Genomic DNA, 56878 nt, shown 5'->3' with positions numbered 1-56878 from the left:
GGCGGTGTCGTCGGCGTCGGGGCGGGCCAGCCGGACGTTGTCGGCGACCGTCCCCGCGAACAGCTGCGGCCGCTGCGGCACCCAGGCGATCCGCGACCGCCACTGCTCCAGGTCGAGGTCCGTGAGGTCGGCTCCCCCGATCCGCACCCGCCCGCCGGCCGGCCGGACGAAGCCCAGCAGGACGTGCAGCAGGGTCGACTTGCCCGCCCCGCTGGGACCGACCAGGGCGACCGTCTCCCCCGGTGCGACGGCGAAGGACACGTCCGTCACCGCCTCAGCGGAGCGGCCGGGGTAGCGCACGGAGACGCCGTCGAAGGTGATGGCTCCGGCGGGCACGGCGTGCGTGCCCGGCTCCGGCAGCGGAGTCTCCAGTACGGCGAAAATCTCCTCCGCTGCCGCCAGCCCCTCCGCGGCCGCGTGGTACTGGGCGCCCACCTGGCGCAGGGGCAGATACGCCTCGGGGGCGAGGACGAGGACGACCAGGCCGTCGTAGAGCGTCATCTCGCCGTGGACGAGCCGCATGCCGATCGTGACGGCGACCAGGGCGACGGACAGCGTGGACAGCAGCTCCAGGGCGAAGGAGGACAGGAAGGCGATGCGCAGGGTGCGCATGGTCGCCTGGCGGTACTCGCCGGTGATCCGCCGGATCGACTCGGCCTGCGCCTTGGCCCGGCCGAACACCTTCAGTGTGGGCAGCCCGGCGACGACGTCGAGGAAGTGCCCGGACAGCCGGGACAGCAGCCGCCACTGCCGGTCCATCCGGGACTGGGTCGCCCAGCCGATCAGCATCATGAAGACGGGGATGAGCGGCAGGGTGGCGACGATGATGGCCGCCGACACCCAGTCCTCGGTGACGATCCGCGCCAGCACAGCCACGGGTACCGCCACCGCGAGCCCCAGCTGCGGCAGATAGCGCGAGAAGTAGTCGTCCAGCGCGTCGATGCCGCGCGTGGCGAGTGTGACCAGCGATCCGGTCCGCTGGCCGCTCAGCCAGCCCGGCCCGAGCCGGGAGGCCCGCTCCAGCAGCCGGCCCCGCAGCTCCGACTTCACCGCCGCACTCGCCCGGTGAGCGGCGAGTTCGGTGAGCCAGGAGACCAGGGCGCGGCCGCCGGCGACGGCCGCCAACAGCAGCAGGGGAGTGCGCAGCGCGGACACGGACTGGCCGTGCTGGAACGCGCCGACGACCGTCTCGGCGATGAGCATCGCCTGAGCGATGACGAGCACCGCCCCCAGGGCGCCCAGGGCGACCAGCGCCAGCAGGAAGCGGCGGGTGGCCCGGGCGTACCGGAGCAGACGCGGATCGATTGGTTTCACGTGAAACACACCTCAGTGCGCGGCTTCGACGTCAGTGTGCGGGCTCGGCGATGTGCTGTGTGCCGATCCGCTTGCGGAAGACCCAGTAGGTCCAGGCCTGGTAGAGCAGCACGACCGGCGTGGCGATCGCCGCGCACCAGGTCATGATCTTCAGGGTGTAGGGGCTCGACGAGGCGTTGGTCACCGTCAGGCTCCAGTCCGGGTTCAGCGTGGACGGCATGACGTTCGGGAACAGCGTCAGGAACAGCATGGCCACGGCGGCCACGATGGTCACGCCGGACAGGGCGAACGACCAGCCCTCCCGCCCGGCCTGGTTGGCCACCAGCGCCGCGACCAGCGCCGCCACGGCGACCACCAGGGCGATCAGGCTCTTGCCGTCACCGCCGTCGGCCTGCGTCCAGCCCAGGAAGGCCAGGGCGAGGACCGCGGTGGCGAGGCCGACCTTGAGGGCCAGCTTCCGCGCGCGTTCGCGGATCTCGCCGACGGTCTTCAGGGCGGTGAACACCGCCCCGTGGAAGGTGAACAGCGTGAGCGTGACCAGGCCGCCGAGCAGGGCGTACGGGTGGAGCAGGTCGGTGAGGCTCCCGACGTACTCCAGGTTCTTGTCGATCTTCACGCCGTGCACGATGTTGCCGAAGGCCACACCCCACAGGAACGCGGGGATCAGCGAGCACCAGAAGATCGCCGTCTCCCAGTTGCGCTGCCAGTGCTCCTCGGGTCGCTTCGCGCGGTACTCGAAGGCGACACCGCGCACGATCAGGCAGACCAGGATGACCAGCAGCGGCAGGTAGAAGCCGGAGAACAGGGTGGCGTACCACTCGGGGAAGGCGGCGAAGGTCGCGCCGGCCGCCGAGAGCAGCCACACCTCGTTGCCGTCCCAGACCGGGCCGATGGTGTTGATCAGCACCCGCCGCTCGGGCCGGTTGCGGGCCAGCAGCCGGGTCAGTACCCCGACCCCGAAGTCGAACCCCTCCAGGAAGAAGTAGCCGGTCCACAGGACGGCGATCAGGACGAACCAGACGTCGTGCAGTTCCATGTCTGTGCAGCTCCCTCGGCCTAGTAGGAGAAGGCCATTGGCTTGTCGGCGTCCCGGGAGTCGCCGCCGATCTTCGTGGGCGGATTCAGGTCGTCCTCGGTCAGCTCGGGCGGGCCGGCCTTGACGTACTTGACGAGCAGCTTCACCTCGATGACGGCGAGGATCGCGTACAGGGCGCCGAAGACGGACATCGAGGTGATGACCTCGCCCTGGGACACGCCGGGGGAGACCGCGTGGCGGGTCTGCAGGACGCCGTAGACGACCCACGGCTGGCGGCCCATCTCGGTGAAGATCCAGCCCCAGGAGTTGGCGATCAGCGGGAAGGCCAGGGTCCAGATCGCGATGCGCCAGAACCAGGTGGTGAGCTTCGGGCTGAGCGCTTTGTTCTTGAACAGGACCAGGTGGGGCACCTCGTCGTCGGCGACCCGGAGGGCCCGCGGCAGCATGAACTTCTTGCGGGTCAGCCACAGTCCGGCGATACCGAGGCCGAAGGACGCCATGCCGAAGCCGATCATCCAGCGGAAGCCCCAGAAGGTGACCGGGATGTTGGGCCGGTAGTCGCCGGGCCCGAACTTCTGCTGCTCGGCCTTGTTGACGTCGTTGATGCCGGGCACGTACGAGGTGAAGTTGTCGTCGGCCAGGAAGGACAGCAGGCCGGGGATCTCGATGGCCACGCTGTTGTGGCCCTTCTCCACGTCGCCGTAGGCGAACACGGAGAACGGCGCCGGCTTCTGTCCGTCCCACAGGGCCTCGGCGGCAGCCATCTTCATCGGCTGCTGCTTGAACATGACCTTGCCGAGGGTGTCACCGCTGACCGCGGTGAGCAGACCGGCGATGACCACGGTGATCAGGCCGAGCCGCAGCGAGGTCTTCATCTCGCGGATGTGCTTCTTGCGGGTCAGGTGGTACGCGGCGATGCCGACCATGAAGGCTCCGCCGGTCAGGAAGGCCGCGGAGAGGGTGTGGAAGGCCTGGCTGAGCGCGGTGTTCTGGGTCAGCACGGCCCAGAAGTCGGTCAGCTCCGCCCGGCCCTTCGCCTTGTTGATGCGGTAGCCGACCGGGTGCTGCATCCACGAGTTCGCGGCGAGGATGAAGTACGCCGACAGGATCGTGCCGATCGAGACCATCCAGATGCAGGCCAGGTGGATCTTCTTCGGCAGCTTGTCCCAGCCGAAGATCCACAGGCCGATGAAGGTCGATTCGAAGAAGAAGGCGATCAGCGCCTCGAAGGCGAGGGGCGCGCCGAAGATGTCACCGACGAAGCGGGAGTAGTCCGACCAGTTCATGCCGAACTGGAACTCCTGCACGATGCCGGTGACGACGCCCATCGCGATGTTGATCAGGAAGAGCTTGCCCCAGAACTTGGTGGCCCTGAGGTACTTCTCCTTCTCCGTGCGCACCCAGGCGGTCTGCAACCCGGCCGTGAGTGCGGCGAGCGAGATCGTCAGCGGGACGAACAGGAAGTGGTAGACGGTGGTGATGCCGAACTGCCAGCGCGCCAGTGTCTCCGGCGCCAAAGCCAGGTCCACGTCGTCAGTCTCCTTACCTCGCCGTGCAACGGCTGCCGTTTGCCCCTGTTTGTGACCCACAACACGGGAGCAACCGGGCACGCTTGTGAATGCATTCACATTCACAAGCCATTATGACGCACCGATTTTCGACTTTCGAAGGGGGGTCCCCCCTTGACCGCCGCGGCAGACTCTTGGCAGCGAGTTCAACATTGTGTTGAATTGCGCGCCATGCAGATGCACAGCAGTACGCACACGACGACGACTCGGATCCGGATCTCGTGGCCCGCAGGTCACCTCACCGCGACCCTCGACGACACCGCCACCACGCAGGCCCTCGCCAAGGCCCTGCCGCTCGCCTCCGTCGCCCGCACCTGGGGCGAGGAGGTCTACTTCGACACCGGAGTCTCGGTTTCACGTGAAACAACGGCCCAGCAGGTCGTCGAACCGGGCACCGTGGCCTTCTGGACGGACGGCGACGCGCTCGCCCTTCCCTACGGGCCGACGCCGATCTCGCGGGGCGACGAGTGCCGTCTGGCCAGCCCGTGCAATGTGATGGGACGCCTGGACGGGGACGCCCGCACACTCGCCACGGTGCGCGACGGCGACCCCATCCGCGTGGAACTGATCGAGGGCTGACCCAGCCCATCGGCTGACCCAGCCCTCGTCAACGGACAGCTCACTCAGGCCGCGGCCGCACCCGCGGCGCCATCCGTGATCTGCCTACGGAGCCATCCGGCTCCCTGCCTGCGAAGTCCTACAGCTCCTTGCGGAAGTTCTCCGCCACCTTCACGAAGATGTCGTTGGCCTCGGTCTCCCCGACCGTGACCCGTACCCCTTCGCCCGCGAACGGGCGCACGACCACGCCGGCCTGCTCGCACGCCTGCGCAAAAGCAACCGTGCGCTCGCCCAGCCGCAGCCACACGAAGTTGGCCTGGGTCTCGGGCACCGTCCAGCCCTGGGCCCGCAGCGCGTCGACCACCCGCGTGCGCTCGCACACCAGCGAGCCGACCCGGCCCAGCAGCTCGTCCTCCGCCTGCAGCGAGGCGATCGCCGCCTCCTGCGCCAGCTGGCTCACACCGAACGGCACCGCCGTCTTGCGCAGCGCCGCAGCGACCGGCTCATGTGCGATCGCGAAACCGACCCGCAGCCCGGCGAGGCCGTACGCCTTGGAGAAGGTCCGCAGCACGCACACGTTCGGCCGCTCGCGGTAGATCTCCACGCCGTCGGGCACCTCGGGGTCACGGATGAATTCCCGGTACGCCTCGTCCAGCACCACCAGCACGTCGCTGGGCACCCGGTCCAGGAACCGCTCCAGCTCGGCCCGCCGCACCACCGTGCCGGTGGGGTTGTTCGGGTTGCACACGAAGATCAGCCGGGTCCGGTCGGTGATCGCGTCCGCCATGGCGTCCAGATCGTGCACATCGCCCTCGGTCAGCGGCACCCGCACCGAACGCGCCCCGCTGATCTGCGTGATGATCGGGTACGCCTCGAAGGAGCGCCAGGCGTAGATCACCTCGTCGCCGGGGCCGGAGGTCGCCTGGATGAGCTGCTGCGCCACGCCGACCGAGCCGGTGCCGGTCGCCAGGTGGGAGAGCGGGACGCCGAAACGCTCGGACAGCTCGTTCATCAGGCCCGTGCAGGCCATGTCGGGGTAGCGGTTGAAGTCGCAGGCAGCGGCGTTGACGCGCTCCATCACGCCGGGCAGCGGCGGATAGGGGTTCTCGTTGGAGGACAGCTTGTAGGCCACCGGCCCGTCGGCCGCGGCGGGCTTGCCCGGCTTGTAGGTGGGAATACCCTCCAGCTCGGCGCGCAGCTTGGGGCTCGTCTCGCTCACCGCAGTCCTCCTCGCAACCACCGGCGGCCCGTCACTGCCGCCGGCTTCCAATACTGCTCACCTTATGAGGATTGGGCCTCGCTGCGTACCGGTCTGCAGGACCTCGTGGGGCAGGGCACAGGCAGCGAGACCTCTCGCCCCCGGAGCGCATCCCGGGCATCGCCGTACGAAGACAGACGAAGGGTCCGCGTGGGCGTACGGCGTGGGGGGCGCGCCGTACATATATCTATGCGCCGGTAGCTCACGCCGTGGCGCGCATCCCTCGTCAAGGTGAGTTGAGACCTCTTCGAAACATCGGGTGCTCGGCAGGCCCAACCGCGCCGACGCATCATGTCTTGCCGAGAAAACGGTTAACTTCCTTTCTTTCCAAGGCACTTCATGCCTACTGGCCATGCAGAAACGTGCCTGTCAACGCGTGCATATGCGTCCGCACTACCCCGCGTCATGAGCCCTACTATCACCTCGCCATGACAGCAGCAGGGAAGCACCAGGTGAGCCGCGCGGAAACCTCACGCCGAGGCAGCCGGCCGGGCCGGGCGGGCATCAGAGACGTGGCCGCCGCCGCCGGAGTCTCCATCACGACCGTCTCCGACGCCCTGAACGGCAAGGGCCGGCTCCCGGACGCGACCCGGCGCCACGTCCGCGAGGTCGCCGACCGGCTGGGCTACCGTCCCTCCGCCGCCGCCCGCACCCTCCGTACCGGCAAGTCGGGCCTCATCGGTCTGACCGTGACGACGTACGGGGATGAACCTTTCACCTTCACCGAGTTCGCGTACTTCGCCGAGATGGCCCGAGCCGCCACCTCGGCCGCGCTCGCCCGCGGCTACGCGCTGGTCATCCTGCCCGCGACCTCCCGCCACGACGTGTGGTCCAACGTCGCCCTGGACGGCACGGTCGTCATCGACCCCTCCGACCAGGACCCCGTCGTCACGGAACTGGTCCGGCAGGGATTACCGGTGGTCTCCGACGGCCGCCCGGCCGGCTCCCTGCCCGTCACCGCCTGGGTCGACAACGACCACGAGGCCGCCGTCATGAACATCCTCGACCACCTCGCCGACGCCGGCGCCCGCCGCATCGGCCTGCTGACGGGGACCACGACCGACACGTACACGCACCTGTCGACCACCGCCTACCTGCGCTGGTGCGAGCGCGTCGGGCAGGACCCGGTCTACGAGGCCTACCCGGCGCACGACCCGTGCGCGGGCGCCGTCGCCGCCGACCGGCTGCTCGCCCGGCCCGACCGCCCCGACGCCGTCTACGGCCTGTTCGACCCCAACGGCACCGATCTGCTCGCCGCCGCCCGCCGCTACGGGCTGCGGGTGCCCGAGGAGCTGCTCCTGGTGTGCTGCAGCGAATCCACCGTCTACGCGAGCACCGAGCCGCCGATCACGACCCTGTCGCTCAAGCCCCGTCGTATCGGCACGGCCGTGGTGCAGCTGCTCATCGACGCCATCGAGGGCGTGGAGTCCGACCAACCGGTCGAGCAGGTGATACCGACGGAGCTGATCATCCGCACGTCTTCCCAGCGCCGCCCGCAGCGCACGACGGTCAGCCCGCCGCGCGCCCCGGAGGGGGACGGGTAGGCACGGGTGGCCCGCGGTGCGTCCCGCGACAGGGGGCCGCGCCCCGGGGGCGGGGCGGTTCGCGGCGCGCCCGCCGGGGCGGGCGGGGTGCGGAGGGGGCTCCCCGCCGCGTTCCCGGCCCCGGGTGGGGGCGGGGGTGGCCCACTCAGCGCCTCGGAGCGCACACTCGGGGCGGGCGCAGGGGGCGGCGAGCCGGATGTGTCGGACCCCCTGACGTCGTGACCGGGCGGGGCCAGGCGGGGAAAGCCCTTCCCAAAAGGGGCGAAAGCCGCGGTGAACAGGAGTCTTGTTCCGATTCACCACCCCTGGGTCATCACACGGCACGATCCGCATTCCTATGATGGGCCCACGACACCGCGGGCCGCTGCGACCAGGCAGTCCGAAGCGGTGCAGCTGCGGCGCGATGGTGGAGGGGTCGATGACTCAGGGGGCCGGTCAGGGACCCGAGGTGGAGCGGACGGCGACGTTGCGCGACTTCCGCGTGCCTGCGTACGTCCATGAGACCGGTCCGTTCGGCCACGAGGCCCAGCCGGGCGAGGGCGTCCGGCCCGTCGAGGAGCCGCTCGTGCCCGAGGGATACACGCCCACCGAGCGCGATCTGCCCGTCATCAACCGAGGTGACACCGTGCAGGTGACCGTCGACCCGGCCGCCGTACCGGCCCCGGCCCCGGCCCAGCCCGCCGCCGGCCCCGGCCCCCTCTACGTCGTCGGCGACGTGCACGGCTATCTCGACGAGCTGGTCTCCGCCCTTCAGGAGAAGGGGCTGATCGATACGGCGGGCCAGTGGTGCGCGGGCACCGCCCGGCTGTGGTTCCTCGGTGACTTCACCGACCGCGGACCCGACGGCATCGGGGTCATCGACCTGGTCATGCGGCTGTCCGCCGAGGCCGCGGCGGCCGGCGGCTACTGCAAGGCACTCATGGGCAACCACGAGCTGCTGCTGCTCGGCGCCAAACGGTTCGGTGACACGCCCGTCAACTCCGGGGCGGGCACCGCCACCTTCCAGGCGGCCTGGCTGCTCAACGGCGGCCAGAAGACCGACATGGACCGCCTCCAGGACCACCACCTGCAGTGGATGGCCCGCCTGGACGCCGTCGAAGAGGTCGACGGCTATCTGCTCGTGCACTCCGACACCACGGCCTACCTCGACTACGGCGACTCGATCGAGGCCGTCAACGACACCGTCCGCGAGACGCTGACCCGCAACGACGCGGACGAGTGCTGGGATCTGTTCCGCAAGTTCACCAAGCGCTTCTCCTTCCGCGACGAGGGCGGCGCCGACGCCGTGCGCTCACTGCTCGATACGTACGGCGGCACCCGCGTCGTTCACGGCCACAGCCCGATTCCGTATCTGCTGGGCGAGGTCGGCTCCGAGGAAGGCGAGGACAGCGCCGGCCCGGTCGTCGAGGGCCCGCACGTCTACGCCGACGGGCTCGCCATCGCGATGGACGGCGGTGTGACGATGGCCGGGAAACTGCTGGTCCAGGAACTCCCGCTGGGCGGCTGAACGTTCCCACACGCCGCCCCGCGGCCCGTCCTCCCCCATCGGCGACCGCACACAGCGGATCCGCTGAACACACCCCACCCGTCGGCAATTTGTGGAAACCCCCTGTCACGGCGAGCCGTCACCGCTCTACCATCGGCTTATCCGTAGCAGGCTCCCCTCCGTTTCTGCCCGACGGCTCGTCGCCATGCGAGCCCCAAGCCCTACGGAGCATCGGGGGATGCACATGAACAGCGTTCCGCAGCACCTGCTGAGCGAGGACCGTCAGGACTACGAACGGATCCTCGATGAGGCGCTGCGCTCCGCAGCCCACCGTCCCGAACTGTCCGCCGCCGGACAACGGCTCAGCCTCGAACAGCTGCGCGCCATGGCGCTCAGCGCCACCGCCCTCATCACCGCCTCCGCCGCCACCGAGTACCAGCATTACGTCAAGGTCCGCGAGGAGCTGCGCCAGCCGGCCCCGACCGCCGCGCCGACCGCCGAACACCCCTCCGCACCGGCCGAGTCCGGCAGCGCTCCGATGGGGCTCGCCGCCACCGTGGGCGAGATGGCCGACACCACCGGCGCGGGCGCCGTCGCCGTGGTCGCCGTCCTCGCCCCCGTCCTCGCCGGCACCGCCGCCGCCATATTCCTGCTGGTGGGCTACGTCCTGAAGATGCTCGACCCCGAGCCGGCCTTCGCCCGGACCATGCTGACCGCCGGTTGGGTCTTCGGCGCTCTGACGGCGGCCGCGATCCTCGTCGCCACCGTCGGCCTGCTGCTCACCGCTCTGCGCAACCGCCCCTCGCTCGAGTCCGGCGCCCACGGTGAACCGCCGCAGGAGCTGACCCAGGCCCGGGACGCCTGGCACGAGGCCCTGCTGGAACGCGGCATCGTGCCGTTTCTGCGCGAGGCCCTGGCCGATCCGGGTACGACGCCGGCGTATCCGGCGTCCCCGTCGGTGCCGTCCAGCCGCATCCCGCGCCTGGGCTACGACCGGCCGGGCTTCACCAGCCCCGACGACGGCCCCGCCGCCGGACCGCGCCCGAGCTTCACGAGCCCCGACTTCAGCAGCCCGGACTTCGGCGGCCCGGAACACCAGCCGGAGTAACTCCCCGGTGACACTGAGCCGGCGAGCGGTACTCCGTGCACGCCAGGCACGGAGTACCGCCCGGGGGCCGCGTCAGTCCGCGATCGGCAGATACACGCGGTTGCCCGCCTCCGCGAACTCCCGCGACTTCTCCGCCATCCCCGCCTCGATCTCGGCCTTGCTGCCGCCGTGCTCGCGCCGGATGTCCTGCGAGATCTTCATCGAGCAGAACTTCGGCCCGCACATCGAGCAGAAGTGGGCCGTCTTGGCCGGTTCCGCCGGCAGGGTCTCGTCGTGGAACTCCCGCGCCGTGTCCGGGTCCAGGGCGAGGTTGAACTGGTCCTCCCACCGGAACTCGAACCGGGCGTCGGACAGCGCGTCGTCCCACTCCTGCGCGCCCGGGTGGCCCTTGGCGAGATCGGCCGCGTGAGCCGCGATCTTGTAGGTGATGACGCCGGTCTTGACGTCGTCCCGGTTGGGCAGGCCCAGGTGCTCCTTGGGCGTGACGTAGCAGAGCATCGCCGTGCCCCACCAGGCGATCATCGCGGCGCCGATGCCGGAGGTGATGTGGTCGTACGCCGGCGCGATGTCCGTGGTCAGCGGGCCGAGCGTATAGAACGGAGCTTCATCGCAGATCTCCTGCTGAAGGTCGATGTTCTCCTTGATCTTGTGCATCGGGACGTGCCCCGGGCCCTCGATCATGGTCTGTACGTTGAAACGCTTGGCGATCGTGTTGAGTTCCCCGAGCGTCCGGAGCTCCGCGAACTGGGCCTCGTCGTTGGCGTCCGCGATGGAGCCGGGCCTGAGGCCGTCACCGAGGGAGTACGTCACGTCGTACGCGGCGAGGATCTCGCAGAGCTCCTCGAAGTGCTCGTACAGGAACGACTCCTTGTGGTGGGCGAGGCACCACGCGGCCATGATGGAGCCGCCGCGCGAGACGATGCCCGTCTTGCGGTTGGCGGTGAGCGGCACATACGCCAGGCGCACGCCCGCGTGGACCGTCATGTAGTCCACGCCCTGCTCGGCCTGCTCGATGACCGTGTCCTTGTAGATCTCCCAGGTCAGTTCCTCGGCCCTGCCGTCGACCTTCTCCAGCGCCTGATAGAGCGGCACCGTGCCGATGGGGACGGGGGAGTTGCGCAGCACCCACTCGCGGGTGGTGTGGATGTTGCGGCCCGTGGACAGGTCCATGACCGTGTCGGCGCCCCAGCGGGTCGCCCAGGTCATCTTCTCGACCTCCTCCTCGATGGAGGAGGTCACCGCGGAGTTGCCGATGTTGGCGTTGACCTTCACCAGGAACCGCTTGCCGATGATCATCGGCTCGATCTCCGGGTGGTTGACGTTGGCCGGCAGCACGGCGCGGCCGGCCGCGATCTCCTCGCGGACCACCTCCGGCGAGACGTTCTCGCGCAGCGCCACGTACTCCATCTCGGGCGTGATCTCGCCCCGTCGGGCGTACGCGAGCTGCGTGACCGCCTGGCCGTCACGGCCGCGACGGGGCTGGCGCGGCCGTCCGGGGAAGACCGCGTCGAGGTTGCGCAGACCGCCGCGCGGCGAGGTGTGCTTGATTCCGTCGTCCTCGGGACGGACGGGACGGCCCGCGTACTCCTCGGTGTCGCCGCGGGCGATGATCCAGTTCTCCCGCAGCGGCGACAGGCCCCTGCGGACGTCGGTGTCGACGAGTGGATCGGTATACGGGCCGGACGTGTCGTACAGAGTGACCGACGTCCCGTTGGTGAGGTGCACCTGACGGACCGGCACCCGCAGGTCGGGGCGCGAACCCTCGACGTACGCCTTGTGCCAGCCGATGGACTTCCCGGCCTCCTGAGCAGACTCGCTCTGAACGGAGGCAGGCGTGCGTGCGTCCTTGTTGGTCATGAGACCTACTCCCTACGCCGGCATTACCCGGTAACAGGTTCGGCGGTCGACGCAGCGGTCACCGTCTACCGACATTTCGCGTGGGACACCACATGTTCCACGTGAAACATCGCGAAGACGGAGGTCAGCGCCCTCTCAGCCCGGTGCTCCGAGCTCCCGCGTGTGCAAAGGTGCCTCCACGCTAGCGTCAATTCGGGCGCGGTGAACAGGGGGCCCCTCTCGTTCTTGCGATGATCGGTCGGTGACCACCACACGCCAGCCCCCGTATCCGCCGTCCGAGCCGCCCCGCGGCCAGAGCCCGGCCGGCCACGGTCAGGTCGCCGAGGACGGCCACGGACATGGGCACGCGACGGGGTCCGAGCACGGACACCGGCGCGTGTCCGGCGGCGGACATGGGCACGGTGCCGCACATTCCGCGGGAGGCGGACACGGGCACTCGCACAGTCACAGTCACGGGCCCGCCGCTCCCGTCTCCCGGCATCTGCGCAAGGTCATCGCGGCGATCCTCATCCCGTTCGCCGTGGCGGTGGTCGTCGGTCTCGGCGTGCTGTGGCCCGGGGGCGCCCCCTCCCATCAGCGCACCGGTGTCGGCTTCGACCGGCAGTCCCAGCAGGCCACGGTCACCCAGGTGGTCGAGGTGAGCTGCCGGTCCGTCAACGCCTCCGGTGGCTCGCCGACCGGTGACGCGTCCACCGCGGAGGGCTCCTCGGCCCAGCAGCAGCCGAGTGGCAGCTGCAAGAAGGCCACCGTCCGGGTCGACTCGGGCAAGGACCAGGGCCGGACGTTCACCGAGATCGTGCAGCCCGACCAGACGCGGCAACTGCATCAGGGCGAGAAGGTCGTGGTCGCCTACGAGCCCTCGGCGCCGAGGGACCTCCAGTACTCGGTCACGGACGTCGACCGGGGCTTCCCGATGGCCCTGCTGGCCGGCGTCTTCGCGCTCGCCGTCATCGTCGTGGGGCGGATGCGCGGAGTGATGGCGCTCGTCGCGCTGGCCATCAGCTTCCTGGTGCTGAACTTCTTCATCCTGCCGGCGGTCCTGCAGGGCGACAACCCTCTGGTCGTCGCCGTCGTGGGCTCCAGCGCGATCATGCTCATCGCCCTGTATCTGTGCCACGGGCTGTCGGCGCGGACGTCCGTGGCGGTGCTCGGCACCCTGATCTCCCTGCTGCTGATCGGCGTCCTCGGCTCGCTGTTCATCGGCTGGGCCGCCCTGACGGGCAACACGGACGACAACACCGGCCTGATCCACGGCCTGTACCCGTCCATCGACCTGAGCGGTCTGCTGCTCGCGGGCGTCATCATCGGATCGCTCGGCGTGCTCGACGATGTGACGGTCACCCAGACCTCCGCCGTCTGGGAGCTGCACGAGGCCAACCCGTCGATGGGCTGGCGCGGGCTGTACCGGGCCGGCATCCGGATCGGCCGCGACCACATCGCTTCCGTCGTCAACACCCTGGTCCTCGCGTACGCCGGTGCCGCGCTGCCGCTGCTGTTGCTCTTCTCCATCGCGCAGAGCAGCGTGGGCACGGTCGCCAACAGCGAGCTGGTCGCGGAGGAGATCGTGCGCACGCTGGTGGGTTCGATCGGCCTGGTCGCCTCGGTGCCGGTCACCACCGCGCTCGCCGCCCTGGTGGTCGCCGCCGACCGCACGGGTACGGCGCCGGCCGGCCAGGTCACCGACGGTGACACCGGCACAGGTTCGATCCCGGTGCCCGCCGGCCGCGGCGGCCGGGGACGGCGCCGCAAGCGCTGAGACACCGGGCCGCCACCACCGCCGTAGCGCACGCCCTCGCGGACGGGCTACGGAAGGCTGGGAAGTGGCTGCTCAAGGACTGCAGAAGCGTTCCTGCACAGCCTCACCCCTCGGCGCTGAACCGTTACGCCACCCTGGTGACGTGACGCGTCACCCCGCGCTCTGCTCCTCGGCGAGGATGCGGTCGAGCGCCTCCTCCAGATGGGCGTCGAAGTCGGCGAGCGCGCCCTCCTGGCCGAGCGGCACCAGCTTGTCGGTGCGGTCCAGGAACGCCACGATCGGCGCCGCCGACGAACGGAACAGCGCCTGATCGCCGCCGACCTGGAGCCGGATCAGCACCTCACCCAGGGTGTCGGCCTCGACCGGTGCGATCCGGACATCGCCCTCCCCGCACGGCCGCCCCACCCCGTCGAGCAGCAGCTCACGGCCGAACGCCCAGGTCACCGGCGCATCGCCGGGAAGATGGAACGTCAGCCGTACGGCATAGGGATCACAGGCCTCGTAACGCAGTTCCACCGGGATGCGGAACGAGAGCTCCTCGGAGACGAGGAAGCTCATCATGACCTCTGCCTGTACTGCCTGCACGGACTCGCGCATTCGCCTACCCCGTCACTTGCCGTCGACTGGCTGGGAATGAACCCCTTGACACTGGAGGCATCTTGCTGAACGTGCATGGGAGATCACAAGGAGTGAGTTTTCAGATACTGATAGAGAGGGCCAGCGAGCCCAGCAGACGCCCGATCTCGTCCTGCAGTTTCCGCGCCGCGGGCAGCAGCCGGTCGGCCTGGTGCGCCGGCAGCGAGATGGCCATCGTCGCGGCCGTGGTGCCCACCGTGATCGGCACGGCCGCGCACACCGCCCCCAGGGCGTACTCCTGCCGCTCGATCACCGGCTCCATCCGCCGCATCCGCTCCAGCCGCCGCAACATCGCGTGGTTGTCGCACACGGTGTACGGGGTGATGGCCTGCGCCGGGTAGCGGGCGAGGTGGTCACGGCGGGCGCCGTCGTCCAGCTGGGAGAGCAGGCACTGCCCGATGGCGTGGGCGTGGCCGGTCTCACGGAAGTCGGCCCACTCCTCGACCGCCGGGTTGCCGGGGGTGTCGGAGACGCACATGACCTCGATCTCGCCCTCGCGGTACATGGCGTAGTACACCGGCACACCGATGGAATCGCGCCACTGCGCGAGTGTGTCCACGATCGTGCTGCGACGTTTCTGCTCCGCTCCGCTGCTGCCCAGCCGTTCGGCCGACTCGCCAAGGAAGAACAGGCCCTTCTCCCGGCAGAGATAGCCCTCGTGCACCAGGGTGCGCAGCAGGTGGTAGGCGGTGGGCAGGGCCAGGCCGGTCTCACGGGCGAGTTGTTTGGCGGGGGCGCCGTAAGGGTGTTCGGCGACGGCTTCCAGCAGGCGCATGGCGCGCTGGACGGAGCTGATGAGGGTCGTCGCGGCAGGGGGCTGTCCGGTGCCCGCCGTGGGGTTCGGCCGCTGCAGCGGTGGTGTGGTCGAGCAGGGCCGCGTGGGGGGTGCGTGCGGTTCTGCCGGTGCGGTGTCAACCGTGGCCAAGGGTCACTCCCGAAGCGCGAGGGGGAGCCCGTGCGGGGAACACGGGTGCGGGGGTGTCCGCCCTGCGCGGGGGATCGGCCCCGCGTCGGATTCCGGACTCTAACCGCCCACCGCCGTGGACAGAATGGCTGTCCGGAAAACTTCCCTCCCCCGAGGGAACCGGTGATTCCCCTTGGCGATCACCGGTCCCATGGCCCCTACCAGTCGCTGCGCGAGGACGATCCGGCGGTGAACTTGCGGACGATGTAGATCAGACCGCCGACCAGGGCCACGAAGACCAGCAGCTTGAACAGCAGCCCGATCACGAAGCCGACGACCGTGGCGATGACGCCGCCGAACACGACGAGGGCGATGACCGGCACCGCGACCCACTTCACCCACCACGGCAGTCCCGCGAAAATCTCTCTCATCGCCTTGGCCCTTTCCTCACCGGCCCGTTGACGGGTGCCGGACTCTTCTGGATGTCCTGCACCCGATGCTAGGGCCCCGGAGGGCGCCCACGGGGGGCTCGCATCCCCGGTCCTCCCCTGACCCGTCCCCTAGGGAACCCCGAGGCCGGGCTCAGCCCTCCGGCGGGGAGAACACCACGAGAACGCGCAGGTCCTCGCTGATGTGATGGAACTTGTGAGCGACCCCGGCGGGCACGTAGACCACGCTGCCGCGCCCCACCTCCGTCGTCTCCAGACCGACGGTGATCGCGGCGCGGCCGCTGACCACGAGGTACACCTCGTCCTGGTTGTGCGGCTTTTGCGGGTCGTGTTCGCCCGCGTTGAGCGCGTAGAGGCCGACGGACATGTTCCGCTCGCGCAGGAACTGCAGATAGGCGCCTTCGTTGGCGGCGCGTTCCGCCTCCAGTTCGTCCAGCCGGAATGCCTTCATCGCCCTCTTCGCCCTCGCCTCTGCTGTTGATCGTGTCCGTCTGCCACGATCAGACACATGAAGAATTTCGTAGTCAAGACGATCGCCAACGCGGGCGCCCTGCTGGTCGCCGTATGGCTGCTCGACAAGATCACCCTGACCGGATCGAGCACCGGCAAGAAGGCCGGCACCCTGATCGTCGTCGCCCTGGTCTTCGGCCTGGTGAACTTCCTGGTCAAGCCCGTGCTGAAGGTGCTGACCCTCCCCCTGTTCATCCTCACGCTCGGGTTGTTCACCCTGGTCGTCAACGCACTGATGCTGCTGCTGACCTCATGGGTGTGCGGCAAGCTCGAACTGAGCTTCCATGTCGAGGGCTTCTGGACGGCCGTCATCGGCGGTCTGATCATCTCGATCGTGTCCTGGGCCCTGCACATCGTGCTGCCCGACGAGGACTGAGAGGCCATGAGCTACCGCGTCTGCTTCGTCTGCACCGGCAACATCTGCCGCTCCCCGATGGCCGAGTCCGTCTTCCGCGCCCGCGTCGAGGAGACCGGTCTCGGCCATCTCGTCGAGGTCGACAGCGCCGGCACGGGCGGCTGGCACGAGGGCGACGGCGCAGATCCGCGCACGGTCGCCGTCCTTCGGGAGTCCGGGTACGGCAGTGAGCACACGGCGCGGCAGTTCCAGCCGACCTGGTTCGCCCGGCTCGATCTCGTGATCGCCCTGGACACCGGGCACCTGAAGGCCCTGCGCCGCCTCGCGGCCACCGAGCGGGACGCGGCGAAGGTACGGCTGCTGCGCTCCTACGACCCCGCGGCCGGCGACGACGTGGACGTACCGGACCCCTACTACGGGGGCATGGACGGGTTCGAGGAGTGCCTTGAGATGGTGGAGGCGGCGAGCGACGGACTGCTCGCCGCGGTACGCGAGCAGGTGGAAGGACGAGCGGCATGAGCGAAGCAGGCGACGGTCGGGGCGACGGCACGCGCGCGGTACGGGCGGGGCTGCCCGAACCGGTCAAGCACGAACCGACGCTGCCGGGACCGGTGTTCGCGGCCCACTTCCATCTGCCGGGCGACCCCACGGGCCCGTACACCTACGGGCGCGACGAGAACCCCACGTGGACGCTGCTGGAGCGGGCGATCGGCGAGCTGGAGGCGCCGGGCGCGGACGGCGTGGAGACGCTGGTGTTCGCCTCCGGGATGGCGGCGATCTCCGCGGTGCTGTTCTCCCAGCTGCGCGCCGGGGACGCGGTCGTGCTGCCCGACGACGGCTACCAGGCGCTGCCCCTGGTCCGCGCCCAGCTGGAGGCGTTCGGTGTCGAGGTGCGGACCGCGCCGACCGGCGGCGACGCCCAGCTGGAGGTGCTCGACGGCGCGCGGCTGCTGTGGATCGAGTCGCCGTCCAACCCCGGTCTCGACGTGTGCGACATCCGGCGGCTGGTCCAGGCGGCACACGCGCGTGGCGCCCTGGTCGCCGTCGACAACACGCTCGCCACGCCGCTCGGTCAGCGTCCGCTGGAGCTGGGCGCCGACTTCACGGTGGCCAGCGGGACGAAGCAGCTCACCGGGCACGGTGACGTCCTGATCGGGTACGTCGCCGGTCGCGGCGGCGAGGCCATGACCGCCGTGCGGCGCTGGCGCAAGATCGTCGGGGCGATCCCGGGGCCGATGGAGGCCTGGCTGGCGCACCGTTCCCTGGCCACGCTCCAGATGCGCGCCGACCGGCAGAACGCCACCGCGCTGAAGGTGGCCGAGGCGCTGCGGGAGCACCCGGACGTCACCGGGCTGCGGTATCCGGGACTGCCCGACGATCCGTCGCACAAGGTCGCCTCCCAGCAGATGCGGCGCTTCGGCTGCGTCGTCTCCTTCACGCTGCCCACGCGCGCGCGTGCCGACCGTTTCCTGGACGCGCTGCGCCTGGTGGACGACGCCACCAGCTTCGGCGGGGTGCGCTCCACCGCCGAGCGGCGCGGCCGGTGGGGCGGGGACGCGGTGCCGGAGGGCTTCGTACGGCTGTCGGTGGGGGCCGAGGACCCCGAGGACCTGGTGGCCGATCTGCTGCGCGCGCTCGCGGAGTCGGCCGGCTGACCTGCTCGCGGACGCGGGCGGCGTCCGGCTTCGCGCGACGGACGGTCCGAGCCTCCCCCCTCGTGGCTCGGACCGTCCGCGGTTCCGTCGGCCAAGAACCGCGTGAGCCAGGCTAGTTGACTCCCTGTCAGTGTCCAATCACGCTAGCGACAGAGACCTATCGACATATTTATAGTGGGGTGCGCGGCCGGGAACCCTGAACAGGCGGCGAGAGGGGGAGGCACGCCATGGATCTGGCCCTGCTGCGCACCTTCGTGACCGTTCACCGCGCCGGCTCCTTCACCCGGGCGGCCGCCCTGCTCGGCCTGTCCCAGCCGGCCGTGACCTCCCAGATCCGCACCCTGGAACGACAGCTCGGCCGCCCCCTGTTCCTGCGCCAGGCCCGCGGCGTGACTCCGACGGCCATCGGCGACGAACTGGCCCACAAGGCGGCCCCGCATCTGGACGCCCTGGTGGAGATCGCCGGGACGGGGGCCGACGACGAGTCGTCGTTACGGACCCTGCATCTGGCCGGGCCGCCGGAGTTCATCGCGGAGCGGGCCCTCCCGGCGCTGACCGAGCCGGCCGGCGACGACGGACGGGGGCCGGCCCTGCGCGCGTCCTTCGGGACCGCCGAGGAGGCGCTCGAAGGGCTGGCGGCCGGCCATCATGATCTGGCCATCACCACCACCCGGCCCCGCGGCTCACTGCTCACCGCGACCGCGCTGTGCGACGAGGAGCACATCCTGGTCGCCGCCCCGCACCGAGCCGAACAGGTCCACGGCGACGAACTACGCCGTACAGGCGCCAGGGCCCTGGAAAGCCTCCCCGTCGTCGAGGTCCATGAGTCGCTCCCATTCGTCTCCCGGTACTGGGCCTCCGTCTTCGACTCCCGCCCCGCGCCCTCCGGCGCGGTCATCGTCCCCGACCTCCGCGCGGTCCTCACCTGTACGGCGGCGGGGGCGGGGCTCGCCGTCCTGCCCCGCTATCTGTGCGCGGCCGCCCTGGAGCGGGGGGAGGTCATGGCGCTGCACCACCCGCCGGTGCCTCCGTTGCGGACCTACTTCCTGGCGGTGCGCACCGGAACACTGGCCCTGCCGCACATCGCGCGGGCCCATGAGCGGCTCCAGCGGGCAGCCGCCGACTGGACCTGAGTCCTTTGAGGTGCGTCACCCAGCGAAGTGCGTTCATGACGGTTCGCGATGTTTCACGTGAAACCAGCGGGGATGTTTCATGCGGATCGCGCCGGGCCACATTTCTCCCATGACCGTCCGACCCGTGGTCAAGCGCACCGCCCGCGCCGTTCTGCTGGACGGTGACGACTTCATCCTGATCAAGCGCACGAAGCCTGGTCTCGACCCCTACTGGGTGACGCCCGGCGGCGGGGTCGAGCCGGGAGATCAGACCGTCGTCGACGCCCTGCACCGCGAGGTGGACGAGGAGCTCGGCGCCAAGATCACCGACGTGGTGCCCTGCTTTGTGGACACCGTGGAGCACATCGGCGAGGACGGTGGTGCGACCGGGGTGAAAGTGCAGCACTTCTTCGTCTGCCGTCTGGAATCCATGGACCTCTCACAGCGGCACGGCCCCGAGGTGGACGAGCCGGCTGGCGAGTACGAGATCGTCCGTGTGCCCTTCACTCGCGTCGGTATCGCCTCCGTGCATCTCGTTCCGCTGTCCCTGCGGCACTATCTGGACGGGAACATCGAGGGCGTCCGCGCTATGCACGCTCCCGACCTGGGCTGACGGGCCGGCAGCACTTCTTCGTCTGCCGTCTGGAATCCATGGACCTCTCACAGCGGCACGGCCCCGAGATGGACGAGCCGGCTGGCGAGTACGAGATCGTCCGTGTGCCCTTCACCCGCGTCGGTATCGCCTCCGTGCATCTCGTTCCGCTGTCCCTGCGGCACTATCTGGACGGGAACATCGAGGGCGTTCGGGCCATGCACGCTCCCGACCTGGGCTGACGGGCCACCACACCGGTTTCACGTGAAACGTCGCCCGCCTGTCCCCGAGCTGTCCACCAGAACACGACATGGCCAAAAGCACGTACGTGTGCCGTGAAACAGGTGGACGCGGAGGCCTGCCGTCGGACAGCCTGACCTGCGTGCCGACTGTTTCTCTCGCCGCTCTGCCCATCCGCCGTCTGACGCTTCGCGATCTCACCGCCTGCGCGGACCTGTCCGAGAACCGTGGCTGGCCGCGGGAGGAACACAAGTGGGGGTTCCTCCTCACCGCGGGGACGGGCTACGGCATCGACGATCCCGAGGGCGGTCTCGTCGCCGCATGCGTCGTCACGGAGTACGGCCCCCGCGAGCGCCCCGTGCTCGGTGCCGTCGGGATGGTGCTGGTCGCCGAGCGCCACGCCCGCCGGGGCGTCGGCCGCCGGCTGATGCGGCATGTTCTCGCGGACAAGGGCACCACGCCGCTCACCCTGCACGCCACACCGAACGGCCGACCGCTCTACGAGGAGCTGGGCTTCAAGACCACGGGCCGGGCGGAGATGGTGGTCGGACGCCTGACGCCGGACGGCACGGCGGACGCCGTGGCCACCCGGGCAGCAACGGCCGAGGACCTGCCCGCCATCCTCCGTCTCGACGAGGAGGTGTTCGGCGCCGACCGCACACCCATCGTGGCGCGGCTGCCCGCCTTCGCCGACCAGTTGCGCGTCGCGGAGGACGGCGGCGGGATCACCGGCTACGCCGCCGCGTGGCCGAACATGGACACCCACGTCGTGGGCCCGCTCATCGCCCGGGACACCGCGACGGCGAAGGCGCTGATGGCCTCCCTCGCCGCGCACACCGACCGGCCGCTGCGCACCGACATCGACGTCCGGCACGAAGAGCTGCTGTCCTGGGCCAAGGAGCACGGCATGGCGTCCGTCTGCTTCAACTCCGTCATGACCCACGGCATCCCCGACCTGCCGGGTGACTGGAGCCGGCGGTTCGCCCCGGTGACGGTGGCAGCGGGCTGAACCGCGGCGGCGCACGACGACGCCGGTCCCCTGGAGGGACCGGCGTCGTACTGTCGGAGCAGTCGATCAGGCGAGCGCCTCGACGGCCGCGGTGGCGAACGCGTGATCCTGCTCCGGCGCACCGCCGCCGACGCCGATCGCACCGATCAGTCGGCCGTCTCGGTGGACGGGCAGACCGCCCGCGATGAACAGCAGCGGCCGGTCGAGCGCGGTGGGCAGGGTGTGGAAGAGCCCGCCGGGCTGGACGGCGTCCACCAGGTCCGCGGTCGGGGCGTCGAGCTGGAGCGCCGTGTAGGCCTTACGGGTGCTGGTCTCCCCCGAGATCAGTACGGCCCCGTCGTCCCGCCGGAAGGCGAGGAGGTGGCCGCCGGCGTCCAGCACGCTGATGCTCACGGTGACGCCGGCCGCCTCGGCGGCCCGGCGAGCGGCGGCGACGAGGATCTCGGCGTCCTGGACGGTCAGGGGGGTCACGGGGGCAGTGGTGGCGGTGATGCTCACGGAGTCTCTCCTTGGGGCGTGGTGCGGTGTTACGGAGGGGCGGCGCTCTTGAGGCGTTGCCCGGAGGAGCTGCGCCTGAGGGCGTTGCTCAAGGGGGGCGGGTCGTACAGACGCCCGGGACGGCCCTGGCCCGGCGCCCGGGACGGCCCGGCGGGGTCACTGGTGAGCGACGGCGCGCTGCTCGACGGTCTTCGAGCCGGCGACCACGGTGCTGGGTGCACCGGCCCGGCGCTCCAGGGCGGCCGAGAGCACGGCGAGGACGAGGGCGCCCGCGGCGAGGACGGCGCCCACCCAGTTGGGGGCGGTGTAGCCGAACCCGGCCGAGATGACGAGTCCGCCGAGCCAGGCCGACAGGGCGTTGCCGAGGTTGAAGGCGCCGATGTTCACGGCCGAGGCCAGCGTGGGGGCGCCGTGTGCCTGGTCGAGGACGCGCTTTTGCAGGGGCGGGACGGTGGCGAAGCCCAGCGCGCCGATCAGGGCGATGGTGACGGCCGCGAGGAGCTTGTTGTGTGCGGTGAGCGGGAACAGCGCCAGGACGACGGCCAGGGCGCCCAGGGAGACGTACAGCATGGGCATCAGGGCGCGGTCGGCGAACTTGCCGCCGACGAGGTTGCCGCCGACCATACCGAGGCCGAACAGCACCAGCAGCCAGGTGACGGAGCCGTCCGCGAACCCGGCGACGTGGGTCATCATCGGCGCGATGTAGGTGATGGCCGCGAAGACGCCGCCGAAGCCGAGGACGGTCATCGCCATCGCGAGCAGGACCTGCACGTTCTTGAACGCGGCCAGCTCGTGGCGCAGGTGCACGCCCTGCGGCTTGGGCAGGTCGGGGACGAGCTTGGCGATGCCGAGCAGGCCGACGACGCCGAGGGCGGCGACGATGCCGAAGGTGACGCGCCAGCCGGCGCTCTGGCCGACCAGGGTGCCGAGCGGCACGCCGACGACATTGGCGACGGTCAGGCCGGTGAACATCATCGCGATGGCTCCGGCCTTCTTGTCGGGGGCGACCAGCTCGGCGGCGACGACGGAACCGATACCGAAGAAGGCGCCGTGGGCGAGTGAGGCGACCACACGGCCGATGAGCATGACCCCGAAGGCCGGTGCGAGGGCGGACAGCAGGTTCCCGGCGATGAACAGCGCCATCAGCAGCATCAGCATCCGCTTGCGGGAGATCTTGGTACCGAGGACCGTCATCAGCGGGGCGCCGAACATGACGCCGAGCGCGTATCCGGTGACGAGGAAGCCGGCCGTCGGGATGGAGACCCCGAAGTCGCCCGCGACCTCGGGCAGCAAGCCCATGATCACGAACTCGGTCGTTCCGATTCCGAAGGCCCCGATCGCGAGGGCCAGAAGCGCGAGAGGCATGGAGGGGTACACCTTCCCAGACGATTGCAGGAGCGCTTTACGTGCGTCCACAATAGTTGCAGACGCGGGATACTTGCAAACGCGCTCTATTGCGCGGTTGCCCTATCCTGGGAGCAGCCGCTCCGGGACGGAGGAAAAACGCCGATGACAGCGACGGACCCCGCGCTGACCGCCCTCGCTCAGGGCTGGTGCGCCCTCTCTTTGCTGCACGGGAGGATCGAGGCGCACATCGAGCGCGCCCTCCAGGCCCGGCACCGACTCAGCGTGCGCGAGTACTCCCTGCTCGACGTGCTCAGCCGGCAGCACGACGGCGACGGCGGACATCTGCAGATGAAGCAGGTCGCCGACGCGGTCGTCCTCAGCCAGAGCGCCACCACCCGCCTGGTCACCCGGCTCGAGGACCGTGGCCTCCTCGAGCGCTACCTGTGCCCCACCGACCGTCGCGGTATCTACACCAACGTCACCGAGGCCGGGCTGAAGCTGCTTGAAGAGGCCCGGCCCACCAACGACGCCGCACTGCGCGAGGCCCTCGACGAGGCGGCGAAGAACCCGGAGCTGGCCCCTCTGGTACACGCTGTGGAAACCCTCAAGGCACCCCTGCCCGCATAGGGTGCGGGCATGGGAGATCTTGAGATACGGGCCGCCGTCGCAGACGACGTCCCGGCCGTCGTCGCCATGCTCGCGGACGACCCGCTGGGTGCCCAGCGCGAGTCCCCCGACGACCTCGCGCCGTATCTGAGCGCGTTCGAGAACATCGCCGCGGATCCGAACCAGCGCCTGGTCGTCGCGGTACGCGAGGGCCGCATCGTCGGCACGCTTCAACTGACGCTGATTCCAGGCCTGTCCCGGCGAGGGGCCACCCGGTCGATCATCGAAGCGGTGCGGATCCACGTCGACGAGCGCGGCAGCGGGCTGGGCACCCGGCTCATCGAGTGGGCGGTGGAGGAATCCCGGCGCCTGGGCTGCCAGTTGGTGCAGCTGACCTCGGACAGGAGCCGGACCGACGCCCACCGGTTCTACGAGCGGCTCGGGTTCGAGGCGTCGCACGTCGGATTCAAGCTGCCGCTCTGAGGCGTCGAGATGCCGATGTCCCCCATGCGAGGAAGGGCCCGTTCACGCCGGGTGAGTCTGCCCCACGGCTGTTTCACGTGAAACGAGCCCCTCACTCGCACGCGACGACGCGTCAGCCGATACCGCGCCACCCCTGCGGGTCGACGCCACCCGGCACGGCGGCGCTGTCGTCGTACGGCTGCCGGGTGAAGGCGAACGAGCCGAGGTCCAAGTGGTCGACGGCGCCGTCGGGCCGCCGCACGGCCCGCAGGACCTCGCCGGCGTAGTAGCCCTCCAGCCCGGTCCAGGTGCCGTCGCCGTTGGGGCGGAAACGCGATCCCCGGCCCCTGCCCGTGAGCGGATCCAGCGAGGCCAGTCCGTCGGCCGTGAACCGCAGCGCGAACGCGTGTGTTCCCCAGTACCAGGGCCCGGCCAGCTCCAGCACCGCCGGATCGGCCTCCCGCAGCGGGCGCCAGGGGCCGGGAATGCGCGGTTCCGCCTCAGCGACGATCCCCACGAGATCCGCGGCCACGGTGGCAACGAGCGGACCGGAGGTGCAGTTGGCGAGCACGACGGCCGCCACGTCGTCCTCCACGCTGAACTGGAGACCCGCCAGGAAGCCCGGAAGCGATCCGGAATGCCCGGCCAGCAGTCGCCCGCCATGGTGCCGGACTTCGAGGCCCAGCCCGTAGGCGTAGCCGTCGGTCACGTTCGCCGCCTCGGAGGGGGCGGCGGGGGTCCGCATCTCCCGCAGGGGCTGCGCACCGAGCACCCGGTCGTCGCCCTTGGCCAGGAAGGCGGCGTAACGCGCCAGGTCGCCCGTGGTGGACCACAACTGGCCCGCGGGAGCCATCCGGCCGAGGTCCTCCGCCGGTTCGGGCAGCATCACGTCCGCCCAGGGGTGCACCGCCCAGCCCCCGGCGTGCGGCGCGCTCGGCCGTACATCCGTGCGGCGAAGATCCAGGGGTTCGAGCACTTCGCGCCGCAGCACGTCCTCCCAGGCCTCACCCCGCATCTCTTCGACCAGGGCCCCGAGCAGGGTGTAACCGGGATTGGAGTAGTGGAACCGCTGCCCGACCGGATGCCGGAAGGGCTGTTCCCCCAGAACGTCGGCCAGTTCGGGCCGCAGCGACCCCGGGGTGCGCTCCCACCACGGCGCCGGCGACTCGGCCGCAAGCCCACTGGTGTGCGCGAGCAGGTCACGGATCGTCACCTCGCCGGCGCCGGTACCCGGCAGATGCTTCTCCAGCGGATCACCGAGGTCGAGCAGCCCCTCGTCCCTCAGCCGCAGGACCAGAACGGCCGTGAACGTCTTGGTGATCGACCCGATCCGGTACTGCACGTTCTCGTCGGGCCCATGACCGTCGACCGAGGTACGCGCACCGTGCCACACCGCACGCCCGTCGCGGACGACGGCCGCGACCAGCGAGGGGGCCCGGCCGTCCGCCTGAGCCACGGCGATCCGGTGCAGCAGCGCGCGCCGGGTGGCGGGAAGCAGCTCTTCCTGAGATGTCGTCATGGCCCCAGTCCACCCGCCACGACCGCCCACGTCGAGCGCATTTCCCCGGGCGTGGCACGGCCCGGCACACCCCTCAGGTCTGTGCCATGTCCACGAAGCGCGAGTAGTGGCCCTGGAAGGCGACCGTGATCGTCGCCGTCGGGCCGTTACGGTGCTTGGCCACGATCAGGTCGGCCTCGCCCGCGCGCGGCGACTCCTTCTCGTAGGCGTCCTCGCGGTGCAGCAGGATGACCATGTCGGCGTCCTGCTCGATGGAGCCGGACTCACGCAGGTCCGAGACCATCGGCTTCTTGTCGGTGCGCTGCTCCGGGCCACGGTTCAGCTGGGAGAGCGCGATCACCGGGACCTCCAGCTCCTTGGCGAGCAGCTTGAGGTTACGGGACATGTCCGACACCTCCTGCTGACGGCTCTCGGCGCGCTTGGAGCCGCCGGACTGCATCAGCTGGAGGTAGTCGATGACGACGAGCCTGAGGTCGTTGCGCTGTTTCAGGCGGCGGCACTTGGCGCGGATCTCCATCATCGACAGGTTCGGGGAGTCGTCGATGTAGAGCGGCGCCGCGGACACGTCGGGCATCCGGCGGGCCAGGCGCGTCCAGTCCTCGTCGGTCATCGTGCCCGAGCGCATGTGGTGCAGGGCGACGCGGGCCTCCGCGGACAGCAGGCGCATCGCGATCTCGTTGCGCCCCATTTCCAGGGAGAAGATCACGCTCGGCAGGTTGTGCTTGATCGAAGCGGCGCGTGCGAAGTCCAGCGCGAGGGTGGACTTACCCATGGCGGGACGGGCCGCGATGACGATCATCTGGCCGGGGTGCAGACCGTTGGTCAGCGAGTCGAAGTCGGTGAAGCCGGTGGGCACGCCGGTCATCTCACCGCTGCGCGAACCGATCGCCTCGATCTCGTCGAGGGCGCCCTCCATGATGTCGCCGAGCGGCAGGTAGTCCTCGCTGGTGCGCTGCTCGGTGACGGCGTAGATCTCCGCCTGGGCACGGTTGACGATCTCGTCGACGTCGTCGTCGGCCGCGTATCCCATCTGCGTGATGCGCGTGCCGGCCTCGACCAGGCGGCGCAGGACCGCGCGCTCGTGCACGATCTCCGCGTAGTACTCGGCGTTGGCCGCCGTCGGCACCGTCTGGACGAGGGTGTGCAGGTACGACGCGCCGCCGACCTTGTTGATCTCACCCCGCTTGGTGAGTTCGGCGGCGATGGTGATGGGGTCGGCCGGCTCGCCCCGGGCGTAGACGTCGAGGATCGCCTGGAAGATCGTCTCGTGCGCGGGCTTGTAGAAGTCGTGGCCCTTGAGGATCTCGACGACGTCGGCGATGGCGTCCTTCGACAGCAGCATGCCGCCGAGGACCGACTGCTCGGCCTCCAGGTCCTGGGGCGGTACCCGCTCGAACGCCGAACCGCCACCGTCCCAGCCGCCGCTGTCCGGACGGCGGTCGTGCTGATCCTCGCGGACCCGGCCGCCCCCGTCGCCGCGTCGGCGGGAAGCGGGCAGACGATCACCTGGACCGCTGTCGGCCCACGGGTCGTCCAAGGGCTCGGAAATACTCACCGAGCCACCTCCTCCCGTCCGCCGAGCGGACCTCGCCGTGCCCCTCTGTTCTAAGGGACGGCACTGACAAACCGAGAGGCCCGACTCCACTTGCAACGCGTCGGTTTTGTGGCGTTTCTGCCACGGGCGGACGGAGCGGGCGCCGGACAACGGTAGGCCCCACGGGGGCATCAGCCAATCTGGTTATCCACAGGCCATGTGGACGACGGCCCCGATGCTGTGGAGAAGTCCGCGAAACCTGTGCACGACCCGGTGGACAGCGCTGTGAACAAGCTCGCTCCGCCATCGACGCAACGCGCCTGACCTGCGGTTTCGGCGTCCACCGGCTGTGCAGAAGAAAAACTTTCCCAGTCGGCCCAAGATCACTTCGAACACTGCGCGAGAAGACACCCGCCGATACGGTCAGTAAGGGTCATTAGTGCATTGCATCTCTTACCTGTGGACGACTAGATTGGTGCGCATGACACAGGCTCCCGCGACCACCAGGGTCACCCGCCGCCGCCATGACCGCGAGATCGTCGCCCTGGCCGTTCCGGCCTTCGGTGCCCTCGTCGCCGAGCCTCTCTTCGTCATGGCCGACAGCGCCATCGTGGGCCACCTCGGCACCGCCCAGCTCGCCGGGCTCGGCGTCGCCTCCGCGCTGCTCACCACCGCGGTGAGCGTGTTCGTCTTTCTCGCCTACGCGACCACGGCCGCCGTGGCCCGCCGCGTGGGCGCCGGTGATCTCCCGGCCGCCATCCGCCAGGGCATGGACGGCATCTGGCTGGCGATCCTGCTCGGCGCGGCCGTAATCGCCCTCGTCCTTCCGCTGGCCCCGGCGATCGTCGACCTCTTCGGCGCCTCGTCCACCGCGGCACCGTACGCCACCACCTATCTGCGGATCTCCGCACTCGGCATCCCCGCCATGCTCGTCGTGCTCGCCGCGACCGGTGTGCTGCGCGGGCTGCAGGACACGAAGACACCGCTCTACGTCGCTGTCGGCGGCTTCGTCGCCAACGGCGCCCTGAACGCGGGCCTCGTCTACGGCGCCGGTCTCGGCATCGCGGGCTCGGCGTGGGGAACCGTCATCGCCCAGTGCGCCATGGCCGCCGTCTACCTCACGGTGGTGATCCGCGGTGCTCGCAGGCACGGCGCCTCCCTGCGACCCGACGCCGCGGGCATCCGCGCTTCCGCCCAGGCAGGCGTGCCGCTCCTGGTACGCACGCTGTCCCTGCGCGCGATCCTGATGATCGCCACCGCCGTGGCCGCACGCCTCGGCGACGCCGACATCGCCGCCCACCAGATCATCCTGTCGCTGTGGAGCCTGCTCGCCTTCGCCCTCGATGCCATCGCCATCGCCGGGCAGGCCATCATCGGCCGCTACCTCGGCGCGGGAGACACCGACGGCGCCCGAGCCGCCTGCCGGCGCATGGTGGAGTGGGGCATCGCGGTCGGCGTCGTCCTCGGCGTCCTGGTCGTACTCACCCGTCCGCTCTTCCTGCCGCTTTTCACCAGCGACTCCTCGGTGACGGACACCGCGCTCCCCGCGCTGCTGATCGTGGCGCTCTCCCAGCCGGTCTCCGGCGTCGTGTTCGTCCTGGACGGTGTCCTGATGGGCGCCGGCGACGGACCGTATCTCGCCTGGGCGATGCTGCTCACCCTGGCCGTCTTCGCCCCGGTCGCGCTGCTCGTCCCGACGCTGGGCGGCGGGCTGACCGCGCTGTGGGCGGCGATGACGCTGATGATGACGGTGCGGCTGGTCACCCTCTGGCTGCGCACCCGCTCGGGCCACTGGCTCGTGACGGGCGCGACACGCTGACCGTTTCACGTGAAACGGTCAGCGCCCTTCACTCGACACAGTCCGCTGAGTCGACAACCCGCTCACCGTTTCACGTGAAACACCACTCCGCGTCCCCTGCCAGGGCAGCCCCCGGCAAGCAAAAGGGGCCGCACCCTCAAGGGTGCGGCCCCTCTCACGGGCTCGTTTCACTGGCTCGAGCGAGCGCAGCGATCACGAGGTGATCAGCCCGCGACGACCTCGATGTTGACCTTGGCGGCAACCTCGGGGTGCAGACGCACGGACGTCTCGTGGGCGCCCAGCGTCTTGATCGGCGAACCGAGCTCGATGCGGCGCTTGTCGACCTCGGGGCCACCCGACGCCTTGATCGCGGAAGCGATGTCGGCCGGGGTGACGGAACCGAAGAGACGGCCGGCGTCGCCGGAGCGGACGGCCAGACGGACCTTCACGCCCTCGAGCTGGGCCTTGACCTGATTGGCCTGCTCGATGGTCTGGATCTCGTGGATCTTGCGAGCACGACGGATCTGCTCGACGTCCTTCTCGCCACCCTTGGTCCAGCGGATCGCGAAGTTCCGCGGGATCAGGTAGTTGCGAGCGTAACCGTCCTTGACGTCGACGACGTCGCCCGCGGCACCGAGGCCGGAGACCTCGTGGGTGAGGATGATCTTCATTGGTCGGTCACCCTTCCCTTAGCGCGCGGTGGACGTGTAGGGCAGCAGCGCCATCTCACGGCTGTTCTTGACGGCCGTGGCGACGTCACGCTGGTGCTGCGTGCAGTTGCCGGTCACGCGGCGGGCACGGATCTTGCCGCGGTCGGAAATGAACTTCCGCAGCATGTTCGTGTCCTTGTAGTCCACGTACGTGACCTTGTCCTTGCAGAAAGCGCAGACCTTCTTCTTCGGCTTGCGCACAGGCGGCTTCGCCATGGTGATTCTCCTGTGTGATCAAGAAGTTTGGGTACGACCCGCCCTCGACCGGGACCGGCCCCGAAGGACCGGATCCGAAGGCCTAGAAGGGGGGCTCGTCCGAGTAGCCGCCACCGCCGCCGGCGCCGCCGGAGGCTCCGCCCCAGCCGCCGCCGCCCTGGTTGCCACCGGCAGGAGCGCCGGTAGCCCACGGGTCGTCGGCAGGAGCGCCGCCGCCCTGCTGGCCGCCACCGCCGGGGCCGCCGCCCCAGCCGCCGCCGCCCTGCTGGCCGCCGCCGCCACCGCCGCCGTAACCGCCCTGGCCACCGCGGCCGGCGGTCTTGGTGACCTTGGCCGTGGCGCTGCGCAGGCTGGGGCCGACCTCGTCGACGTCCAGCTCGTAGACCGTGCGCTTGACACCTTCACGGTCCTCGTACGACCGCTGCTTCAGCCGGCCCTGCACGATGACGCGCATGCCTCGCTGGAGCGACTCCGCGACGTTCTCCGCCGCCTGGCGCCAGACCGAGCAGGTCAGGAACAGGCTCTCGCCGTCCTTCCACTCGTTGGTCTGACGGTCGAAGGTGCGGGGGGTGGACGCGATACGGAACTTCGCGACCGCCGCACCGGAGGGGGTGAAGCGCAGCTCGGGGTCGTCGACAAGATTGCCGATGACCGTGATGACGGTCTCGCCTGCCATGGGGAACCTCTCGGCGGGATTGCTGCTGGCTGCTGTGGGGTGCTACTCGGATCCCGGGATCAGCTGAGCGAAAACGCTCAGTGCATCTCGGGGCGGAGGACCTTGGTCCGGAGGACCGACTCGTTCAGGTTCATCTGCCGGTCGAGCTCCTTGACGACCGCAGGCTCGGCCTGCAGGTCGATGACCGAGTAGATGCCCTCGGGCTTCTTCTTGATCTCGTACGCGAGACGACGACGGCCCCAGGTGTCGACCTTCTCGACCTTTCCGCCGCCATCACGGACGACAGAGAGGAAGTTCTCGATCAGCGGGGAGACAGCGCGCTCCTCGAGATCGGGGTCGAGGATGACCATCACCTCGTAGTGACGCATGTGGAACCCACCTCCTTTGGACTCAACGGCCACGGTCGTTCCGTGGCAGGAGGGTTGTGATGCGTACGCAACGGTATCGGCAGCCACTGACAACCCAGGTCAGTCGGCGACATCGCCCTGGCCGGTCTTGAAGCGGCCCGGGCAGACACCGGTGCAGACGTTACAGACTACCCGCACACCGGCTTCCGGTTGAAATCCGGCCGGGGAGGCCGTCAATCTGTACACATCGGGTGTGTATGGCGCTACGATGCGCCGTCTTCCGCAGGAGGTGCCCTATGGCACAGGCATTGCGACCCAAGACCGCCTCCGGCCTTTTCGCCACGGACGGAAAGGCCCATCCTCTCCAGGACACGCTGCTCGTCGTGACGGTGGTCCTCGGCCTGCTGGCCTTCATCACGGCTCTGGTCTCCGACGACCTGCACCTGCTCAGCTCGTGGGCCGGTCTGGTGGGCATCCTCACCGGTGCCTACGGGCAGTGGATCTCGGTGACCACCCGTGAGCGCTTCGGACTCATCGTGGGGCTGGGCGCGTCCGGTGTCGGTTTCCTGCTCGGCATGGCGCACGGCGGCCTCTTCGGCGGCCTCCTCTGACGCCACCCGGCCCCTCCCTCTCCCGCACCACACATCTCACCCGGCCGCGCGGCGGCCGGGCGAGATGTCCCGTGCGCCCAGCCGGGGCGCTCCGCGGGCGCAGTAGGCTTCGGCGCTAGAGCCGGAGCCCCTGACCCATGGGGACACACCAGCCCGAGGAGCGCCCCGAATGAGCCTGACCCTGAGGACCATCAGTCGCGAGCAGCATCTGGCCTTCATCCAGACCCTGCCGGCGGCTAGTCACATGCAGGTCCCGGCGTGGGCTGACGTGAAGGCGGAGTGGCGCTCGGAGAGCCTCGGCTGGTTCGACGACCGCACCGGTGAGCTGGTCGGCGCGGGCATGGTGCTCTACCGGCAGCTGCCCAAGATCAAGCGCTACCTCGCCTACCTGCCCGAGGGCCCGGTCATCAACTGGTTCGCGCCCAACCTCCAGGACTGGATCGAGCCGATGCTCGCCCATCTGAAGCAGCAGGGCGCCTTCTCGGTGAAGATGGGTCCGCCGGTGGTCATCCGGCGCTGGAACGCCGAGACCATCAAGAAGGGCATCCAGGACCAGGACGTGAAGCGCCTGCGCGACCTGGAGGCCGACTTCATCGAGCCGCGCGCCTTCGAGGTGGCCGACAAGCTGCGCCGTATGGGCTGGCAGCAGGGCGAGGACGGCGGCGCCGGGTTCGGTGACGTCCAGCCCCGCTACGTCTTCCAGGTGCCGCTGGCGAACCGCTCGCTGGAAGAGGTGCACAAGAACTTCAACCAGCTGTGGCGCCGCAACATCAAGAAGGCGGAGAAGGCCGGCGTCGAGGTCGTCCAGGGCGGCTACCACGACCTGGAGGAGTGGCAGCGGCTGTACGAGATCACGGCCGTGCGCGACCACTTCCGGCCACGCCCGCTGTCGTACTTCCAGCGCATGTGGTCGGCCCTCAACAGCGAGGACCCCAACCGCATGCGGCTGTACTTCGCCCGCCACAACGGTGTGAACCTGGCGGCGGCCACGATGCTGATCGTCGGCGGGCACGTCTGGTACTCCTACGGCGCCTCCGACAACATCGGCCGCGAGGTCCGGCCCTCGAACGCGATGCAGTGGCGGATGCTGCGCGACGCCTACGCGCTCGGCGCGACCGTCTACGACCTGCGCGGCATCTCCGACTCGCTGGACGAGTCCGACCACCTCTTCGGCCTGATCCAGTTCAAGGTCGGCACGGGCGGCCAGGCCGCCGAGTACCTCGGCGAGTGGGACTTCCCGCTGAACAAGCTGCTCCACAAGGCGCTCGACATCTACATGTCGCGCCGCTGACGCCCCGTTCAGTGCTTCCATACCTCTGACACACGCAGACCACGAGAAAGGTTCCAGGTCCGGCCATGGCGCTCACGCTCTACGTCGACACCGCGCGCTGGCGGGCGCACCACAAGCACGTGCAGGAGCAGTTCCCGGGGCTGGTCCCGGTCTGCAAGGGCAACGGCTACGGCTTCGGCCACGAGCGGCTGGCCGAGGAGGCCACGCGCCTGGGTGCGGACCTGCTCGCCGTCGGCACGACGTACGAGGCCGCCCGGATCAAGGACTTCTTCAGCGGCGACCTGCTGGTGCTGACCCCGTACCGGCGCGGCGAGGAACCGGTTCCGCTGCCCGACCGCGTGGTGCGCTCGGTCTCGTCCATCGACGGCGTGTACGGCCTGGTGGGCGCCCGCGTGGTCATCGAGGTGATGTCCTCGATGAAGCGGCACGGCATCAGCGAGCAGGACCTTCCGCAGCTCCACGCCGCCATAGAGAACGTCCGGCTGGAGGGCTTCGCCATCCATCTGCCGCTGGACCGTACCGACGGCTCCGACGCCGTCGAGGAGGTCATCGGCTGGATGGACCGGCTGCGTGCTGCCCGGCTGCCGCTGCACACGATGTTCGTCAGCCACCTCAAGGCCGACGAACTGCAGCGGCTGCAGCAGCAGTTCCCGCAGACCCGGTTCCGGGCCCGTATCGGCACGCGGCTGTGGCTGGGCGATCACGAGGCAACCGAGTACCGCGGCGCGGTCCTGGACGTCACGCGCGTGTCCAAGGGCGACCGCTTCGGCTACCGGCAGCAGAAGGCGGCTTCCGACGGCTTCCTGGTCGTCGTCGCGGGCGGTACCTCGCACGGGGTGGGGCTGGAGGCTCCGAAGGCGATGCACGGCGTCATGCCGCGCGCCAAGGGCGTCGCGCGCGCCGGTCTCGCCACCGTGAACCGGAACCTTTCTCCGTTCGTCTGGGACGGCAAGCAGCGCTGGTTCGCCGAGCCTCCGCATATGCAGGTGTCCATCCTGTTCGTGCCTTCCGACGCGTCCGAGCCGCAGGTCGGCGACGAGCTGGTGGCCCATCTGCGGCACACCACCACGCAGTTCGACCGGATCATGGACCGCTGAGCCGGCACGGCGAACACGCGTAAGGCCGTACACGGGAGCGCCCGTGTACGGCCTTTGTCGTGCGGCCCCGGGGCGCCGCCCACTGCTGTTCGCTCAGAGCGAACCCCCGGCCGGGTCACCGCCGTTGCCCCACCGCACCGTCGGGGTGTCGAAGTGGACGGCGTGCCGCGGGGGATGGGCGGCGGGTCCGAGGACGAACACGTCCTCCGCGCCGTCGAGGACTCCGCCGGAGGGGTCGTCGTCACCGGCGCGGCGCACCACGTCCCGCTCCGGCATGAGGATGTCCCGCACCACGACGGCGCACAGGTACAGCGTCCCCAGCAGGTGCACGCCGATCGCCCAGTGGTAGCCGTCGGTCGGCAGGCCCTTGTGGGCGTCTCCGCTGGTGGTGTACGCGAGGTACATCCAGATGCCGAGGAAGTACGCCACCTCGCACGCCTGCCAGATGAGGAAGTCCCGCCACTTGGGCCGGGCCAGCGCGGCCAGCGGCACCAGCCACAGGACGTACTGCGGGGAGTAGACCTTGTTGGTGAGGATGAACGCGGCCACGATCAGGAACGCGAGCTGGGCGAACCGGGGGCGGCGCGGTGCGGTGAAGGTGAGGACGGCGATGCCGAGGCAGCACAGGAGCATCAGGACCGTGGCGAGCGTGTTGACGGTGTCGGTGCTCAGCGGATGGCTGGAGTTCTGGGCCATGATCAGCCAGAACGAACCGAAGTCGACGCCCCGCTCCTGGCTGAACCGGTAGAACTTCGACCAGCCCTCGAACGCGAAGAGCATCACCGGCAGGTTCACCACGAGCCACGACACGGCCGCGCCGATCACGGCCTGGCCGAAGTCCCGCCACTTGCCCGCACGCCAACACAGCACCAGCAGCGGGCCGAGCAGGAAGAGCGGGTAGAGCTTGGCGGCCGTGGCGAGCCCGAGCAGGACTCCGAAGGCCAGGGAACGGCCCCGGGACCACATCAGCATCGCGGCGGCCGTCAGGGCGACGGCGAGCAGGTCCCAGTTGATGGTGGCTGTCAGGACGTAGGCGGGTGCCAGAGCGACGAGCAGGCCGTCCCAGGGCCGGCGGGCGTGGGTGCGGGAGACGCAGACGGCGATGACGGCCGCGCAGACCATCAGCATCCCGGCGTCGACCATCCAGTACCACTGCTCCTGGTGCTGGATGCTGCCGCTGCCGGGCGTCAGCCAGGCCGCCACCTCCATGAAGACGCCGGTCAGCACCGGGTACTCGAGGTAGTCCATGTCGCCGGGCAGCTTGTCGAAGTACGGCACCAGGCCGTCCGCGAAGCCGCGCCCCTGATACAGGTGCGGGATGTCGGAGTAGCAGGCGTGCGTGTACTGCGAGCTGGCTCCGAAGAACCAGGCGCCGTTGTAGCAGGGCGCCTTCTGCACCAGCCCGAGGGCGAACATGCCGATCGCCACCAGGGCGACGATCCGGACGGGCGTCCACCAGGAGGCCCCGGTCAGGGCGCGCCGTCCGAGGGGACCGCCGATCAGCTCGCTGCCGGCCGCGGCGACCTTGTCGTCCCGGGTCGGCCGCACCGGGTCCGGCTCGTGCACGCTCGTCGGCGTCGATTCTGCGCTGGGCATGGGGCACATCCTGCCGTACGAGACTGGGAAAACGCCGAGGGCCGCCGCACCTGAGTCGGTGCGGCGGCCCGTGTTTCACGTGAAACGTCGGGATGTTCCACGTGAAACACCCGTGTCGGGTGATCGGCGGCTATCCGGCCGGGCCTCCGAAGAGGCCGCCTCCGCCACCGTTCTGGTTGCCCCGCGGGGTGCCGCCGCTGCTGTCGGACGGCGACGGCGAGGTCGATACACCACCGTCCGTGCCGCCGGTATCGGTGCCACCGCCGGTCGCCCCGCCGGTGGACGGGTCGCAGGCCCAGTCCCAGGGCTTGCAGGACTCGCTCGGCGACGGCGACGGACTGGTGTCGCTATGGCTGGGCGACGGCGTCGGCGACGGGCTCTCCGTCTCTGTCTCCGTCGCCGACGGAGTGGGCGTCGGAGAGGGCTGCTGGTTGATGATCTCGCCGATGGGCTCGGGCGCCGGGAACGGCACGGACGGCTCGCCCTTCAGCGCCTCCGCCATGTAGTCGTGCCAGATCTGCGCCGGGAAGGAGGCGCCGTGGATCTTCTTCTGGCCACCGGTGCCGAACATCTCGAGAAACGTCCGGTTCTTGTTCGACGCGTCGTCGTCGTACCGGAACATGGTGATCGCCGTGGACAGCTGCGGGGTGTAGCCCACGAACCAGGCGGACTTGTTGCCGTCGGTGGTACCCGTCTTGCCGGCGACGTCGCGGCCAGGGAGCTTGGCGGCGGTACCCGTTCCCTTGTCGACCACGGTCTTCAGGACGTCGGTGACGTTGTCGGCGACCTTCGAGCTGAAGGCCTGCTTCGTCTTGGTCTTGTGCTCGTAGGTCACACCGTCCTTGCTGACGACCTTGTCGACCGAGTACGGGTCGCGCTGGTGGCCGCTGGCGGCGAAGGTGCCGTACGCGCCCGCCATACGGATCGCACTGGGGTCGGAGGTACCGATCGAGAAGGACGGGTAGCTGGTACCGGCCAGGCTGGTCTCCAGCAGGCCCGCGTCGATGGCGGCCTGCTTCACCTTGTCGAGGCCGACGTCCATGCCGAGCTGGACGAAGGGGGAGTTCACCGACTCCCGCATGGCCTCGCGCAGGTCGATCAGGTACTTGGGCGGGTCACCGTAGGACTTCTGGCCGTCGTTGGTCTGCAGCCACTCCTGGCCCTTCTCGTTCGTCCAGACGTTGCCCTGGTAGTCCTTGATCTTCAGCTTGTTCTTGGCGTTGTACAGGCTCTCGGGGGAGACGATGGTGCGCGCGTCCTGGGGCTGGTCCGGTCCCAGCTTGGGGTCGCGCTTGCCCCACTCCATGGCGGCGGCCAGAACGAACGGCTTGAAGGTCGAACCCACCTGGGCACCGGTGGCGTCGGCGTTGTTGGTGAAGTGCTTGGTCGCGTCCTCACCACCGTAGATCGCCTTGATGGCACCGGTGCCCGGGTCCACGGACGCCCCGCCGAACTGGACGTGGGTGTCTTCGGGACGCAGCTTCGGCTTGATGTTGGCCTTCTGCACCTTGGTGACGGAGGCCTCGAGCTCCTGGACCTTCTTCTTGTCGAAGGTGGTGTAGATCGACAGGCCGCCCTCACGCAGCTTCTGCTGGGTGACAGTGGTTTCGCCGCTGTGGGTGACCAGGTAGCTGTTCGCCAGGTCGACCAGGTAGCCGATCTGACCGCTGAGCCGGGTGTTGGAGCGCGGGTTCTGCACCGTGGGGAGGGTCCGGTACTTGTCGCGTTCCGCGGCGCTGAGGTGGCCGTACTTGACCATCTTGTCCAGCGTGTCCTGCATCTGGTTCAGGGCGCGCTTGGCGTTGGCGTCGGCCGTGGCCGCAGGGTCGATCGAGGTGGCGCCGGCCGGGTCGTAGTAGGTGGCGCCCTTGAGCATCGCGGACAGGAACGCGCACTGGCCGGGGTTCAGGTCGACGGCGTCCTTGTTGAAGTAGGCGCGCGCGGCCGCCTGGATGCCGTAGGCGTTGCGCCCGTAGTACGCGGAGTTCAGATAGCCGGCCATGATCTTGTCTTTGTCGACCGTGGCCCCCACCTTGATCGCGACGAAGATCTCCTTGACCTTGCGCGAGACGGTCTGCGACTGGTCGTTGAGCATCGCGTTCTTCACGTACTGCTGGGTGATGGTCGAGCCACCCTGCGTCTCGCCGCCGCGCGCCATGTTCAGCACGGCCCGGGCGATGCCCTTGGGGTCGATGCCGCTGTCGGTGTAGAAGGTCTTGTTCTCCTGCGAGACCACGGCGAACTGCATCGCCTTGGGGATCTGCGCGAGGTTGATGATCTGGCGGTTGGTCTCACCGCCCGTCGCGACCATCTGGCTCTTGTCGGACCAGTAGTAGACGTTGTTCTGCGCGGTCGCGGTATCGGCCAGGTTCGGGACGCTCACCATGGCGTATGCGATGCCCGCAACGGCCACCAGGCTGCCGAGGAAGCCGATGAAGAGACCGGACACGAGCTTCCACGACGGCACCCAGCGGCGCCAGCCGTACTTGCCCGCGCGCGGGTAGTCGATGAAGCGCTTCTTGCCGGGGTCGGCCGCACGTCCGCGGCCCCGTCCCGGACCGGCGGGGGCCGGACGGCGCCCGCCCTGGCCCGGATCGGCCGCTCGGCGCCGGCCACCGCCTCTCTGCGCCGCTCTGCGGGCCTCGGCGCGCCCGCCGTAGGGCCGCTCCTCACCTTCCGACCCGTAGGCACCCGACTCGTACGCGTCGGACGGAGACCCGCTGGCGCCTCGCGGTGCCGCCCGGCGGCCGGAGGACGAGCCGGACGTACCGCGTCGGCCCGCGGCACGTCCGCCTCCCTGCGGCTGTGGCGGTTTGCGACGGTGCTCGCTCATCGAACGATTACTCCTAGGGCAGGCGCGCCCGTGCGCGCCTGGAAACGGCGGCTGGTTTCCGGTCCCCCCGAAGTACGGATGTGGTCGGTTTCGCATTCACCCGTACTGCACCGAGGACGATGACGCCCTCAGGCGTCACTCGGTTCCCGGTGGTCTGCATGGCGCACAGACTACGCACCGTCAAAACCCGCCGAGTCCCGAAGTTCACCCCAAATCAGGCAACTCAGTTGTGACGAATCAGTGATGTGATCCCGTTCACCGTCGCTCCTCTTGTCGCACTCGCCAGGCCGATCTATCGTGCTGATGTATCGAGTCGATACATCAGCTCGGCATAAGGACCGTCACGGCACCCGTCACTCGGGTCGCGGCAGAGAGGAGGCGACGATGAGCCGGCGTTCCGGCATCCTCGAGTTCGCCGTACTCGGCCTGCTCCGCGAATCCCCGATGCACGGCTATGAGCTGCGCAAACGACTCAATACGTCGCTGGGTGTGTTCCGTGCCTTCAGCTACGGGACGCTCTACCCCTGCCTCAAGACGCTGGTCGCCAACGGCTGGTTGACGGAGGAGGCGGCACCGGGCAGCGAGGACGCCCTGGCCGCTCCGCTCGCGGGGCGCCGCGCCAAGATCGTCTACCGGTTGACGGCGGAGGGCAAGGACCACTTCGAGGAACTGCTGTCGCAGACGGGCCCCGACGCGTACGAGGACGAGCACTTCGCCGCTCGCTTCGCCTTCTTCGGGCAGACCTCGCGCGACGTCCGGATGCGCGTCCTCGAAGGCCGCCGCAGCCGGCTGGAGGAGCGGCTGGAGAAGATGCGCGCCTCACTGGCGCGCACCCGGGAGCGCCTCGACGACTACACCCTCGAGCTCCAGCGCCACGGAATGGAGTCCGTGGAGCGCGAAGTGCGCTGGCTGAACGAGCTCATCGAGAGCGAGCGGGCCGGAAGGGACATGCGTTCCGCCGGAGGGGCCGCTCAGCAGGACAGAACATCTGGAGCGTCGGGCGGCCTGCCCCGTACCGGGGACACCCCCCGGACGGATACGCCCGACGACACCGCCACGTGAGCGCCCACCAGGGCATCACTCGTACACACAGGGAGCAACCGGAATGGGTTCGGTGCGCGTAGCCATCGTCGGCGTGGGCAACTGCGCCGCCTCGCTGGTGCAGGGAGTCGAGTACTACAAGGACGCCGACCCGGCGTCCAGGGTGCCGGGCCTGATGCACGTCCAGTTCGGCGAATACCACGTCAAGGACGTCGAGTTCGTCGCCGCCTTCGACGTCGACGCCAAGAAGGTCGGCCTCGACCTCTCGGACGCCATCGGCGCCTCCGAGAACAACACCATCAAGATCTGCGACGTGCCCACCACCGGTGTGACGGTCCAGCGCGGCCACACCCTCGACGGCCTCGGCAAGTACTACCGCCAGACCATCGAGGAGTCGGACGCCGAGCCGGTCGACGTCGTCCAGGTCCTCAAGGACAAGCAGGTCGACGTCCTGGTCTGCTACCTGCCCGTCGGTTCCGAGGACGCGGCGAAGTTCTACGCCCAGTGCGCCATCGACGCCAAGGTCGCCTTCGTCAACGCCCTCCCGGTCTTCATCGCCGGCACCAAGGAGTGGGCGGACAAGTTCACCGAGGCGGGCGTCCCGATCGTCGGTGACGACATCAAGTCCCAGGTCGGCGCCACCATCACGCACCGCGTCATGGCGAAGCTGTTCGAGGACCGCGGTGTCGTCCTGGACCGCACGATGCAGCTGAACGTCGGCGGCAACATGGACTTCAAGAACATGCTCGAGCGTGAGCGCCTGGAGTCCAAGAAGATCTCCAAGACGCAGGCCGTCACCTCCCAGATCCCCGACCGGGACCTCGGCGAGAAGAACGTCCACATCGGCCCGTCCGACTACGTCGCCTGGCTCGACGACCGCAAGTGGGCCTACGTCCGCCTCGAGGGCCGCGCCTTCGGTGACGTGCCGCTGAACCTGGAGTACAAGCTCGAGGTCTGGGACTCCCCGAACTCCGCCGGCGTCATCATCGACGCCCTGCGCGCCGCGAAGATCGCCAAGGACCGCGGCATCGGTGGCCCGATCCTGTCGGCGTCCTCCTACTTCATGAAGTCGCCGCCGGTGCAGTACTTCGACGACATCGCCCGCGAGAACGTCGAGAAGTTCATCCGCGGCGAGGTCGAGCGCTGACACAGCGCCGATAGCTCCTGCCAGGGCCGGAAGGGTCCCTGGGGCGATGTGCCCCGGGGACCCTTCCGTGTGTGAGGCTGTGCCGCATGGCCGTCGTCCGTGATCTTCGCGTGCTGCTCCGCTTCGGGGACTTCCGGCGCCTTCTCACGGTACGGCTGCTCTCCCAGGGCGCGGACGGGATCTACCAGGTCGGCCTCGCCACCTACGTCGTGTTCTCGCCCGAGAAGCAGACCTCACCCGCCGCGATCGCCTCCGCCATGGCGATCCTGCTGCTGCCCTACTCCCTGGTGGGCCCCTTCGCGGACGTCCTGCTGGACCGCTGGCGCCGCCGGCAGGTCCTCGTCCACGGCAACCTGCTGCGCGCCCTGATGGCGACGGTGACGGCCGCCCTGATGGTCGCTCACGTCCCCGACTGGCTCTTCTACGTCTCCGCGGTGTGCGTCACCGCGGTCAACCGGTTCGTGCTCGCGGGCCTGTCCGCCGCCCTGCCGCGCGTGGTCGACGCCGAGCGGCTGGTGATGGCCAACTCGCTGTCCCCGACCGCGGGAACACTCGCCGCGACCGCCGGCGGCGGACTGGCCTTCGTCGTACGCCTGATGGCCGCGGGCTCCGACGCCGCGGTGGCGCTGCTGGGCGCGGCCCTGTACCTGTGCTCCGCGCTCGCCTCACTGCGCCTGGCCGTCGGACTCCTGGGCCCCGAGCGGGCACTGGTACGGCCGCGGTTCGCGCAGGCGGTACGGGGCACCGCACGCGGGCTCGCCGCGGGCGCGCGCCACCTCGCCGCACCGCAACGCCGCGAGGCGATCTGGGCGTTGGCCGCGGTGACGCTGATGCGGTTCTGCTACGGCGCCCTGACCGTCACCGTGCTGATGCTGTGCCGGTACGCCTGGACCTCCGACGCGGACCGGGGGCTGGCGCTGCTGGGACTGGCTGTCGGCGTCTCGGGTGCGGGCTTCTTCGCGGCGGCCGTCGTGTCCCCGTCCGCCGTGGGCCTGCTCGGGCCGGTGCGCTGGATCCAGGTCTGCTCGGCCTGCGCGGCGGTGCTGGTGCCGGCGCTGGGCCTGACGTTCCGCCAGGGTCCCGTGCTCGTCGCTGCGTTCGTGCTGGGACTGGTGACCCAGGCGGCGAAGATCGCCACGGACACCGTGGTGCAGTCGACGGTCGACGACGCCTTCCGCGGCCGTGTCTTCTCCGTTTACGACGTGCTGTTCAACGTCGCTTTCGTGGCTGCGGCCGGTGTTGCCGCGCTGATGCTGCCACCTGACGGGCGCTCCGCTCCGCTCGTGGTGACGGTGGCCTTGGTTTATGGGGCGGTTGCCCTGGCTATGGCACGTTTTCGGCGCCGGTAAGTGTCACATCCAAGCCACAGAGTGAACTCGGGAAAGCAAAGTGGCCACAAGGACCCAGTAATTTACGTGGGTCTTATCTAGCGCGCTGCGCACCCACGTTCGAGGGGGACCCCCAAAGTGACCACTCCGCCGCCCCACGGCCAGAACCCGTACGCCCAGACGCCTCCCCCGCCCGTGGGTCAGCAGCCTGGTCAGCCCGGCATCCCGCCGCAGGGCGCGCCCTACGCCCCGTTCCCGAACCAGGCCGGCCCGGGCGCCCCCGGCGCCCCGGTCCCGCCGCCGGTGCCGGCCGCTCCGGCGAAGAAGGGCGGGAAGAAGGTCCTGAAGGTGATCTCCGGCATTGTCGTCGCGATCATCATCGCCCTGGTGAAGTTCGGCGGCGTCTTCGGCATCAGCTGGTTCATGAGCCGCAGCGACGCGGAGACGACGTCGGTCGGCTCCTGCATGCACAACAAGGGCACGGACACCGACGCGAAGCTCGAGGAAGTCGACTGCTCCTCGACCGACGCGCAGTACAAGGTCGTGAAGAAGTTCGAGTTCTCCAGCGACGAGAACAAGTGCGAGGGCATCGCGCCGGTCTGGTACGTCCAGTCGGGCAGCGCTCACGACGTGGTGCTGTGCCTGGACGAGGTCAAGAAGTAACGCATTCGCGGTCAACGCACGCAGGGGCGGTGTTTCACGTGAAACACCGCCCCTGCGACGTACCCGGGGTCGTGTTTCACGTGAAACACGACCCCGTTCCGTTGGTTCAGCCCTGCTCGGACCACCAGTCCTTCAGGGCGGCCACTGCCTGGTCGTGCTCCATCGGGCCGTTCTCCAGGCGGAGCTCCAGCATGTGCTTGTAGGCCTGGCCGATCAGCGGGCCGGGACCGACGCCCAGGATCTCCATGATCTGGTTGCCGTCGAGGTCCGGGCGGATCGCGTCCAACTCCTCCTGCTCCTGCAGCTGGGCAATGCGCTCCTCCAGGCCGTCGTAGGCACGGGACAGGGCGGCCGCCTTGCGCTTGTTGCGGGTGGTGCAGTCGGAACGCGTCAGCTTGTGCAGACGGCTCAGGAGGGGGCCGGCGTCACGGACGTAGCGCCGCACCGCGGAGTCCGTCCACTCACCCATGCCGTAGCCGTGGAAGCGCAGGTGGAGTTCGACCAGCCGGGAGACGTCCTTGACCAGCTCGTTGGAGTACTTCAGCGCCGTCAGCCGCTTCTTGGTCATCTTCGCGCCGACCACCTCGTGGTGGTGGAACGAGACCCGGCCGTCCTTCTCGAAGCGGCGCGTCCTCGGCTTGCCGATGTCGTGCAGCAGCGCGGCCAGCCGGAGCGTCAGGTCGGGGCCGTCCTCCTCCAGGGCGATCGCCTGCTCCAGAACGATCAGCGTGTGGTCGTAGACGTCCTTGTGCCGGTGGTGCTCGTCGCTCTCCAGCCGCAGGGCCGGCAGCTCGGGCAGGACCCGCTCGGCGATCCCGCTGTCCACGAGCAGGGCCAGGCCCTTGCGCGGGTGGGCGGAGAGGATGAGCTTGTTCAGCTCGTCCCGCACCCGCTCCGCCGAGACGATCTCGATCCGCTCGGCCATCTGAGTCATCGCCGTCACCACCTCGGGCGCGACCTCGAAGTCGAGCTGGGCGGCGAAGCGCGCGGCCCGCATCATGCGCAGCGGGTCGTCGGAGAAGGACGCCTCCGGGGTGCCCGGGGTGCGCAGCACGCGCGCCGCCAGGTCCACCAGACCGCCGTGCGGGTCGATGAACTCCTTCTCCGGCAGCGCGACGGCCATCGCGTTCACCGTGAAGTCGCGGCGGACGAGGTCCTCCTCGATGGAGTCGCCGTAGGACACCTCCGGCTTGCGGGAGGTGCGGTCGTAGGCCTCGCAGCGGTAGGTGGTGATCTCGATCTGGTAGCCGGACTTCTGCACACCCACCGTGCCGAAGGCGATCCCGACCTCCCAGACGGCGTCCGCCCAGGGCCGCACGATCTTCAGGACGTCCTCGGGCCGGGCGTCGGTCGTGAAGTCCAGGTCGTTACCGAGCCGGCCGAGCAGCGCGTCGCGTACCGAGCCGCCGACCAGGGCGAGCGAGAAGCCCGCCTGCTGGAAACGGCGGGCGAGGTCGTCGGCGACGGGGGCCACCCGCAGCAGTTCGCTCACCGCGCGCTGCTGCGCCTGACTCAGGGCAGTGGGAGTGTCTTCGTTGGCGTTCGGCACAACAGAACAGGGTACGTGCACCGGCGGGCCGCGCAGAGAAGCGCTCCTCTTTACAAGGATCCATGCTTATAGGGATCCATGTCGGGATCTGCACCGCAGGTGCGCCGTCTCCTGACCTCATGGGGCAGCGGCCTGCGGCTGATCTTGGGGCGCGAGGCGTGGCCGGCTTTGCGGCGCAGCCCGTCGCTGATCTTGTGGCGCAGACCGCGGCACTTCCACTCAGCGCGCATCGTTACCATGCGTGGACGCACATTCCGACGACCACTGACGACGACGAGGGACGGGCGAGCGCGTGGCCGAGGCGGCAGACATCCAGGGGACCAGTCCCTCACCTGCCCGCCGCTGGTTGCGGCGCACCGCCGCCCTGCTCACGGGGGTGCCCCTGCTGGCCGGGCTGCTGCAGCTGCCCGCCGCACCGTCCGCCCAGGCCGCACCGCACGCGGCGCCCGACGCCTCGGGGTCGCGCACGGTGTCCGTGGCCGTGGACTCGCTCACCCCCAGCGCTCTCTCCGACGGCGACACCCTGACGGTCTCCGGCACCGTGACGAACAACGGCCGGCAGCCTGTCACCGACGCCCACGTGGGGCTGCGGGTCGGTCCGGAGCTGTCCACCCGCTCCGAGATCGACGCCTCCGCCGAGCGCGGCGCCTACAGCCCCGGCGCCGACGGCTCGGAGATCGGTGGCACCTACCTCACCAAGTTCGCGAGGCTCACCCCCGGTGTCGCCGAGCACTTCAGCATCTCCGTACCCGTGGACAAGCTGGACCTCGGCGGTGACGGCGTCTACCAGCTCGGTGTCTCGCTCTCCGGCAAGACCGCCACGCAGTCGTGGGAACAGGTCCTGGGCATCCAGCGGACCTTCCTGCCCTGGCAGCCCGACGAGGCGGACACCAAAACGAAGACGACCGTCCTGTGGCCGCTGATGTCGCCGGTGCGGATGACCGCCGAGACGAGCCCCGGCGAGCAGCAGACGCCGGTCTTCCTCAACGACGACCTGGCCAAGGAGATCGCCCCGGGCGGCCGCCTGGAGCAGATGGTCGCGCTGGGCAAGAGCATCGACGTGACCTGGGTGATCGACCCCGACCTGCTGGCGTCCGTGGACGCGATGGCGGGCAGCTACAAGATCCGGAACGCCGACGGGACCACGACGCCGGGCCGCAACCAGGCCGTCGCCAAGCAGTGGCTCACCGAGCTGCAGCAGGCGGTGGCGGGCAAGGAGGTCGTCGCCCTGCCGTTCGGTGACCCGGACCTGGCGTCCCTCGCCCACAACGGCACCGGCGTGACCGGTTCGCTCAGCCAGCTCAAGGCGGCCACCGACGTCGCGACGCTCACCGTGCAGACCGTGCTGCACGTCACGCCGACCACCGACTTCGCCTGGCCCGTGGCCGGCGCCGTCGACCCGTCGATCGTGAAGGTCGCCACCTCCGCGGGCGCCGACAAGGTGATCGCGCGCAGCGACAGCTTCCGGGAGACCGCCGGGCTGCCCTACACGCCGTCCGCCGCCCGCCCCGTCGGCGGCGGCACCACGGCGGTCGTGGCCGACGCCCGGCTGTCCACACAGTTCCAGGGCGACCTGACCTCGGCCTCCGCCTCCTCGCTCGCCGTGCAGGAGTTCCTCGCGCAGAGCCTCGCGCTGAACCAGCAGTCCGACAAGGAGCGCAGCATCGTCGTCGCCCCGCAGCGGATGCCGACCGCGAGCCAGGCGCAGGCGATGGCGGAAGCCGTGGCGGCGCTCCAGGGCAGCACGTGGTCTCAGCCCCAGCAGCTGACGGCGGCAGCGAAGGCCAAACCCGACCCGGACGCCACCACGGCCATCCCCTCGGGGTCGGCGTACCCGTCGTCGCTGCGGCGGCAGGAGCTGCCGCGCTCGGCCTTCGCGCAGATCGCGACCACGCAGGACAAGCTCGACAACTTCCAGGTGATCCTCACGGACCCATCCCGGGTCGTGACCCCCTTCGGGCGGGCCATGAACCGCGAGATGTCCACGTCGTGGCGGGGGCGGAACGCGGAGGCGCGGGGGTTCCGCCGGGGCGTGGAGGACTACCTGGACACGCTCGCCCACCAGGTGAAGCTGATCGACAAGTCCGACACCAAGCTGTCCGGACGCAGCGCCACCATCCCGGTGTCCGTGCAGAACAACCTGCTCCAGGGTTCCGACCACCTGGTGCTGCGCCTGACCTCGACCAATCCCACCCGTCTGAAGATCGGCGGGGGGGCCTTCGACGAGCAGCGGGTCACGGTCTCCGGCGGACACAGCCAGACGGTGAAGTTCACCACGTCCGCGAACGTCAACGGCCAGACCACGGTGATCGCCCAGCTGTTCACGGAGGACGGCCGCAAGTACGGCTCCCCCGTCTACTTCGACGTGAAGGTCACCGAGATCACCGCCACGGTGATGCTGGTCATCGGCGGCGGTGTCCTGCTGCTCGTCCTGGCCGGCTTCCGGATGTACACCCAGCGCAAGCGGGCCGCTGCCCGCGCCGCCGAGGAAACCGGGGTGCCGCCGAACGCCGCCCCGGCCGACGAGCCGGCCGACGAGCCGGCCGACGAGCCGGGCGACGAGCCGGGCGACACGGAGGCCGCCGGGGAGAACCCGGAAGGCCCCCGGGACCGTCTCACGCAAGAGTCCGCCCCCCGCCCGGGGGCAGACGGTACGCAGCCGAGTGACCCGACACCGGACACCGCAGCGGAAAACCCCGACCCGTCCGGGACGGGTGAGAGAGTGGACCGTTGAGGATGTCGTGGCCGGTGGGCCCGGGACGATGAGGTGGGGTAACCATGAACGCGCCGTACGACGGTGACCGCGGCCAGGCCGTGGGCGGCTCGGGCCACCCCGAGGGCCCGCCGCCCGAGGACGGCCCGGTACCGCCGCAGCACCCCGCGGACATGTATCTCCAGGACGCCTACGACCAGGACCCCTACCGCGGGCAGGACCTCTCAGCCCAGGACCCGGTCGCCGAGGCGCTCTACGACCGTGCCGCGCACCCGCCGCCCCCGCCGGGCACCTTCCCGCCGGCACAGCAGCTGTACGCGCAGCCGCAGCAGTCGCCGTACGCCCCGGACCCGCACGTGTGGGCCCAGACGCCCGCGCCGGAACCGGACGGGCCGACGCAGTACCTCCCCTTCGGCGACGATCCCCGCACCACCCAGTACGTCGGGGTGGACGACCTGGTCGGCCAGGCCGGTGAGGGTCGCCACGAGCCGGATGCCTTCGCCCACCTCTTCCGCGACCAGCAGCAGAGCGCCGGCCACCCGTCCTACGAGCAGCAGTCGTCGGTGCCGGGCCCGGCGGCCGCGCCGGGCGCCGGACAGGGGCCCGCGGGACCGCCGCACCAGGCACCGCCGACCTCCGCCGAGCAGACGCTCCACCTCGGTGCCACGCCCGCCGCACAGCCCGTCACCGCGGACGCCTCGGCCGACGTGGCGACCGATGTGCAGGCTCCAGCGGCTGTGCCCGCCGCGCCGGCGAAGAAGGCCGGCCGCGCCGGCGGTCTGCTGAAGTCGAGCGCCGTGATGGCGGCGGGGACGATGGTCTCCCGCCTGACCGGCTTCGTCCGCTCCGCGCTGATCGCGTCCGCGCTGGGCATCGGCGTCCTCGGTGACACCTTCCAGGTCGCCTACCAGCTGCCGACGATGATCTACATCCTGACCGTCGGCGGCGGTCTGAACTCCGTCTTCGTGCCGCAGCTGGTGCGCTCGATGAGGGAGGACGAGGACGGCGGCGAGTCCTACGCCAACCGGCTGCTGACCCTGGTCATGGTCGCGCTCGGCCTGCTCACGGTGGCGGCGGTCTTCGCCGCGCCCCTGCTGATCCGGCTGCTGTCCGACTCGGTCGCCTCCGACCCCGCCTCCAACGCGGTCGGGATCACCTTCGTGCGCTACTTCCTGCCCTCGATCTTCTTCATGGGCGTCCACGTCGTGATGGGGCAGATCCTCAACGCGCGCGGCAAGTTCGGCGCGATGATGTGGACCCCGGTCCTGAACAACATCGTCATCATCGTGACGCTGGCCATGTTCATCTGGGTGTACGGCACCGCCGAGCATTCCGGCATGAAGGTCACCAACATCCCGCCGGAGGGCCAGCGCCTGCTCGGTGTGGGCGTTCTGCTCGGCCTGGTCGTGCAGGCCCTGGCGATGATCCCCTACCTGCGGGAGACCGGGTTCCGGCTGCGGCTGCGCTTCGACTGGCGCGGCCACGGCCTGGGCAAGGCCGCCACTCTCGCCAAGTGGACCTTCCTCTTCGTCCTCGCCAACCAGGCCGGCGCGCTGGTCGTCTCCCAGCTGTCGACCTCCGCCGGCAAGGCGTCCCCCGTCAACGGCACCGGCTTCGCCGCTTACGCGAACGCCCAGCTGATCTGGGGCCTGCCGCAGGCGATCATCACGGTGTCGCTGATGGCGGCCCTGCTGCCGCGCATCTCCCGCTCGGCGGCCGAGGACGACACGGGCGCCGTCCGTGACGACATCTCGCAGGGCCTGCGCACCACGGCCGTCGCGATCGTGCCCATCGCCTTCGGCTTCCTCGCCCTCGGCATCCCGATGTGCACGCTGATCTTCGGCTCGGCCGGCACCGGCGAGGCCACCAACATGGGCTACATGCTGATGGCCTTCGCTCTCGGCCTGATCCCGTACTCCGTGCAGTACGTCGTCCTGCGCGCCTTCTACGCCTACGAGGACACCCGCACGCCCTTCTACAACACGGTCATCGTGGCGGTCGTCAACGCCGGCGCCTCGGCGCTGTGCTACTTCCTGCTCCCGGCCCGCTGGGCCGTCGTCGGCATGGCCGCCGCCTACGGCCTCGCCTACGCCATCGGTGTCGGTGTCGCGTGGGCGCGTCTGCGCAAGCGCCTCGGCGGCGACCTGGACGGCGCCCAGGTCCTGCGCACCTACGCGCGGCTGTGCATCGCCTCGGTCCCGGCCGCCGCGCTCAGCGGCGCCGCCTGCTACGGCATCGGGCACGCGCTCGGACAGGGCGTGGCCGGCTCCTTGGCGGCCCTGCTGGCGGGCGGACTCGTCCTGCTCGGCGTCTTCTACGCGGCCGCCCGCCGGATGCGCATCGAGGAGCTGAACTCGCTCGTCGGTATGGTGCGCGGACGACTGGGCCGCTGAGAAGGGGTAGGCGCACAACCAACGGCCGCCACCGTGTGTCGTGCATAGCGGCGGACTGTGGGCACAATTGGTTTCGGCGTCGGACGGCGCGCTCGTCGTGGCACGGCGCGCAAAAGATGGGGAGGCAGGGACGACGGTGGCGGAACGGAGTACGGCTGCCGTCGACGTGGCAGACAACAGCGACGATGAGTCGCTGACCGCACAGGCGGACCAGTCCACGGCCGACGGGGTGGCCCAGAACCGGGAGCGGGAAACGGACATCGACGAGGCACAGGGGAGTGGCGGGACGGCGGAACGTCCCGGGAAGGCCTCACCGCCCGAGCTCCACAGCGGTCACAAACTGGCCAGACGCTACCGACTCGAGGAATGCGTCACCCGTCTGGACGGATTCAGCAGCTGGCGTGCGGTCGACGAGAAACTGCGCCGTGCCGTCGGTATCCACGTCCTGCCGGCCGACCACGCGCGGGCCCGCTCCGTGCTGGCGGCGGCCCGCTCCTCCGCACTGCTCGGCGACCCCCGCTTCGTGCAGGTCCTGGACGCCGTCGAGGAGAACGACCTCGTCTACGTCGTCCACGAGTGGCTGCCCGACGCCACCGAACTGACGACGCTGCTGTCCGCCGGCCCGCTGGAGCCGCACGACGCCTACCAGATGGTCAGTCAGATCGGCGCCGCCATGGCCGCCGCCCACCGCGAGGGCCTCGCCCATCTGCGCCTGAACCCCAACGCCGTGCTGCGCACCTCCACCGGTCAGTGGCGCATCCGCGGCCTGGCCGTCAACGCCGCGCTGCGCGGGATCAGCTCCGACACCCCGCAGCGCACCGACACCGAGGCGATCGGCGCTCTGCTGTACGCGACGCTCACCCAGCGCTGGCCGTACGAGAACGACGCCTACGGTCTGTCCGGGCTGCCCAAGGACCTCGGTCTGATCCCGCCCGACCAGGTTCGGGCCGGAGTCCACCGCGGTCTGTCCGAACTCGCCATGCGTGCCCTCGCCAACGACGGCGCCACCGCCTCCCGGCACGAGGCGCCGTGCACCACGCCGGAGGAGCTGGTCAAGGCGATCGGTGAGATGCCCCGCATCCGCCCGCCCGAGCCGGCGTTCACCGCACCGCCCGAATACCAGCGCACGACGTACCAGCAGGGCTCCTACGGCCGCCCCTCACCGCACCCCGGCGTCACGCAGCCGGTGCCCGCACCGCCGCCTCCGCTGCAGAGCCGTACCGGCAAGGCGCTGAAGTGGGCGGTGTCCGCCCTGCTGATCGCCGCGCTGGGCCTGGGCAGCTGGCAGCTCGCGGACGCTCTGATGGACCGGGGCGGCACGTCGGACCAGACCGACCAGACCCAGACCACGGACGGCAACGGCAAGGGCGACGACCAGACCCGGCCGGTCAAACCCATCGCGATCAAGAACGCCCAGGAGTACGTGGCGGAGGGTTCGCCCCAGGCACCCCTGGACGTGGACAAGACCTACGACGGTGACAGCTCCACGTACTGGCGCACCAAGCGCTACAACGAGGGCCCCACACTCGCCCCGTACAAGCCGGGCGTGGGCATCGTCTACGACCTCGGCTCGGCGCAGGAGGTCCAGTCCGCGTCGATAGCGCTCCGGTACGCCGGTGACCACACGACGGTGCATCTGTATGCCACCGACTCCCTGACGCCGTCCACGTCGGTCGACGGCATGAAGGAGATCGGCACGGCCACCACGAGTGGCACCTCGCTCACCGTGAAGGCGTCGAAGACGGTGAAGACGCAGTACGTCCTGCTGTGGATCACCGCGGTGCCGAGCGCGCCCTCGGACGGCTACAGCAGCGCGGGCTGGAAGCAGGCCATCACCGACGTGGAGTTCAAGGGCTGACATCTCACCGAGGGGCAGGGGGTCGGATGGCGGACGGCAGTGGGTATGACGGTGTGAGTGATCAGGAGCTGCTCGACCGCCATGTTCAGGGAGACCCCGACGCCTTCGGTGAGCTCGTCCGGCGGCACCGGGACCGGCTGTGGGCGGTGGCCCTGCGCACGCTCGGGGACCGTGAGGAGGCCGCCGACGCGGTGCAGGACGCCCTCGTGTCCGCCTACCGGGCCGCCCACACCTTTCGGGGGCAGTCGGCCGTCACGACCTGGCTGCACCGGATCACCGTGAACGCCTGCCTCGACCGCGCCCGCAAGGCGGCCTCCCGCAAGACCTCGCCGGTCGACGACACCGAGCGGCTGGAGCAACTGCTGGAGCCGCACGAGTCCGCCTCGGCGCCCGCGGAGCGCAACGACCTCCACCGCCAGCTCCTGGAAGCGCTCGGCACCCTCCCGGCCGACCAGCGGGCCGCCCTGGTGCTGGTCGACATGCAGGGCTATCCCGTCGCCGAGGCCGCCCGCATCCTCGACGTGCCGACCGGGACGGTGAAGAGCCGCTGCGCCCGCGGCAGAGCCCGGCTGCTTCCGCTGCTCACCCATCTGCGGCCCGGACGCACCTCCGACAGCGGAAAACCGGACGAGGGACGGAACCGGGTGGACGGGACATCCGTCCCACCGGCAGCGGAACGCGGTGACCCGGGTTCCGGTGAGACAGGACCGAGCGACTCAGCTGCTGTGAAGGGCGGAGGTGGGCGAGCGTGACATCCACGACGGACATGGCGGGGCACCCGGACGTCGCCGAGATCTCCGACCTCGCCGAGGGACTGCTCCCGCCGGCGCGGACCACGGATGTCCGGCGCCATCTCGAGTCGTGTGAGCTGTGCGCGGACGTCTACGCGTCGCTGGAGGAGATCCGCGGGCTGCTCGGCACGCTGCCGGGCCCTCCCCGGATGCCGGCCGATGTCGCGGGTCGTATCGACGCCGCGCTCGCCGCCGAGGCCCTGCTGAGCGCGACCACCCCTGACGAGCGCTCGGAGGAGGTGACCGCCTCCCCGGTCAGCGGGCGCGAGGCGCAGGTTTCACGTGAAACAGCAACCGCGTCGGACCGTCCCGCCGGGCGCGCCCGCACGGCCACCACCGGCCCGGGTCGGGGGCAGCGCCCGCGCCGCAGCCGCCGTACGGTCGGGCTCATCGGTGCCGCCTGCGCGGCCGCCGCTGTCGGGCTCGGCGCTCTGCTGGTGTCATCCCTGACCGGCGGTTCGTCCGGGACGACGGCACAGCAGCACCGGTCCACCGCCGCGGACACCTTCTCCGCGGCCGGGCTGCCGCAGCAGGTCGACCGGCTGCTCGCTCAGCAGCAGAAGTCCTCCGACGGCTCCCGCACGCCGCACAGTTTCGGCGCCGACACCCGGACCGGCACCGAGCAGCCCAAGGTGTTCCGCTCCGGGCCCACCGTCCCCGAGTGCGTCCGCCGGGGCCTCGGCCGCAACGATGCCGTCCTGGGCACCGAGACCGGCACCTTCCAGGGCAAGGACGCGCTGCTCGTCGTGGTGCCCGACACCTCCGACGTGAACCGGGTCGACGCCTACCTCATGGACGCCACCTGCGTCGCCCATCCCTCGGCCGGCACCGCCAAGGTGCTGCTCAAGGACTCGTACACGCGTCCCTGAGGACAGCCCGCACGTGTGCACGGGCAGGACGGGAATGCACGCCCCTTAGGATCCGTTGGGTGGGGTGAGAGTCTGAACGGGGCTCCACCGGCCGTACGACGCTGTCCAGAGACGAGGAACCAAGCCGTGAGCGACGTCCGTAACGTGATCATCATCGGCTCCGGGCCCGCCGGTTACACGGCGGCGCTGTACACCGCGCGCGCGTCGCTGAAGCCCCTGGTGTTCGAGGGCGCCGTGACCGCGGGCGGCGCCCTGATGAACACCACCGAGGTGGAGAACTTCCCCGGCTTTCGCGACGGCATCATGGGCCCCGAGCTCATGGACAACATGCGCGCCCAGGCCGAGCGCTTCGGTGCCGAGCTGATCCCGGACGACATCGTCTCCGTCGACCTGTCCGGTGAGATCAAGACCGTCACCGACACCGCGGGCACGGTGCACCAGGCCAAGGCCGTCATCGTCACCACCGGCTCCCAGCACCGCAAGCTGGGCCTGCCCAACGAGGACGCGCTCTCCGGCCGCGGTGTCTCCTGGTGCGCCACCTGCGACGGCTTCTTCTTCAAGGACCAGGACATCGCCGTGATCGGTGGCGGTGACACCGCGATGGAGGAGGCCACTTTCCTCTCGCGGTTCGCCAAGTCCGTGACCATCGTCCACCGCCGCGACACCCTGCGTGCCTCCAAGGCCATGCAGGAGCGCGCCTTCGCCGACCCGAAGATCAAGTTCGTCTGGGACAGCGAGGTGGCCGAGATCCAGGGCGAGCAGAAGCTGTCCGGTCTGAAGCTGCGCAACCTCAAGACCGGCGAGCTCTCGGACCTGCCGGTGACGGGTCTGTTCATCGCGATCGGCCACGACCCGCGCACCGAGCTGTTCAAGGGTCAGCTGGACCTGGACGAAGAGGGCTACCTCAAGGTCGCCTCGCCCTCCACCCGGACGAACCTCACCGGTGTCTTCGGCGCCGGTGACGTGGTCGACCACACCTACCGCCAGGCGATCACCGCTGCCGGCACCGGCTGCTCCGCCGCTCTGGACGCCGAGCGCTTCCTCGCCGCTCTCGCCGACACCGAGCAGCAGGCCGAGCCCGAGAAGACCTCCGTCTGATCCCCCTTCCGCCCCACGCACCGACCGATTAAGGAGAGCCCGCCGTGGCCGACCTGAAGAACGTGACCGACGACTCCTTCGAGCAGGACGTCCTCAAGAGCGACAAGCCCGTCCTGGTGGACTTCTGGGCCGCCTGGTGCGGTCCGTGCCGTCAGATCGCTCCGTCCCTCGCGGCGATCGCGGCCGAGCATGGCGACAAGATCGAGGTCGTCAAGCTCAACATCGACGAGAACCCGGCGACGGCTGCCAAGTACGGCGTGATGTCCATCCCGACGCTGAACGTCTACCAGAACGGCGAGGTCGCCAAGACCATCGTCGGCGCCAAGCCGAAGGCCGCCATCGTGCGCGACCTCGAGGACTTCATCGGCTGACGTTTCACGTGAAACGCCAAGGGGCCGGTCCAGATGGACCGGCCCCTTGCACGTCTTCGGAAGATCACAGCGGCCGCAGCGCCGGCTCCTTCTGCACCGCACCCAGCAGCCGGTCCAGCGCCAACTCCACGTCTTCCTTCCACGACAGCGTGGAGCGCAGCTCCAGCCGCAGCCGCGGATGCGCCGGATGCTGGCGGACGGTCTTGAAGCCCACGGCCAGCAGATGGTCAGCCGGCAGCAGACAGGCCGGTTCCTTCCAGTGGGCGTCCCCGAACGCCTCGATGGCCTTGAACCCGCGACGCAGCAGATCCTTGGCGACCGTCTGCACCATCACCCGGCCCAGCCCCTGCCCCTGGTAGCCCGGCAGAACGAAAGCGGTGATCAGCTGCACGGCATCGGGTGAGACCGGGCTGGTGGGAAAAGCCGTCGAGCGGGGAACGTAGGCGGGCGGCGCGTAGAGCACATAGCCCACCGGCTTGTCGTCGACGTAGATCACGCGGCCGCAGGAACCCCAGTCGAGGAGGACCGCGGAGATCCACGCTTCCTTCTCCAGAGCCGGTGTACCCGCCTTTACCGCGGCTTCGCCACTGACGGGATCGAGCTCCCAGAAGACGCACGAACGACAACGCTTGGGAAGGTCCTGAAGGTTGTCCAGCGTGAGCGGTACGAGCCGACGCCCCATGAAGGCTGTTCCTCGCTTTCCTCGCCCGCCGAGCCGCGGGCGGCTGTCAGAGCATTCCGTTCCCTGAGCAGGCTGCCGACGAATCCGCCGACCGCGCCCAGGCCCAGTCCCGCGCTCACCAGTCCGGCCCGGCTCATCGTTCGCACGGCTCCCCGCCTCCCACTCAAAGGTGCCTGCCAGGTGGATGCGCCATACCCCACCGCATCGTATCCACGATGCGATTCCGTCGATACCGGCAGAAAGCAAAGAGCGGGCCGTGTTCCGGTACACACCGGACACGGCCCGCTCCGACAGGGCGCTCAGGCGTCGAACTCGTCCGAGCCGTCGTCCTGGAGGCCCCGAGGCAGGACCGGGCCCTCGCCCGGAGCGAGGGTGCCGAGGATCCGCTCGAGATCCTCCACCGAGGCGAACTCGACAGTGATCTTGCCCTTCTTCTGGCCCAGGTCGACCTTCACCCGCGTCTCGAAGCGGTCCGAGAGCCGGCTCGCGAGATCGGACAGCGCCGGGGAAAGCCGACCGCCGGCCCGCGGACCCTTGGCACGCAGAGCCTTCTGCGGACGCGACCCCATCAGGGTCACGATCTCCTCCACCGACCGCACCGAGAGCCCCTCGGCCACGATCCGGTGAGCCAACCGGTCCTGCTCCTCGAGATCGTCGACGCCGAGCAGCGCCCGCGCATGACCGGCGGAGAGCACACCCGCGGCCACCATGTTCTGCACCTTGGGCGAGAGCTTCAGCAGACGCAGGGTGTTGGAGACCTGCGGGCGGGAACGACCGATGCGGTCCGCCAGCTGGTCGTGCGTGCAGTTGAAGTCCTTCAGCAGCTGATCGTAGGCGGCCGCCTCTTCGATCGGGTTCAGCTGGGCCCGGTGCAGGTTCTCCAGCAGCGCGTCCAGGAGGAGCTTCTCGTCCTCCGTGGCCCGCACGATCGCCGGGATGGCATCCAGACCCGCCTCACGGCAGGCGCGCCAGCGACGCTCGCCCATGATGAGTTCGTACTGCTCCGGGCCGACCTGCCGGACGACGACCGGCTGCAGGAGACCGACCTCCTTGATGGAGGTGACGAGCTCCGCCAGGGCCTCCTCGTCGAAGACCTTGCGCGGCTGCTCCGGGTTCGGCCGGATGTCGTCGAGGGGGATCTCCGCGAAGTGGGCTCCGAGCGGAGGCGCGGGCATCTCCGGCGCGGACGGCGCCGCTTCCTCGGTTTCACGTGAAACAGCGGGAAGCGTGGCCAGCTTGGCGGCAGCCACTCCGCGATCGCCCGTCAGCAGCGGGCTCGCTGCGGAGGATGCTGGCGCGCCACCTCCCAGGGCCGTCGCGGCAGGTGTCTTCTCCGTCGGGGCATGAGGGATCAGCGCGCCGAGTCCACGTCCCAGCCCCCTCCGTCGGTCGCTCACTGAATGCCCTCCACCATGTTCGGGTTGCTCTGGGCGCCGATGTGGGCGTGCGCAGCCTCGTAGCTGACGCCGACGCCCCTCAGCGCGATCTCTCGTGCTGCCTCAAGATAGGACAGCGCACCGCTCGACCCCGGATCGTAGGTCAGAACCGTCTGCCCATAGCTCGGCGCCTCGGAGATACGGACCGAGCGAGGAATGCTCGTCCGCAGCACCTCGTCACCGAAGTGGGTGCGCACCTCTTCCGCGACCTGGGACGCCAGACGCGTCCGGCCGTCGTACATGGTGAGCAGGATGGTCGACACATGCAGCGTGGGGTTGAGGTGGCCCCGCACCAGGTCGACGTTGCGCAGCAGTTGGCCCAGGCCCTCCAGCGCGTAGTACTCGCACTGAATGGGGATCAGGACCTCCTGGCCCGCGACGAGCGCGTTGACCGTCAGCAGGCCGAGCGAGGGCGGGCAGTCGATGAGGATGTAGTCCAGCGGCTGCTCGTAGGCCTGGATCGCCCGCTGCAGCCGGCTCTCACGCGCCACCAGCGACACCAATTCGATTTCCGCGCCGGCGAGATCGATGGTGGCGGGGGCGCAGAAGAGACCCTCGACATCGGGGACCGGCTGCACGACCTCGGCGAGCGGCCTGCTGTCGACCAACACGTCATAGATCGACGGAACTTCCGCGTGGTGGTCGATGCCCAGCGCGGTGGACGCGTTGCCCTGCGGATCGAGGTCGATCACCAGCACCCGGCCGCCATGCAGAGCCAGCGAGGCGGCGAGGTTGACGGTCGTCGTCGTCTTGCCGACACCGCCCTTCTGGTTGGCGACCACGATCAGACGGGTCTGCTCGGGTCGCGGCAGACCTTCGCCGGCGCGGCCCAGAGCCTCCACCGCCAGTTG

At 69.8% G+C, this 56878-nt stretch carries 51 protein-coding genes and 1 pseudogene (2 of these 52 only partly in view); 29 read left to right on the top strand and 23 right to left on the bottom strand.

Annotated elements, in window-relative coordinates; all coding sequences use genetic code 11:
- The 3 genes in view from cydD to AC0B9F_RS29375 are tightly spaced (at most 31 nt apart) and all read right to left on the bottom strand, a layout consistent with a single transcriptional unit that may run on beyond the window.
- Positions 1-1314, bottom strand: the 5' end (the start) of a protein-coding gene (gene cydD, locus AC0B9F_RS29385; protein WP_472007653.1) for a thiol reductant ABC exporter subunit CydD. Its footprint begins 2256 nt before the window's first position; only the first 1314 of its 3570 coding nucleotides appear in the window; its start codon is at positions 1312-1314; its stop codon lies beyond the left edge, outside the window.
- A gap of 31 nt (positions 1315-1345) precedes the next feature.
- Complete coding sequence (gene cydB, locus AC0B9F_RS29380; protein ID WP_472007652.1) at positions 1346-2350, bottom strand: cytochrome d ubiquinol oxidase subunit II; 1005 nt, start codon at positions 2348-2350, stop codon at positions 1346-1348.
- 20 nt (positions 2351-2370) lie between these two features.
- Entirely contained in the window at positions 2371-3879 is a 1509-nt protein-coding gene (locus AC0B9F_RS29375; protein WP_472007651.1) for a cytochrome ubiquinol oxidase subunit I, read from the bottom strand.
- A 210-nt stretch (positions 3880-4089) separates the two neighbouring features.
- Here AC0B9F_RS29375 and AC0B9F_RS29370 point away from each other — a divergent pair, with 210 nt between their 5' ends.
- Positions 4090-4497, top strand: a complete 408-nt coding sequence (locus tag AC0B9F_RS29370) for a cyclophilin-like fold protein (RefSeq protein ID WP_472007649.1) — start codon at positions 4090-4092, stop codon at positions 4495-4497.
- Between the two features lie 118 nt (positions 4498-4615).
- Here the strand turns inward: AC0B9F_RS29370 and hisC are convergent, their stop codons facing one another.
- Positions 4616-5695, bottom strand: a complete 1080-nt coding sequence (gene hisC / locus AC0B9F_RS29365) for a histidinol-phosphate transaminase (RefSeq protein WP_472007647.1) — start codon at positions 5693-5695, stop codon at positions 4616-4618.
- Positions 5696-6162: 467 nt separating this feature from the next.
- On the opposite strand from hisC, the gene AC0B9F_RS29360 reads away from it, so the two are divergent.
- From AC0B9F_RS29360 to AC0B9F_RS29350, 3 genes are all read left to right on the top strand, one after another.
- Positions 6163-7278 carry a LacI family DNA-binding transcriptional regulator gene (locus tag AC0B9F_RS29360; protein ID WP_472007646.1) on the top strand — a complete coding sequence of 372 codons (1116 nt, stop codon included), beginning with the start codon at positions 6163-6165 and terminating at the stop codon, positions 7276-7278.
- A 403-nt stretch (positions 7279-7681) separates the two neighbouring features.
- The gene (locus AC0B9F_RS29355; RefSeq protein WP_472007644.1) at positions 7682-8785 is read left to right on the top strand and encodes a metallophosphoesterase; all 1104 of its coding nucleotides are present in this window, start codon (positions 7682-7684) and stop codon (positions 8783-8785) included.
- A gap of 217 nt (positions 8786-9002) precedes the next feature.
- The gene (locus tag AC0B9F_RS29350) at positions 9003-9872 is read left to right on the top strand and encodes a hypothetical protein (RefSeq protein ID WP_472007643.1); all 870 of its coding nucleotides are present in this window, start codon (positions 9003-9005) and stop codon (positions 9870-9872) included.
- A 72-nt stretch (positions 9873-9944) separates the two neighbouring features.
- On the opposite strand, the gene thiC is transcribed toward AC0B9F_RS29350, so the two are convergent.
- On the bottom strand, positions 9945-11729 hold the full coding sequence (gene thiC, locus AC0B9F_RS29345; RefSeq protein WP_472007642.1) for a phosphomethylpyrimidine synthase ThiC: 1785 nt from the start codon (positions 11727-11729) through the stop codon (positions 9945-9947).
- A 241-nt stretch (positions 11730-11970) separates the two neighbouring features.
- Here thiC and AC0B9F_RS29340 point away from each other — a divergent pair, with 241 nt between their 5' ends.
- Positions 11971-13485 carry a YibE/F family protein gene (locus AC0B9F_RS29340; protein ID WP_472007640.1) on the top strand — a complete coding sequence of 505 codons (1515 nt, stop codon included), beginning with the start codon at positions 11971-11973 and terminating at the stop codon, positions 13483-13485.
- A 150-nt stretch (positions 13486-13635) separates the two neighbouring features.
- Here AC0B9F_RS29340 and AC0B9F_RS29335 read toward each other — a convergent pair whose 3' ends face one another.
- From AC0B9F_RS29335 to AC0B9F_RS29320, 4 genes are all read right to left on the bottom strand, one after another.
- Positions 13636-14082 carry an SsgA family sporulation/cell division regulator gene (locus AC0B9F_RS29335; RefSeq protein WP_472007638.1) on the bottom strand — a complete coding sequence of 149 codons (447 nt, stop codon included), beginning with the start codon at positions 14080-14082 and terminating at the stop codon, positions 13636-13638.
- 100 nt (positions 14083-14182) lie between these two features.
- Positions 14183-15046: an IclR family transcriptional regulator gene (locus AC0B9F_RS29330; protein ID WP_472007636.1), complete on the bottom strand. Its 864-nt coding sequence runs from the start codon at positions 15044-15046 to the stop codon at positions 14183-14185.
- A 197-nt stretch (positions 15047-15243) separates the two neighbouring features.
- Positions 15244-15456, bottom strand: coding sequence for a DUF5326 family protein (locus AC0B9F_RS29325; RefSeq protein ID WP_472007634.1), 213 nt, complete (start codon positions 15454-15456; stop codon positions 15244-15246).
- A gap of 151 nt (positions 15457-15607) precedes the next feature.
- The gene (locus AC0B9F_RS29320) at positions 15608-15925 is read right to left on the bottom strand and encodes a cupin domain-containing protein (protein WP_472007632.1); all 318 of its coding nucleotides are present in this window, start codon (positions 15923-15925) and stop codon (positions 15608-15610) included.
- A 57-nt stretch (positions 15926-15982) separates the two neighbouring features.
- Here AC0B9F_RS29320 and AC0B9F_RS29315 point away from each other — a divergent pair, with 57 nt between their 5' ends.
- The 7 genes and pseudogenes from AC0B9F_RS29315 (at position 15983) to AC0B9F_RS29285 (ending at position 20947) form a co-directional block, all read left to right on the top strand.
- Positions 15983-16360 (top strand): phage holin family protein, encoded by a 378-nt coding sequence (locus AC0B9F_RS29315; RefSeq protein ID WP_472007630.1) that lies wholly within the window; start codon positions 15983-15985, stop codon positions 16358-16360.
- 6 nt (positions 16361-16366) lie between these two features.
- The gene (locus AC0B9F_RS29310; RefSeq protein ID WP_472007628.1) at positions 16367-16858 is read left to right on the top strand and encodes a low molecular weight protein-tyrosine-phosphatase; all 492 of its coding nucleotides are present in this window, start codon (positions 16367-16369) and stop codon (positions 16856-16858) included.
- Positions 16855-17994, top strand: a complete 1140-nt coding sequence (locus tag AC0B9F_RS29305; protein ID WP_472007626.1) for a cystathionine gamma-lyase — start codon at positions 16855-16857, stop codon at positions 17992-17994. Before AC0B9F_RS29310 ends, AC0B9F_RS29305 begins: the two co-directional genes overlap by 4 nt.
- Before the next feature lie 227 nt (positions 17995-18221).
- Positions 18222-19127 (top strand): LysR family transcriptional regulator, encoded by a 906-nt coding sequence (locus AC0B9F_RS29300; RefSeq protein ID WP_472007624.1) that lies wholly within the window; start codon positions 18222-18224, stop codon positions 19125-19127.
- Between the two features lie 109 nt (positions 19128-19236).
- Complete coding sequence (locus AC0B9F_RS29295; RefSeq protein WP_472007622.1) at positions 19237-19719, top strand: NUDIX domain-containing protein; 483 nt, start codon at positions 19237-19239, stop codon at positions 19717-19719.
- A pseudogene (locus AC0B9F_RS29290) lies at positions 19713-19940 on the top strand (NUDIX hydrolase); the annotation flags it as partial. The gene AC0B9F_RS29295 and the pseudogene AC0B9F_RS29290, both read left to right, overlap by 7 nt.
- A 140-nt stretch (positions 19941-20080) precedes the next feature.
- On the top strand, positions 20081-20947 hold the full coding sequence (locus AC0B9F_RS29285; RefSeq protein ID WP_472007621.1) for a GNAT family N-acetyltransferase: 867 nt from the start codon (positions 20081-20083) through the stop codon (positions 20945-20947).
- A gap of 66 nt (positions 20948-21013) precedes the next feature.
- On the opposite strand, the gene AC0B9F_RS29280 is transcribed toward AC0B9F_RS29285, so the two are convergent.
- Positions 21014-21445: a GlcG/HbpS family heme-binding protein gene (locus AC0B9F_RS29280; RefSeq protein ID WP_472007620.1), complete on the bottom strand. Its 432-nt coding sequence runs from the start codon at positions 21443-21445 to the stop codon at positions 21014-21016.
- 156 nt (positions 21446-21601) lie between these two features.
- A complete protein-coding gene (locus AC0B9F_RS29275; RefSeq protein ID WP_472007619.1) occupies positions 21602-22810 on the bottom strand; it encodes an MFS transporter in 1209 nt (402 codons plus the stop codon).
- Positions 22811-22954: 144 nt separating this feature from the next.
- On the opposite strand from AC0B9F_RS29275, the gene AC0B9F_RS29270 reads away from it, so the two are divergent.
- Together AC0B9F_RS29270 and AC0B9F_RS29265 are read left to right on the top strand one after the other, a co-directional pair.
- Complete coding sequence (locus tag AC0B9F_RS29270) at positions 22955-23419, top strand: MarR family winged helix-turn-helix transcriptional regulator (protein ID WP_472007618.1); 465 nt, start codon at positions 22955-22957, stop codon at positions 23417-23419.
- A 9-nt stretch (positions 23420-23428) separates the two neighbouring features.
- The gene (locus AC0B9F_RS29265) at positions 23429-23881 is read left to right on the top strand and encodes a GNAT family N-acetyltransferase (protein ID WP_472007617.1); all 453 of its coding nucleotides are present in this window, start codon (positions 23429-23431) and stop codon (positions 23879-23881) included.
- 112 nt (positions 23882-23993) lie between these two features.
- Here AC0B9F_RS29265 and AC0B9F_RS29260 read toward each other — a convergent pair whose 3' ends face one another.
- Together AC0B9F_RS29260 and dnaB are read right to left on the bottom strand one after the other, a co-directional pair.
- Positions 23994-25379: a serine hydrolase domain-containing protein gene (locus AC0B9F_RS29260; RefSeq protein WP_472007615.1), complete on the bottom strand. Its 1386-nt coding sequence runs from the start codon at positions 25377-25379 to the stop codon at positions 23994-23996.
- A 73-nt stretch (positions 25380-25452) separates the two neighbouring features.
- Complete coding sequence (dnaB, locus tag AC0B9F_RS29255) at positions 25453-26934, bottom strand: replicative DNA helicase (RefSeq protein ID WP_472007613.1); 1482 nt, start codon at positions 26932-26934, stop codon at positions 25453-25455.
- 460 nt (positions 26935-27394) lie between these two features.
- Here dnaB and AC0B9F_RS29250 point away from each other — a divergent pair, with 460 nt between their 5' ends.
- On the top strand, positions 27395-28732 hold the full coding sequence (locus AC0B9F_RS29250) for an MATE family efflux transporter (RefSeq protein WP_472007612.1): 1338 nt from the start codon (positions 27395-27397) through the stop codon (positions 28730-28732).
- Positions 28733-28935: 203 nt separating this feature from the next.
- On the opposite strand, the gene rplI is transcribed toward AC0B9F_RS29250, so the two are convergent.
- From rplI to rpsF, 4 genes are all read right to left on the bottom strand, one after another.
- Positions 28936-29382, bottom strand: a complete 447-nt coding sequence (rplI, locus tag AC0B9F_RS29245; protein WP_472007610.1) for a 50S ribosomal protein L9 — start codon at positions 29380-29382, stop codon at positions 28936-28938.
- 18 nt (positions 29383-29400) lie between these two features.
- Positions 29401-29637 carry a 30S ribosomal protein S18 gene (gene rpsR, locus AC0B9F_RS29240; protein WP_003949403.1) on the bottom strand — a complete coding sequence of 79 codons (237 nt, stop codon included), beginning with the start codon at positions 29635-29637 and terminating at the stop codon, positions 29401-29403.
- Positions 29638-29719: 82 nt separating this feature from the next.
- Complete coding sequence (locus AC0B9F_RS29235; RefSeq protein ID WP_472007608.1) at positions 29720-30313, bottom strand: single-stranded DNA-binding protein; 594 nt, start codon at positions 30311-30313, stop codon at positions 29720-29722.
- Between the two features lie 77 nt (positions 30314-30390).
- Positions 30391-30681 carry a 30S ribosomal protein S6 gene (rpsF, locus tag AC0B9F_RS29230; protein ID WP_043502363.1) on the bottom strand — a complete coding sequence of 97 codons (291 nt, stop codon included), beginning with the start codon at positions 30679-30681 and terminating at the stop codon, positions 30391-30393.
- A gap of 275 nt (positions 30682-30956) precedes the next feature.
- On the opposite strand from rpsF, the gene AC0B9F_RS29225 reads away from it, so the two are divergent.
- The 3 genes from AC0B9F_RS29225 (at position 30957) to AC0B9F_RS29215 (ending at position 33659) form a co-directional block, all read left to right on the top strand.
- The gene (locus tag AC0B9F_RS29225) at positions 30957-31271 is read left to right on the top strand and encodes a hypothetical protein (RefSeq protein ID WP_472007606.1); all 315 of its coding nucleotides are present in this window, start codon (positions 30957-30959) and stop codon (positions 31269-31271) included.
- Positions 31272-31440: 169 nt separating this feature from the next.
- Positions 31441-32562, top strand: a complete 1122-nt coding sequence (femX, locus tag AC0B9F_RS29220; RefSeq protein ID WP_472007604.1) for a peptidoglycan bridge formation glycyltransferase FemX — start codon at positions 31441-31443, stop codon at positions 32560-32562.
- Positions 32563-32627: 65 nt separating this feature from the next.
- Complete coding sequence (locus tag AC0B9F_RS29215; RefSeq protein ID WP_472007602.1) at positions 32628-33659, top strand: alanine racemase; 1032 nt, start codon at positions 32628-32630, stop codon at positions 33657-33659.
- A gap of 93 nt (positions 33660-33752) precedes the next feature.
- Here the strand turns inward: AC0B9F_RS29215 and AC0B9F_RS29210 are convergent, their stop codons facing one another.
- Together AC0B9F_RS29210 and AC0B9F_RS29205 are read right to left on the bottom strand one after the other, a co-directional pair.
- The gene (locus tag AC0B9F_RS29210; protein WP_472007600.1) at positions 33753-35255 is read right to left on the bottom strand and encodes a glycosyltransferase family 87 protein; all 1503 of its coding nucleotides are present in this window, start codon (positions 35253-35255) and stop codon (positions 33753-33755) included.
- Between the two features lie 130 nt (positions 35256-35385).
- Complete coding sequence (locus tag AC0B9F_RS29205; protein ID WP_472007599.1) at positions 35386-38088, bottom strand: transglycosylase domain-containing protein; 2703 nt, start codon at positions 38086-38088, stop codon at positions 35386-35388.
- Positions 38089-38472: 384 nt separating this feature from the next.
- Here AC0B9F_RS29205 and AC0B9F_RS29200 point away from each other — a divergent pair, with 384 nt between their 5' ends.
- From AC0B9F_RS29200 to AC0B9F_RS29185, 4 genes are all read left to right on the top strand, one after another.
- Positions 38473-39150, top strand: a complete 678-nt coding sequence (locus AC0B9F_RS29200; protein ID WP_472007598.1) for a PadR family transcriptional regulator — start codon at positions 38473-38475, stop codon at positions 39148-39150.
- Between the two features lie 43 nt (positions 39151-39193).
- Positions 39194-40276, top strand: a complete 1083-nt coding sequence (locus tag AC0B9F_RS29195) for an inositol-3-phosphate synthase (protein ID WP_472007596.1) — start codon at positions 39194-39196, stop codon at positions 40274-40276.
- A gap of 86 nt (positions 40277-40362) precedes the next feature.
- Complete coding sequence (locus AC0B9F_RS29190) at positions 40363-41625, top strand: MFS transporter (RefSeq protein WP_472007594.1); 1263 nt, start codon at positions 40363-40365, stop codon at positions 41623-41625.
- A gap of 117 nt (positions 41626-41742) precedes the next feature.
- Entirely contained in the window at positions 41743-42267 is a 525-nt protein-coding gene (locus AC0B9F_RS29185; RefSeq protein ID WP_472007593.1) for an LppU/SCO3897 family protein, read from the top strand.
- A gap of 106 nt (positions 42268-42373) precedes the next feature.
- Here the strand turns inward: AC0B9F_RS29185 and AC0B9F_RS29180 are convergent, their stop codons facing one another.
- A complete protein-coding gene (locus AC0B9F_RS29180) occupies positions 42374-43816 on the bottom strand; it encodes a CCA tRNA nucleotidyltransferase (RefSeq protein WP_472007591.1) in 1443 nt (480 codons plus the stop codon).
- A gap of 292 nt (positions 43817-44108) precedes the next feature.
- Between AC0B9F_RS29180 and AC0B9F_RS29175 the strand changes: the two genes are divergently transcribed.
- The 7 genes from AC0B9F_RS29175 to trxA all read left to right on the top strand — a co-directional run bounded on the left by AC0B9F_RS29175 (position 44109) and on the right by trxA (position 53909).
- Entirely contained in the window at positions 44109-46550 is a 2442-nt protein-coding gene (locus tag AC0B9F_RS29175) for a DUF6049 family protein (RefSeq protein WP_472007589.1), read from the top strand.
- 44 nt (positions 46551-46594) lie between these two features.
- Entirely contained in the window at positions 46595-48922 is a 2328-nt protein-coding gene (gene murJ, locus AC0B9F_RS29170; protein ID WP_472007588.1) for a murein biosynthesis integral membrane protein MurJ, read from the top strand.
- Between the two features lie 136 nt (positions 48923-49058).
- On the top strand, positions 49059-50780 hold the full coding sequence (locus AC0B9F_RS29165) for a protein kinase family protein (protein WP_472007587.1): 1722 nt from the start codon (positions 49059-49061) through the stop codon (positions 50778-50780).
- A gap of 26 nt (positions 50781-50806) precedes the next feature.
- Entirely contained in the window at positions 50807-51532 is a 726-nt protein-coding gene (sigM, locus tag AC0B9F_RS29160) for an RNA polymerase sigma factor SigM (RefSeq protein WP_472007585.1), read from the top strand.
- Positions 51529-52440: an anti-sigma factor family protein gene (locus tag AC0B9F_RS29155; RefSeq protein ID WP_472007583.1), complete on the top strand. Its 912-nt coding sequence runs from the start codon at positions 51529-51531 to the stop codon at positions 52438-52440. The genes sigM and AC0B9F_RS29155 overlap by 4 nt, the downstream gene beginning before the upstream one ends.
- 126 nt (positions 52441-52566) lie before the next feature.
- A complete protein-coding gene (trxB, locus tag AC0B9F_RS29150) occupies positions 52567-53538 on the top strand; it encodes a thioredoxin-disulfide reductase (protein ID WP_472007581.1) in 972 nt (323 codons plus the stop codon).
- A gap of 44 nt (positions 53539-53582) precedes the next feature.
- The gene (gene trxA / locus AC0B9F_RS29145) at positions 53583-53909 is read left to right on the top strand and encodes a thioredoxin (protein ID WP_472007579.1); all 327 of its coding nucleotides are present in this window, start codon (positions 53583-53585) and stop codon (positions 53907-53909) included.
- 64 nt (positions 53910-53973) lie between these two features.
- Here the strand turns inward: trxA and AC0B9F_RS29140 are convergent, their stop codons facing one another.
- The 3 genes from AC0B9F_RS29140 to AC0B9F_RS29130 all read right to left on the bottom strand — a co-directional run.
- Complete coding sequence (locus tag AC0B9F_RS29140) at positions 53974-54591, bottom strand: GNAT family N-acetyltransferase (RefSeq protein ID WP_472007577.1); 618 nt, start codon at positions 54589-54591, stop codon at positions 53974-53976.
- Between the two features lie 299 nt (positions 54592-54890).
- Entirely contained in the window at positions 54891-55988 is a 1098-nt protein-coding gene (locus AC0B9F_RS29135; RefSeq protein ID WP_472007576.1) for a ParB/RepB/Spo0J family partition protein, read from the bottom strand.
- Positions 55985-56878, bottom strand: the 3' portion of a protein-coding gene (locus tag AC0B9F_RS29130) for a ParA family protein (protein WP_472007744.1). 180 nt of this gene lie beyond the right edge of the window; 894 of the gene's 1074 nt are visible here — the last part of the coding sequence; its start codon lies beyond the right edge, outside the window; its stop codon occupies positions 55985-55987. Before AC0B9F_RS29130 ends, AC0B9F_RS29135 begins: the two co-directional genes overlap by 4 nt.

The organism is Streptomyces sp. NPDC097129, assembly GCF_055668065.1.
The sequence above is the reverse complement of the archived record's forward strand: the minus strand, read 5'-3'. Positions and strand labels throughout refer to the sequence as shown.

Excerpts from the sequence above, each read along its gene's own strand:
- AC0B9F_RS29335 (WP_472007638.1), bottom strand. The coding sequence starts at position 14,082 with ATGCGCGAGTCCGTGCAGGCAGTACAGGCAGAGGTCATGATGAGCTTC.
- cydB (WP_472007652.1), bottom strand. The coding sequence starts at position 2,350 with ATGGAACTGCACGACGTCTGGTTCGTCCTGATCGCCGTCCTGTGGACC.
- AC0B9F_RS29300 (WP_472007624.1), top strand. The coding sequence starts at position 18,222 with ATGGATCTGGCCCTGCTGCGCACCTTCGTGACCGTTCACCGCGCCGGC.
- AC0B9F_RS29355 (WP_472007644.1), top strand. The coding sequence starts at position 7,682 with ATGGTGGAGGGGTCGATGACTCAGGGGGCCGGTCAGGGACCCGAGGTG.
- AC0B9F_RS29310 (WP_472007628.1), top strand. The coding sequence starts at position 16,367 with ATGAGCTACCGCGTCTGCTTCGTCTGCACCGGCAACATCTGCCGCTCC.
- rpsF (WP_043502363.1), bottom strand. The coding sequence starts at position 30,681 with ATGCGTCACTACGAGGTGATGGTCATCCTCGACCCCGATCTCGAGGAG.
- AC0B9F_RS29260 (WP_472007615.1), bottom strand. The coding sequence starts at position 25,379 with ATGACGACATCTCAGGAAGAGCTGCTTCCCGCCACCCGGCGCGCGCTG.
- AC0B9F_RS29225 (WP_472007606.1), top strand. The coding sequence starts at position 30,957 with ATGGCACAGGCATTGCGACCCAAGACCGCCTCCGGCCTTTTCGCCACG.
- rpsR (WP_003949403.1), bottom strand. The coding sequence starts at position 29,637 with ATGGCGAAGCCGCCTGTGCGCAAGCCGAAGAAGAAGGTCTGCGCTTTC.
- AC0B9F_RS29205 (WP_472007599.1), bottom strand. The coding sequence starts at position 38,088 with ATGAGCGAGCACCGTCGCAAACCGCCACAGCCGCAGGGAGGCGGACGT.
- sigM (WP_472007585.1), top strand. The coding sequence starts at position 50,807 with ATGGCGGACGGCAGTGGGTATGACGGTGTGAGTGATCAGGAGCTGCTC.
- AC0B9F_RS29200 (WP_472007598.1), top strand. The coding sequence starts at position 38,473 with ATGAGCCGGCGTTCCGGCATCCTCGAGTTCGCCGTACTCGGCCTGCTC.
- AC0B9F_RS29315 (WP_472007630.1), top strand. The coding sequence starts at position 15,983 with ATGAAGAATTTCGTAGTCAAGACGATCGCCAACGCGGGCGCCCTGCTG.
- murJ (WP_472007588.1), top strand. The coding sequence starts at position 46,595 with ATGAACGCGCCGTACGACGGTGACCGCGGCCAGGCCGTGGGCGGCTCG.
- AC0B9F_RS29350 (WP_472007643.1), top strand. The coding sequence starts at position 9,003 with ATGCACATGAACAGCGTTCCGCAGCACCTGCTGAGCGAGGACCGTCAG.
- AC0B9F_RS29140 (WP_472007577.1), bottom strand. The coding sequence starts at position 54,591 with ATGGGGCGTCGGCTCGTACCGCTCACGCTGGACAACCTTCAGGACCTT.
- AC0B9F_RS29195 (WP_472007596.1), top strand. The coding sequence starts at position 39,194 with ATGGGTTCGGTGCGCGTAGCCATCGTCGGCGTGGGCAACTGCGCCGCC.
- thiC (WP_472007642.1), bottom strand. The coding sequence starts at position 11,729 with ATGACCAACAAGGACGCACGCACGCCTGCCTCCGTTCAGAGCGAGTCT.
- AC0B9F_RS29235 (WP_472007608.1), bottom strand. The coding sequence starts at position 30,313 with ATGGCAGGCGAGACCGTCATCACGGTCATCGGCAATCTTGTCGACGAC.
- AC0B9F_RS29265 (WP_472007617.1), top strand. The coding sequence starts at position 23,429 with ATGGGAGATCTTGAGATACGGGCCGCCGTCGCAGACGACGTCCCGGCC.
- AC0B9F_RS29360 (WP_472007646.1), top strand. The coding sequence starts at position 6,163 with ATGACAGCAGCAGGGAAGCACCAGGTGAGCCGCGCGGAAACCTCACGC.
- AC0B9F_RS29305 (WP_472007626.1), top strand. The coding sequence starts at position 16,855 with ATGAGCGAAGCAGGCGACGGTCGGGGCGACGGCACGCGCGCGGTACGG.
- femX (WP_472007604.1), top strand. The coding sequence starts at position 31,441 with ATGAGCCTGACCCTGAGGACCATCAGTCGCGAGCAGCATCTGGCCTTC.
- AC0B9F_RS29215 (WP_472007602.1), top strand. The coding sequence starts at position 32,628 with ATGGCGCTCACGCTCTACGTCGACACCGCGCGCTGGCGGGCGCACCAC.
- AC0B9F_RS29250 (WP_472007612.1), top strand. The coding sequence starts at position 27,395 with ATGACACAGGCTCCCGCGACCACCAGGGTCACCCGCCGCCGCCATGAC.
- rplI (WP_472007610.1), bottom strand. The coding sequence starts at position 29,382 with ATGAAGATCATCCTCACCCACGAGGTCTCCGGCCTCGGTGCCGCGGGC.
- AC0B9F_RS29210 (WP_472007600.1), bottom strand. The coding sequence starts at position 35,255 with ATGCCCAGCGCAGAATCGACGCCGACGAGCGTGCACGAGCCGGACCCG.
- AC0B9F_RS29295 (WP_472007622.1), top strand. The coding sequence starts at position 19,237 with ATGACCGTCCGACCCGTGGTCAAGCGCACCGCCCGCGCCGTTCTGCTG.
- AC0B9F_RS29370 (WP_472007649.1), top strand. The coding sequence starts at position 4,090 with ATGCAGATGCACAGCAGTACGCACACGACGACGACTCGGATCCGGATC.
- AC0B9F_RS29190 (WP_472007594.1), top strand. The coding sequence starts at position 40,363 with ATGGCCGTCGTCCGTGATCTTCGCGTGCTGCTCCGCTTCGGGGACTTC.
- AC0B9F_RS29275 (WP_472007619.1), bottom strand. The coding sequence starts at position 22,810 with ATGCCTCTCGCGCTTCTGGCCCTCGCGATCGGGGCCTTCGGAATCGGA.
- AC0B9F_RS29320 (WP_472007632.1), bottom strand. The coding sequence starts at position 15,925 with ATGAAGGCATTCCGGCTGGACGAACTGGAGGCGGAACGCGCCGCCAAC.
- AC0B9F_RS29270 (WP_472007618.1), top strand. The coding sequence starts at position 22,955 with ATGACAGCGACGGACCCCGCGCTGACCGCCCTCGCTCAGGGCTGGTGC.
- AC0B9F_RS29325 (WP_472007634.1), bottom strand. The coding sequence starts at position 15,456 with ATGAGAGAGATTTTCGCGGGACTGCCGTGGTGGGTGAAGTGGGTCGCG.